This window comes from Paenibacillus sp. RC21 (assembly GCF_044907935.1).
Classification (GTDB): domain Bacteria; phylum Bacillota; class Bacilli; order Paenibacillales; family Paenibacillaceae; genus Paenibacillus; species Paenibacillus terrae_A.
Genome location: NZ_JBIYCS010000008.1, coordinates 173014 through 230684, shown reverse-complemented (window position 1 = coordinate 230684; position 57671 = coordinate 173014). Strand labels below are relative to the sequence as shown.

Below are 57671 nucleotides of genomic sequence, written 5' to 3'. Positions count from 1 at the left end.
CGGAATCACAAATGCTCCCTGCAAAGCGGACAGCCTTGGATAGACAAGCGGCACAACATTCTTCGCCTGGTTAACCCACCGCGCCAGCAGCGTACAGCCGACTTCGTCTGCCCCCGGATACATGTACACGCTCAAATCCAGCCCAAGATTGGAAATACGTTTTCTAAGCCGCTGCTGATCCTTGGCAGTATAGCCGTAGGGGGCAGAATCATCTTGCGGGATGATCATAAAATCAATGACACCCTCTGCTACCAGCTCCAGTGCGGCTTCATTGGCTTCCAGATTCACACGGCGACGGCCCAAATAATCCTCCAGTGTCTCTACAGGCAAACGTTCGTTGATGTCAGATAATTCAAGAAGCTCCTCTGAGGTAGCAATCCCCAGCTCCTGACGGTGCTCAATAAAGCCCTTCCTGAATATCTCGCGCCCCCAATCGGCGTAGTAATCCGGTTCTTCGTCAGCCAAAGAATATTGCGGACAGCGCATAATGAGTTGAAAAGCATATAAGGTCATCTGCGGATAAAGCCGCTTGAGCCTGCGAAGTCGATTCACCTTGTCACCGACCTGATCACTTGTCATTCCATGCAGACGAGATGGCACGATTCCGCCGTACAGCAGCGTATCCATCGCAATAATGGCTCCATCGGCTCCCGCTGCACGTTCTTCGAGCCAAGCCCACAATTGGGTCGTATCACCGGAAATTTTCTTTTGTCCCATCCATTCCATCGGGGGACGCTCGATTTCCAAATCTGTGCCCTGCGCCAGTAAATAAGGAAATTCATAATTACAGGGCCGCTCATCCAGCGGCACAAAAAGCACACGAGTGTTTGGCTTCACCACACGCATCCACCTCTCCTGAAAATTACCGTTATCCTAACGGCAAATGGTTATTTTCAGGGCAGCTATGCTGCCTTGGTTTCTTAATCCATCGGCAAAATGCTCACAAGATCAGTCGATACTTGCCTTGTTCATCCTGACTGACGTAGCCCCACCGCTCGGCTGCGCGGATCGCCGGATCACTGCCGAGCCGAGCCTCCGTCTCCAGACAGGCAGTGATACAGCGCCGGAGTTCGCCCACGACTTCGTCCAGCAGGAGCACAGGCCCTTGCCCGCCAACCACTTCCGGCGGCGTACTGCTCTCCTCTGCCTGCGTGCCGCTCTGCCGCTCGCTGCTGACCACAGCTTGGCGCAGCGTACGCCACAGATCAGCGTCCAGCTCGGCGCGTTCCAGCCACGGCATGGCCTGTGCTACGAAGCCTGCCGCCGGATCATCGGCGGGTACTTGCCGCAGGACGCTCACGGCTTGGAGCAGCCGCTCAAAGTACATATCCAGCGCCGGGATATCGCGCAACTGCAAAGCAAGGTCCACGTCCTCATACGTGCTGCCGCCCAGTCGGCTGTTCCTGTTTTGACGGCAGAAAAACATCAGTTCCTCCGCACGCTCCCCCGCTAACTCCCACACTGCCCAATCCCAAGAAAGTTCCGGCATGTACCGCTCACTGTTCCACATATAATGAGACATCGTAATGAGCGTTACTTTGGAGCATTCCCACTGATTCATCGGGTTGGCTACCATACCGGTATGTCCGCAGTCTGGAAGCCCGGAATACCGCCCGCGCAGCGGATCGAGGAATAAACGGTCACGGTCACAATCATTCACCGGAATGTTATCCCACAGCCACAGCTCGTGCCCAAAGAACGCATGATTATCGGCGGCGTGCTTCCGGCCAATATGCGGAGCAAACACAAAGTATCCGGTCCAGAACACCTTAATCTCCGGATGCAGCCGCTCACGGAAATCCTTTTTGTACTCGGTATCCCAGTACGACCAATATTCCGAGGGACAGACTGTCAGCGTAAATTCAGGCAACCGCTCAGCCAGCCATGTATGCACCTTGTTCGTCAAAAAGACATGAGCGTGGCCCGAGCGACCCAGCAAATGTCGATTTTCTCCTTTTAGCACATAGTCAATGTCATCCATTAATATAGAAAAATGGCGCACGCCAATGGCAATCACAGCCGCCAGCTTTTCCGTCAAACTGAGGAAATCTTCATCGCTGCCAAAGCTCAGGTCATTCCCTGGACTGATGCAGTAATGAAAATCGATCTCATGCTGGTCGCAGGTTTCCTTTAATTCTTGGATCTGCGCAAACGTGTCTTCCGGGTACGGCTCTCGCCATAACTCACGATGATACGGATCATCCTTGGGAGCATACATGAATGTGTTCATCCGATGCGCAGCCATAAAACGGACAGCATCCAGCCGATTCGCCAAGCTCCACGGTTCTCCGTAAAAGCCTTCAATAATCCCTCTGACCGGAAAAGAAGGCTCATCACGAATGGACACTACAGGAAGTGTACATCGCTCTTGTTCGACTTGAAGCAGCAAATGCAGGGCATCCATGCCGTATTTGAGCCCTCTTTTATTAGCTGCATGAATTTCAATTCGACCTTCCTTGTGAATCTCCAAACGATAGCCGTCTGCAACGAGCGCTCCATCGTACTCCAGTACCAATTGCACGCTACCGCGTGTTTCGGTCGGCACGCCTGGTCCTGGAGGCAAGATCAGCTTGATCGGCCCGTCGGGGTCCAGAACGCCTTCATATTCCTGATTCATCCCGAAGCGGGAGGACAACTCAGAAATCAAATGTGGTTCGGGTATGACCAGCTTTGCCCCACTGTCATACACATCACGAAAATAATATTGAATCTCCTGCGTTGTTAGCCCCACACGGGAATTGGGCCGCGTTCCTTTCGCCAGCTCCATCGTAACCGTCTCCCCTTCCATTCACGGATCGTCCGTATCCGATATTTCCGGTCTATCCTTTTACTGCACCCGCCAAGCCTTCCATATAGTAGCGCTGTGTGAACAGGAACAAGATAATGATCGGCAGTACCGAAATCATCGTGCCCGCTGCAATCCAGCCAAAGTTATAGGCAAATTGACCATTGAGATACGTCAGCGCAGCCGCCAGCGGGTATAACTCCGTGTCGTTCAGAATAACGATAGGCCACAGGAAACTGTTCCAGAACGACATAGCCTCCAGCAAAGAAATGACGGCGAGTGCTGGCTTCACCAGCGGTAGCACCAGCTGCCACCAAATCCGGAATTCCGAAGCGCCGTCCATTTTACCGGAATCACGCACATCGGTAGGAATATGGATAAACGTCTGCCGCATCAGAAAAATGTTGAACACAGAGACAGCTCCAGGCAGCACCACACCCAAATACGTATTGCCCAGATGAAGCCCCTGAATGGTCAGGTAATGTACGATGAACGACGTATATGAAGGAATAATCATGGTGGAAATTAGTAGCGTGAACACCAGATTTTTACCCTTAAAACGAAATACAGCCAAGGGATATCCCGTCAGACTGGCGAGCACCACATTGAAAATAACGCCAAGTGCCGTAATGATCACCGTGTTCAGCATATACTTCGGAAAGTTCATAAACTGCCATACCTGAGCATAATTATCAAAATCAATAAAGGTCGGAAAAATCGCCGGTGGCGTTGAGAAAATGTTACGGCCAGGCATGAGCGATACGCTGAGCAGCCATAGGAACGGCCCCATTAAAAAGAGAGCGAGCAGCACGAGCAGTACATAGATCACCGTCATCCTTACAACTCGCCCCAGGTTGCGAATGATGCGGCTATTTTCGTTTTTCGGAAGGGGCGACTGTAGCATTTTATCATTCTGTAAATTCATCAATAGGGATTGATACCACCTTTCCTATTGAATCGGAATACGATAATACTGAGCACCGCAATGACTACACCGACAATTAAGCCGAGCGCCGAAGCATAACCAAAGTTAAACTGCTCCATCCCCTTTTGGAAAATATACAAGCTGGAGGTCAGCGTGGCTGTTCCCGGCCCACCCTTGGTCAGCACATACACTTCATCGAACACGCGAATAGCCGCCATAAGCGATATGAGCGTACAGAACAGAACGTAGGGTCTTAATAACGGGAGTGTAATATGGACAATTAGCCGCCAGCGGCTTGCTCCATCTACTCTGGCGGCTTCGTACAGGTCTTGTGGAATGTTCTGCAAACCGGCCAGATAGAGCATCATATAATACCCGAGTCCCTTCCACATCGTGATGAACATGAGTACATACAAGGCCAAAGAGCTGTCTGACAGCCAGTGAATGTCCTTACTGATCAAGCCTGCCTGCATAAGCAAATAATTCACAACGCTGTTATTGCCAAGCAACCAGCTCCAAATCAAGGCCACGGCTACCATCGAAGTTACGACAGGAATGTAGTAGGTCGTACGAAATATTTTAATTCCCGGTATACGGCTGTTCACCAGCACGGCCATCAGGATGGAGAAAATTTGAAGAAAGGGAACAATGAGCACGTACACCAATGAGTTCCAGATCGAAATGAGAAAGTTGCGGTCCTTAAACGCTGCCTCGAAATTATCCAGACCGACATAATGGGTATCCGATATGACCGAGTAGTCCGTCAATGCCAGCGGAATGCTGTAAATAATAGGCCAAAATACAAAGACGGCAAGCAATAACAGTCCCGGCGTCATAAAGGCCCAGGCCGTAAAGGATTCCGACCTCAACCATTTGATCATGCTGCATCACCACCCGATTTTGATAAATGAACAGGAGAGCCTCCGTATGACTCTCCTGCTGATCTATTGCTTTAAAATATCGTTCACTTCCTGCTCCAAAGCAGTAAGCGTCTGCTTCGTGTCCGTTCCGTTCAATATAATATTTTGAAAAGCACGCGTAACAGCGCTGTTCACGTCCTTGGCATTAGGAACACCGACCATGTAGTCTGTCGCCTTATCCAAGCTTTGCGCGGATACCACTTTCGCTTGTGCTTCCAGCGATTGATCAGACTGTGTGAAGTACGGGTCTTTAATGGAATCCTTTGTGGAAGGTAGTGTATTAGCCGCTTTGGAAAAAGCCGTCTGGCTCTCCGCATTCGTCAGAAAAACAGCAAACTTCACCGCTTCATTCACATGTGCAGACTTGGTCGGTACGACCAGATCCATGGTGTTGGACAGCCGTACATCAGCTTTACCTGTAGGTACAGGAACGGCGATCGTGTTCTTGTATACGTCCGGCGCCGCCGTTTTGATAAAGTTGATGAACGTCGGGCCTGCCAGCTCGAAAGCAACCTGCTCACCCGCGTAATATTTCACTTGCTGTGAAAATTCAGCGTCCTCTTTGAGCACGACACCGTCTTCCATCTGCTTTTTGAGATTATCAATCATAGTGACCGCTTCCGGTGTATTGAACGCCGCTGCTGTCTTTTCTTTATTCAAAATCGGAATCCCGTCTATGGCAAAAAGCTTGGATACAAGCTGCTGCGCGTAGCCTGCTTTACCGATTTTTCTATTGACCTGGCGGCCCCATTCAGACAATTCCTCCCGCGTTTTGGGCGGATGGGCAGGGTCTAATCCGGCTTCCTTTACCAGCTTCGTATTCATGTAGAGCACTTCCGTGCCGGTATACCAAGGTAGTGCATATGCCTTGCCGTTAATAACTGTAGAATTATAGATACCGTCGAAATAAGCAGCCTTTTCCTCCGGAGATAAATGCTCATTCATATCCACAACAGCACCCTTGGAGCCCATTTGGCTGGCAAATTCCGTATTGAGATTCACTACATCCGGACTGCTGCCACTAGCGATACTCGTCAACAGCTTATTAGTCACTGCGTCATAAGGGTAATCCTTCCAGTCAATTTTTACATTGGGATTCTTCTCCTCATAATCGGCAATCACCCGATTGAAATACGGGGTGAATGTAGGCTGTAGCGCGATGGTCCAAAATTGCAGTGTCACTTTTCCTCCGTTAACGTTTTCCGGCTTTTTGCCTCCGCCACCGCAGCTGCTCAGCAGCACAACCAGCACGAGCATAGAAACAAGCAACCGTAACCTGCCTTTCGCTTTCTTCGTCACATGGTGACCCCCTTATTCTTAGTTGATTAAGGCAAATTATAGCAGAAATACCGTTGGAGAAGGAACGTTTTTTCAATAAAATAAATTTAGAAGGAATAATTTTTCTTTTATTTGATATAAAAAAGACGTCTCTGTTAGCAGAGACGCCTTCTTTCCTCATTGAACCTGCTGAGGGTTCAAGTCTATTTAATAATATGGGGCCATGAATACGTACACGAGTACCCCGGTCAAGCTGACATACAACCAGATCGGCATGGTCCAGCGTGCAATTTTACGGTGTTTCGCCACCTGCATCGTCCATCCCCATACAACCGTGAACAGGGCCAGCGGTACGATAATGGCAGCCAGTATGCTGTGTGAAATCAGCAACGTAAAGTAAATCGGCCGAATAATGCCCACCCCGCCAAATTTTGCAGTCTCCGGCGAAATATAGTGGAAGGTCAGGTAGGAAAACAAAAATAAAACAGTGCTGGCGAAGGCCAGTAAAACAAATGTTTTATGCACTTTGACGTTCTTCTTGATAATGGCAACCAACGCCGCCACCAGAAAAATAAACGTGAAACTGTTAAAAATCGCATTCAACCTCGGGAAAATGGTGATATCGAAGCTAACACTACCCTGGTATCCAATCGGCGAAAAGAACAGCAGCAAAATAATCACGTTGGCTATGATGGAAACGGTGATAATCAAGGCTGTAAAATTACGTTTGCTCGTTGGAACGTACTGCTTGTCCTCACTCGCTTTATTCATAATGAGCGTCTCCTTCGTTTAAATTCAAACTTTTCGTTTTTTGTTGTGGTAATAACCATACTATATTATATAGAACCTGAGGACGGCCTGTGAAGTGACAACAGTATGAACAATTTCACAGCCGACAATTTAAAAATGTGCTTTAGCATCTTAGAATAACCATTTGCTTAACATATCAATAATAGAATACGGCCATTTCAGGGGCTTTGTACACGCAAAAAACACCGGGAAGACCTGAATACCCGTCCCGATGTTGTGGTATTTATGCACTTGTAATACGAGCATTCCCCGCGGTTACTGCTGCCAGACGTCACTATATTCTTGATGACGCTTGAACAGGGCCAGTGCGTACGAGCAAGCGGGAACGACCTTTTTATGCTGATCCCTCGCCATTTGCACGACTTTGTCAATCAGCTCCTTGCCGATCTTTTGCCCCCGCAGCTTTTCGGATACAAATGTATGGTCAATGACCAAGGAATGGTCATCTATGGTTTTATAGCCTACTTCCGCAACCACCTGTCCATCATCCACCATGACTACCGCATGGTCCTCCTCGCGAATTTGTCTCATGAAACCGAGCCCCTTTCTGCCGACGATTAGATATCCTTATCATTCCCCGATTTGAGGTCCAACGAAACATCTCATACATCAGAATTTGCAAAATCCTCACATAAAAAGAAGCCTATCGTCGACACTATCCTTATTCCAAAAAAGCGAGGCGAGGTGTTGTATTTGCGTTCGGAAATGAAACCCGTTATCCCGTTTGAACCTGTGCAAAGTGAACAAATCCCTACGGAGGGCCTGTGGCGGTACGAAATAAAATGGGATGGCACGAGAATTTTGACATATCACAATCAGGGTAGCACACGTCTGTTTAACCGGAAGCAGCATGAACGAACTCCTTTATACCCAGAACTCGCTACATTTTCCTCATACTGCCAGGCTGAATCGATAATTCTGGACGGGGAAATGATCGCACTGGGAGCCGATGGTAAGCCCTCGTTTCATGACATTATGCGCCGCGACCTGATTCGTCGAACAGATCGGATTCAAGCGGCTTATGAAGCTGTGCCTGCTACGTACATGCTGTTTGATATTTTGTATTTGAATGGGGAATGGGTTCACCGTAAACCGCTGGCAGAAAGGCTCGAATTATTGCATCAGGTCATCCTGCCGAATGAACGGGTTCAACTGGCGCCTGCTCATCATGATGGACAAGCTCTGTTTCAGGTGATACGCAGTGAAGGGATGGAAGGTATCGTATGCAAACGTTTAGACAGCCCCTACACATTTGGCGGGCAGGACGGTCGATGGGTCAAGGTCAAGAATTACGGCGATAGCATCGCTGTCATTGGAGGCTACACTTTAAACGGAGGCGTCATCAATGCTCTGTTGCTGGGGCTGTACGACAAGCAGGGAAGGCTGCGCTACATTGGACATGCAGGCACGGGGAAGCTTACGCGAGAGGACTGGCGTCAGCTTACGGAGCGACTGAGACCGCATACCATTTCAGCGCGGCCTTTTGTCAATGAGCCGGATCGTCATCGGGATGCAATATGGGTACAGCCTATGTATACCGCCAAGGTTCAATACAGTGAGTGGCGATGGCAGGAAGGGCGTACCCTCCGCCAGCCCTCTATACAGGCTTTTGTAAATCAGGACGTAGGGCAGTGCATTGGACCTTGGTCATGATAAGTTGTGCAGATATATTTAAAAAAAGCGGAATAAAGTTTGTATAAATCATTGCAACCAGTGGTTAATTAAATTACAGTTAACTAATTAACTACATCGAGGTGGATCGCATGTTCTTTTTCTTGGACTCCGAAATTCGTCAACTGGCCTATAATCTGTTTCCAGGTGGCAATAAACCGATTGGTGTTTTGGTAGAGCTATTTTCTATAACGTATGAAATTCGTAAAGGCATGGAGAAACGTTCACGTGAATTCGGGCTCTCCTATGGGCAATATATAGCACTTTGTGTGCTTTCTGCGCAAAGAGACGAAATGTCATCCCCTTCTGCATTGGCTGAGAAAATGGGTGTAAGCCGGGCAGCGATCAGTTCCATGGTCATTTCCCTTGAACAAGATGGCTACATTAACAAATACGATGATCCGAATGACAAGCGTGGCATCTTTGTTTCTCTGAACGATAAAGGAAGAGGCAAGATCAATCAAATGGACCCTTTTTTCATAGGACTGGCCTCACGCCTGATGTCGGACTTTAGCGAGTCGGAAATCTGCCAGTTTGAAACCTATCTGTCACGCGTACGGTCTGCATTTGAAGATGTGAAAGGTTCGCGTCTAACTGGTCCCAGGGAGGGAGAAGAAAAATGGTGCGAGGACTGAGACAAAGACTGCTCGCATATCCGCTGGCAGAATGGTGGAGGCGTCTGATTCAGAATCACTGCATCATCTTCCACCTGCGCTGATGTCGGCGGACAAGAACATATATGCTTGAGCATTTTGCAACAATCCCAAGAGCGATTTCAAATAAATTGGAGAAAAGCGTACAGGATTATTTGAAGTTTGTTGACAACCTTTAATCATCGGATCACTTTGAAAAACGATAAAAGAAGTAAGTCAGATACCTCTGTCTACTGCTGTACAGTCTCCAAAGTTGGTATGTTTTTCTCTCCCCACTGGCACATCATATCTTTTATTTAAAGGATGTAACATAGACTGTAAAAGGATATGGAAACACTACTGGGGATACGGCAAAAATCGCATTTTAGTTTGAAAACAAAACGGCCTTTGAATTTATGCATCAGAGACGTACTGGTAGAATTGAAGAAATAAAAAAAGAAGCCCCTGCTTCCGCTGCTTTAATGTAGCTGGATTCAGGTGGCTTCTTTTGTATCGTAGCCTGCTTCCGAATTACAGACTGTTAAAAGCGTCTGTCAATACAGGTACGATCTGCGATTTGCGGGATACGACACCTTTCAGAACGGCTTTATTGTCGTCGAGCTGCACATTGTAGGCTTTTTCGACCGCTTGTGCTTGGCTTCCCAGGGCAATACCAATGGAATCACTGTTCACAATATCTGTTACGACGAACAGGAACAGGTCCAGGTTTTTAGCTGCAATTGTTTGGGACAGCGCTACTTCCAGCTCGGACTGACGGGACAGCACGTCGTTCACATCTACCGCGTTCACTTGCGCAATTTCCACTTTGCGTCCGTTCATCTGGAATTCCTTCGCATCCAGACTCACCAACTGCTCAATCGAGTGACCGCTCAGATCAGCTCCTGCTTTCAGCAGATCAAAACCGTAGCTATCTGCATCCACACCAGCGATTTCAGCCAGTTCACGGGCAGCAGCTACGTCTTGGTCGGTGCAGGTTGGGGATTTGAACAACAGGGAATCGGAAATGATCGCGGACAGCATCAGACCTGCGATTTCTTTCGGAATCGCTATCCCGTTTTCCTTGTACAGCTTGTTCAAAATTGTGGCTGTGCAGCCTACAGGCTCAGCGCGGAAGTACAACGGCTGGCTTGTTTCAAAGTTAGCGATCCGGTGATGGTCGATGACTTCAGTTACACGCACTTTGTCAATGTCAACCGCACTTTGCTGGCGTTCATTATGATCGACCAGAATAACGCTGTCTGTTTCCGCAGCAACCTGTTCAACCAGACGCGGCGCACTCACTTTGAAATAGTCCAGTGCATACTGCGTTTCCCCGTTTACCTCGCCCAGACGAACCGGCTCCACGTCCGCGCCCAGTTTGGTTTTCAAGTCTGCATAAGCAATAGCTGAGCAAATAGTATCCGTATCCGGATTTTTATGCCCGAAAATCAATGTTTTTGCCAACATAATCGACTCCTTTGCACTAAGCATTTTACATCCTCATAAAATATCAACAATTCCAATGCAGATTATATCATTAAATCTCGTATTCTCCCATTCCCCTTTGAATGATTTCAAAAATAATCTAGTAAATTCATAACATTTCCATGGAACATGCACGTGAAGTTAACCTTATTTTTTCTAAAAATATAAAAAACATATAGTAATATATCCCACCAACATGGTAAGATATTCCTCAAAACTGACAAGTTAGTCACCAGTGGTCAATTCTTTCATTTGAATCTTGAGGGAGGCGTGAGAACTTCGGCAGTGACTTCAAATCCTAGTATGTAGACAAATCATATTTTGATTGAAAAGAGGGAAATCTTTGAAAAATCCGATCATTTCGAAAAAAATTCCTGTCGTAACACTCGCTCTTGCCTTGATGGTAAGCTTGTCTCTTCCGTCTGTCAGTTCTGCCGCTACCGTAGACCTGCAAACTCGTTCATTTTTAGAAGCACAGGAAGCTTTGACTTCCGAAGCGACTCCGGCGTTCATTTCACCCGAGCTGAATACCACTTCCTCCCAGCAGGTCAGAGTCATCGTGCAGCTTGATGGTGAGCCACTAGCCGTGGACCAATATGCGGCACGGTCGGGTAACCAGACTTTCACGGCACGATCCGAGCAAAAAGCGGAATCGGCTATCGTCAATGAGCAAACAACGTTCGTGGACAAAGCAGCACAGAACGGTATTCCGCTCCAAGTGAATTACAAGTACAATACGGTACTTAACGGTTTGGAGATTACGCTGCCAGCCAATAAAATTCCGGAACTGGCAAAGCTGCCAGGTGTAAAATCCATCCACGAAAACAAAACGTATTATTCCATCCCCGTACAGGACCCGCCAGCACTCACCGTCAGCGAAGCAACGTATGATAACGCACCGCTGGATCAAATTGGCGTTCCTGAAGCCTGGGCTAAAGGTTTGACAGGCGAAGGGATTAAGGTCGGGGTTATTGATACCGGGATCGATTATGAGCACCCGGATTTGAAAGCAGCTTACAAAGGTGGATATGACTCTTTTGAGCAGGACAATGATCCTTACGAGGAGCCTTTCCTTGAAAAAGAGAATGACCCGTACGGCACAGGTTTTGCCGGAACAACACACGGTACACACGTCTCCGGTACGATTGCTGGCCAGGCCGCTAATAAAACGGCAGATATTGTACAAAAGGGTATTGCCTATAAATCGGACTTATACGTGTATAAAGTACTTGGACGTAATACCAAGACGGGGCGTTCCTCCGGTTCCTCCGCACAGGTCATTGACGGTATTGAACGCGCTGTCAAGGATGGCATGAACGTGATTAACCTGTCCCTCGGCTCAGACTCCGAGAAGGACCCGAACTCCCCGGACTCCATTGCCATCAATAATGCGGTGCTTTCCGGTGTAGTTGCTGTCATTGCGAATGGTAATGCGGCACAAGACGGGAATTATTATTATTCAATGGGTTCCCCTGCCTCATCCCAGTTGGCCATTTCCGTCGGTGCGGCAACCTCGCCAAGCAAAAGCTTTTCAGGCACAGCTTCAGTTACCCGTGATTCCTATTGGGAAGCGAATGGTGAATTGAAGAAAACAGTAACCGCTGATGCTTATGCACATTACGGGTTTAATCTGTTGGGCTGGGGAACAGGCCAAGAGGATTTTGCTTCAATTATGGGAACTGCCCCTTATGAACTGGTATATGCAAATTTGGGGCAGCCTGATGATTTTGAAGGAAAAGATGTAGCCGGAAAAATTGTCCTCGTGTCACGTGGAAGCCTGGCATTCGTGGATAAAATTGCAAATGCAAAAAAAAACGGCGCAAAGGCCGTAATCATTTTTAACGGGAGAGCAAAAACGACTGACATCATGCAGGCTGATTTGACAGACTCCATTCCGAGTCTAGATAGCTACGTAAACGCTAACCAGGGCGACAGCTTTGATTTTATTCCGACCTTTGATATGAAAGGTAAGGAAGGTCGCGCGCTGGCTAAACAACTCGTCGACAACGCCGGAGAGAAGTTCTCTGTCTCCTTCGGAAAGGATTATATTCGCACAGATAATGCAGGCAACACGATGGCTGGATTCAGCTCCCGTGGGCCGAACGGCGACGAGCTGCTTAGCATCAAGCCGGATGTGAGTGCACCGGGGGTCGGCATTTTGTCAACCTATCCTGCTTTCGCCAAGTTCTATCCGGATGCTTCTTATGATCATGCTTACAAACGTAGCAACGGAACCAGTATGGCTTCTCCGCATGTAGCCGGACTTGCTGTATTGCTGAAGCAGCAGCATCCAAACTGGACGCCGTTCGATATCCGTGCTGCTCTGGCGAACACGTCGGATACGCTTTACGATGAGGATCAAATCCAATACGATGTGTATTCCCAAGGTGCAGGACTTGTAAACATCGCCAATGCGATTCAGACACCAGCCCTGCTGGAAACTGTTGAAAAGATTACGATTCTCGATAAGAACTTCAATCGGCAGGAGGTCGTGAACTACAATCCTTCCGCCAGCTTCGGGGTGTTAAAACCAGGCAGTGATGCGAAGCAAATTCAATTGCAGCTCAAAAATCTGTCCGCTAACAGCGTACAGTATGAAGCCAGCTACATTTTGCATGATCATGTAACCTCTGATCCCAAGAACCCGATTGTCACGCCTGACGTGAGCAATATCGCTGTTCAGTTGCAAGGTGTCGGCACGAATGGAGCGATCTCGGCAGAAGCGGGTAAATCCCAACCGTTCTTCCTGTCCGTGCAGCCAAGCTCAAGTGCAGCTACAGGCGTATATGAGGGAGAAGTCATCCTGAAAAGCGCCGGACTACCTACCTTGCATCTGCCGTTCGTCGTTCATGTTGGCAAGGAAAATCCGACTACAGGCTTCGGCTTGCAGGACCTGAGTGTAACCAACCCGATTATTTACCCGAATCGTACAGGTGCCCAACGCTCAACAGATCTCGCTTTCCGCCTGACCACGGATAAAACGAACCAAATTGCGCTCTATGTATATGGCATAGATGATAAGTTGATTGGTCTTATTAATGGAATTACGACTCCTAAGGAGCAAGGAGTTAACGCCCGTCTCAAGCAAGGCGCATACTCCTTCAAGGACATTGACGGAAGCTATGTCGAATACGATGCTAACGGAAAACCTGTTCTGGATGCCAGCGGTCAGCCCGTTATTCAGCATTTGAAGGACGGTGTGTATAAGCTGGAGGTTAATTCGCCGGAACTGAATGCGAAAGGCGAAGTCGAGACCAATACTGACGGTCCTAAATTTTTCAGCGCTATGAAGGCCATTCGCGTCGACAATAGTGCCGCTTCCGGCAGCAGTAGCGGTGGAGGAAGTGGTGGAGGTGGCGGCAGAAGTAATACTACACCTTCCGCTTCAACCACCACATCCACCCCTGTCGCTACATCTGCACCTTCACTTCAATCCGTAGTGAAGCAAGGACAGGCGGTAAAAGCGGTAGCCACAACTGTCGTGGTTAACAACAATGTACAGTCACTGACTGTAACCGATGCAGATTTGCAGGCTACTGTGACGGCAGCAGGCTCCAGCCCAATAGCCATTGTCCTGTCGGCCAGTAGCCAAGCGGGTCAAACGACCAAAGCAGCGCTGACTTCTGCCCAACTGACAACACTGGGCAAGGCTGCGGCAGGAAGCAGCCTGATTGTGAGCAACACAGGATCTTCCCTGGCTTTGCCGATATCCGCATTGAAAAATGCTCCTGCCGGTGCAGGCATTGAAGTGGTAATCAGCAGCCAGGTACAGGAAAGCAACACATTTACGAGCAAGCTGAAAGGGGCGACTGTGATTGGCACCCCTGTAGGGTTTGAAGCTAATGTTGTCACTGGAGGCAAGAGCGAACCGCTTAAAGTTGCGCCAGGACAGTTCATTAGTCGTTCCTTCACCGTACCTGGCCAAATTGAGCCGAATACAGCCGGTGTTCTCTATACAGCTAACGGAAATGTCTACCCGGTTCCATCCGTCTTTACCAAGCAGGCAGATGGATCAACAGTCGTTAAGGTAAGCCGTCCGGGCTTCTCGACGTATGCAGCGGCGACTCGTCCCGTTAGCTTTGAAGATATTTCATCGTCGTATGCTCAATCCGAGATTCAGTCGCTTGCGAACAAGCTGCTGATCAACGGCACCACAGACACGGCCTTCTCACCGAAGAAGAACGTGACACGTGCGGAATTTGCAGCCTTGGTAACCCGGGCTCTTGGCCTGACACCGGGTACTGCCGCACCATTCGGCGATATTCCAGCAGGTAGCTGGTATTCTGGCGATGTGGCAGCCGCTTATGAGGCCGGATTGATCACAGGTCGCAGCGGCGACAAATTCGATCCGAACGCTAACATCAGTCGGCAGGAAATTGCTGTCGTGCTGAGCAAGGCAGTAGATCTGCTCCAGATCAAAGCGTCTGTCGATGGCCCTGCGCGCACACCGTATCATGATGCTTCATCTTTTGCAGGCTATGCCAAGGATAGCATTGAAAAAGTGAGCGCAGCAGGCATTATCAACGGGGAAACCATCAAAGGCTCCTCCTACTTCCAGCCGGATGCACCTACAACGCGTGAAGCATCTGCCAAGGTGCTGCATGTGCTTTTACAAAAGGCTGCATTGATTAACTAACCCAAAAGCCTCCCGAGCCGCGTTATAGACAACGTCACGGTTCGGGAGGCTGCTTTTATGTTATACCGTCCCCGCTAACGGTAGCGCAACCTTGAATACACTACCTTCTCCCGGCGTACTTGCAGCGGTGATTTTCCCGCCGTGTGCTTCCACAATGGACTGTGTAATCGCCAGACCAAGACCAGCTCCGCCCGAGCTGCGTGTACGTGACTCATCTCCACGGTAAAAGCGTTCAAAAATCCGCTCCAACTGCTCTTTGCTCATACCTGGCCCGTTATCCCGAATCTGAATATCCGCCAGCTTTTTCCCGGCAGACAAGTTTACATGGATCACACCTCTTTCCATATCTGTATGCTGAACAGCATTATGGAACAGGTTGAGCATGACCTGCTTGATTTTATCCCCTTCCGCCAGCACTCTCACACCCGCCGTCATATCAAAAATCACTCTTCGCTTGCCCGCCAGCATCAGAAGCTGCGGCTTCATTTCCAGCAGCAACGTATCCAGCGACATATCTTCCAGCTTCAATTCGGGCGTCCGGTCCAACTTAGCCAGCAGCAGTAAATCGGAGACAAGCTTATTCATCCGCTTGGATTCACCATACATACTCTCCAATGCAGATTGAAGCTGCTTAGGATTAGATGCCGCTCCACGAAGCAGCACCTCCAAAAAACCGTGAATTGACGTAAGCGGGGTGCGCAGTTCATGGGAAGCATCGGCAATAAACCGTCTCATCTGCATCTGCAACTCACGCTCGGCAGCAAAAGAATGCTCCAGCCGTTCCAGCATCCCGTTAAAGGATACCGCCAAACGGTCCACCTCATACTGCCCCTGCTCTGCGTCAAAGCGCTCGGCCAGATTACCCGCATCAATGCGTTTGACCGCCTCAACCATCCTCGAAAGAGGCACCAACGTGCGCCGCAGCACTGGAAGCATGAGTGCCAGACCAATTGCAAGTGCAATCAGAGATAGCAAAATGAAGGTGCGCAACTGGTTAATCAGCTGCTCTTGCATGGAAGTTGTGGATACACCCATTTGAAGCAGCCCATTCGAATGGTCAGGCGGACCGAGCGGACGGAATACGACCAGTTGCTCGTTCCCTTGGGCATCCGTGAGCAATTGATAGCCATAACGCATGTGCTTGTTTTGCTGCATCGAAATATACTGCGGAGTGGTGAGCCTCGGCGGCGTAAGTCCATTTTCGTTAGACAGGCTCGTAAAGGCTCCAGCTGTATCTATGGAAGCAAGCGACATATCCGGCCAAAACAGAAACGGCCTCGGTCGGTTATCCTTCCGATTGGTTCCTTCTTTTGGGGTGGAGCTTCCGCTCTTCTCCTGCGAATCTTTAATCAATAAATCGGCAGGAATTGAACCTAACTGCGTCCCCATCGCATCCGCCCGACTGCGATACAGAAAATCCTTCATCAGGAAATATTGTAAAAATCCGATCAAGACGAGCAGTAGAGCCAAAATAAGCAACGTTCTGGCCAAAAGCTGGGAGCGGAGAGAACGGAGCGCAGTTCTTCTCCGACTTTTCCCCGCCGCCTTCATAGCAAGTCCACCCGGTACCCAACACCACGCAGCGTACGAATGACCCGATGCTCCTTGTCTTTGAGCTTTTCACGTAAGGAGCGAATATACACCTCGACAATATTGTCCTCGCCCCCAAAATCGTACCCCCATACTCGATCCAGAATTCGACTTTTACTAAGAACAATCCCGTGATTCAACACCAAAAACTTCAATAGTTCATATTCGGTAGGCGACAGCTCCAGCACCTGATTTTGGTAGCGAATTTCCTTTCGTCGATCATCCACCTGAAAGGGTCCGTGAACCACTTCTCCGAGCAGATCGGGAAACTGATTGCGCAGACGCGCTTCAATCCGGGCCAGCAGTTCATTAAAACTAAAGGGCTTCACGACATAATCGTCCGCGCCCAGTTTTAATCCTTTTACCCGATCATCCACATCATCCTTGGCTGTCAGCATAATAACTGCAATGTTATCCTCTGTCTCCTTGAGACATTGGCATACCTCAAAGCCGTTCATTTCAGGCATCATAACATCCAGCACTGCAACATGCGGGCGAAACTCTTTTGCTAAATCCAGTGCATCACTGCCGTTTTCAGCTGTTTTAACCTCATAGCCTTCATTAATCAGCCCAAGCTCCAAAAATTGCAAAATGTGCGGCTCATCGTCCGCTAGCATAATTTTAACCCCGTGTATCGGATTCATCGGTTATCTTCCCTTTCATGAAACCACTTTTTTTCTTAATAAAAGATCGATTCATCTTCACCTGTATCTAATATACCTGAATATTTACGTAAAAAAAGCATCCCTATCCAGCTTTCAGCTAACATTCAGGGAGCGCTCATAACCATTTCAGCTACGTCAGGCATGATAATAGCAAGCCGGTAGTTCACCGGGCCCAAGATCGGAAGTGGCTGATCATTCCACAGTCCTGAAGATAGCGGCTAGTGCAACGGAAAATACAAAGAAATTTCACAGGGAGTGGAATGTACATGATTAAGAAATGGTTCAAGAGCAGGGCGGACGTCCCCCTCATCATCATCATGCTGATATCCGCGATTTTGAACGGATACAACATCTGGCAAGACAAATATGTTAACACCTACTACACGACGGCCGTAGCAAGCATGCTAGAAAACTTTCACAACTTCTTCTTTGCCTCACTCGATTCGGCCGGATCGGTAACGGTAGACAAACCGCCCGTCGTGTTCTGGATTCAGACCGCGAGCGCCTATATATTCGGGCTTCACGGCTGGAGCGTTATTCTGCCGCAAGCGCTCGCTCAGGTCGGGTCGGTATTGCTCGTTTACCTGCTCGTCAAGCCGAGCTTCGGTACGATGGCCGCTCGATTGGCCGCCTTCGCTATGGCAACTACACCAATTGCAGTAGCGGTCAGCCGCACCAATAACATTGATGCGATGCTGGTTTTCACACTACTGCTCGCAACATGGTTGCTGTTCAGAGGCATTAGAAACCACAAAATGGGACCGATCCTCTGGGCTTTCGCAGTCGTAGGTATCGCCTTTAACGAAAAAATGCTTCAAGCCTATATGATTGTTCCCGCTTTGGGACTCTTCTACCTGCTGGCCTCCAAGTTTAACTGGAAGCGAAAAGCGATAACACTGGCAGCATCGGCAGTCGTTCTCGTGGCCGTGTCGCTCTCTTGGGCAGTCGTGGTCGACTCCACTCCGGCAGACCAGCGCCCTTATATGGGAAGCAGCGGTACGAACTCCGTACTGAATCTGGCCTTTGGCTATAACGGCCTGTCCCGTCTGACGGGAAACCAAGGAACAGGCGGGGGCGCTGGTGGCAGTCAACGCTCGGAGTGGAAACAAAACGCTTCAACCAGCAGCAATACCAATTCGGATCAAGCTCAAGCAACTACATCAACGGATAGCACTACAACAGGCGCTTCCAGTACCGATGGCACATCATCATACGGCAACGGCGCTGGTGGCCAAATGCCGCCGGGCGGATTTGGCGGTAACGGTCAAGGCGGTCCGGGCGGTGGTCAGGGTGGACCTGGTGGAAATTCTGGTGGCGGCATGTTCGGCACTGGTGAAAAGGGACCTTTACGGTTGTTCCAAGCTGCCCTGTCAGGTCAGGCCAGCTGGCTGCTCCCATTCGCATTGATTGCTTCAATTGGTCTGCTTGCAAGCATTCGACGCCGTAATATCACGCAAAAACACAAAGAGGTCATCTTCTGGCTGGCCTGGCTGATTCCCGTAGCTGCATTTTTCAGCGTAGCCGGTTTCTTCCATCATTATTACCTGATTATGCTCGCACCACCAATTGCAGCGCTCTTCGGAGCCGGATTCGTGGAATTATGGGAGCAATATCGTGAGCGTTCCGGCTGGCTCTCCTGGCTGTTACCCGCAGCGGTACTGGCAACCTCGGTGTTTAGCTGGTTCGTCCTGCAAAATTACAACGACACCATTGGCAGTGGCTGGTCCATCGCCGTATTGATCCTCGGTATCATAGGCACGGCGCTACTGGTAGTAGCACGATTGAAATCTGAGAAGTTCACGAGATATGCCATCATTGCAAGTGTACTCGCAATGTTCATCGGCCCTGTGTACTGGGCATTGACGCCAATTACCTACGGGGGGAACAGCATGATTCCACAAGCCGGACCGTCTCAATTTGGCGGCGGTGGAGGCGGTGGCGGAATGCCGGGAGGTAATTTGGGCAACCGAGGCCAGGGTACAAATGGGCAACAAGCTGAAGGAACTCAAACGAATAACCAAACCAACAATGCAGAGCAATCCAGCTCTGATGGTATTACTTCAAGCACAGGAACAAGCACAGACAGAGAACAGAGATCTTCTACCCGCTCCAGAGGAATGGGTGGACCAAACGGTAGTCAAAGCTTGGACAGCAAAACGCTGAGCTATTTACAAAAGCATAACACAGGTGAAACCTACCTTTTCGCAGCAAGCAATTATTCAACAGCCGCTCCTTACATGATTGAAGCCGGGCAAAAAGTGATTATTATGAACGGCTTTGTATCCTCCGATCCGGTATATACCGTCGATAAGATCAAGGCGCTGGTGGAAAGCGGTCAAGTGAAGTACTTCATGATTTCTGGTGGAGGCGGCGGTGGACCGGATAGCGGTAACTCCGAAGTCACTGCATGGATCAAAGATCATGGCAAAGTGATTCCTACAGATGAATGGAAAACAACAACTGGCGAAACCAGTACCAATGCTGAAGCATCCGACAGCGGAAGCGACATCACGAACAGCAACTCGAACGCTCAGGATGGTCAAGGCGGACCTGGCGGAGACGAACGTGGCGGAAGCGGTACTTTATACGAAATCACATTATAAATAAGGAGGAACTACTAATGAGTGAACAAATCCGTTATTCCATAGTTATTCCGATGTACAACGAGGAAGCCGTCATTACCGAAACCTATCGGCGGCTGAAACAAGTCATGGGCTCGATGGGCGAGCCCTACGAACTGATATTCGTAAATGACGGCAGTTCGGACCGCAGCGTCCAGTTGATCAAGGAATTCAGTCTCAGAGACGATACCATAGTATTGATTGATTTCTCCCGTAATTTCGGTCATCAGCTAGCGATTACCGCCGGGATGGATTATGCGGTGGGAGAGGCGGTCGTCGTTATTGACGCCGACCTCCAGGACCCGCCGGAACTGATCGTTGAGATGGCCAACAAGTGGAAGGAAGGCTATGAGGTAGTCTACGCCAAACGGCTGAAACGCAATGGCGAAACCCGCTTCAAAAAGTGGTCTGCCAGTCTCTTCTACCGTGTATTGAAAGCATCGACGGATATTAATATCCCGGTAGACACCGGCGATTTCCGCATGATGGATCGCAAGGTAATAGACGAATTGAAACGGCTGCCGGAAAATAATCGGTTTGTCCGTGGACTCGTTAGCTGGATCGGCTTCAAGCAGACGGCTGTTGAATATGAGCGCGATGAGCGGCTCGCAGGTGAAACCAAGTATCCGCTGAAACGCATGATCAAGCTCAGTCTGGACGGAATCACATCCTTTTCCATTAAACCGCTCAAGCTGGCAGGTTATATCGGCGCACTCCTGTCCATGTCCGGCTTCCTGTATTTGATGTACGTATTGTTTCTCAACTTTTTCACCGATTCCTATGTCATGAAGGGCTGGTCGTCCATGATTAGCATCAGCCTGATTTTTGACGGAGTGATCCTGATCATTCTCGGTATCATGGGTGAATATGTTGGACGGATTTATGACGAAACCAAAGCCCGCCCGCTCTACATTGTCCGTGAACATCTGGGTGGACAATACGAAAACGGCCCGACCCATGCCATGAAGGCCCCTGAACAACGTGAATCCCTGTACATGCAAGGTTCCCGTGACAGCCTAATATCCGCCAGCCGCACAGTACGCGGCAACAGCGCGGTATATACCGGACCTAAATCCGGTCACGGAGCATAACCTATGGAAAGTCGCATGGCTCAGCTACTCCCTATGATCCGTTTTGGCATGGTAGGACTGGTGAATACGGGAGTAAATTACATCATTTTCATGCTGCTGGCTTGGGCCGGAGTTCCGGTTGTGTTGTCGCAGATCATTTCATACAGCTGCGGCACAGCCAACAGTTACATTTTGAACAGCAAATGGACATTCAACAAACAACCAGCACCCGATACTCACAAACGTCAATTGCTTAAATTTATCGTCATCAACCTGATCGTATTGGGACTGACCTCCTTATTATTGCAAATGCTTCACAGTGGAACCGGGCTGCCGCTTGCCGTATGCAAGCTGATCGCCACCGCAGCCGGAATGATCATCAATTATATCGGGAGCCGATACTGGGTATTCGGTTCCCCATCCCGAAAGGAAAGTGAATCTCTATGAGAAAAATTACAAAAGCCGTTATTCCAGCCGCCGGATTAGGAACTCGTTTTTTACCTGCTACGAAAGCTTTACCTAAAGAGATGCTTCCGATTGTCGATAAACCAGCTATTCAATATATTGTAGAAGAGGCCATCAAATCCGGGATTGAAAGCATCATTATCGTGACTGGACGTAATAAAAAAGCCATCGAGGATCATTTTGACAAGTCCGTAGAACTGGAGCAAGTGCTAGAGAGCAAAGGCAAGTATGATCTTCTGCGCGAGGTTCAAAGCATCGGGGGCAAAGCAGTCATTCACTATATCCGCCAAAAGGAACCCCTCGGTTTGGGACATGCGGTACGTTGTGCCCGTCAGTTTATTGGTGATGAGCCATTCGCTGTGTTGCTGGGCGATGATATTATGAATTCCTCCACTCCGGCGATTCGCCAAATGATGGATGTCTACGAAGCGACTGGCAAGCAAGTGGTCGGCGTACGCACAGTGGAAGAACAGGATGTAAGTAAATACGGCATTATTGACTCTATCCATCAGAACGGTCTTATTCACGAAGTTGGCGGACTTGTTGAAAAACCATCTCCTGCAGAAGCCCCTTCACGGCAAGCAGTCATTGGGAGGTATGTATTGGAGCCTTCTATTTTCTCGATATTGGAGAATCTGTCCACGGGTGCGGGCGGCGAATATCAACTGACTGACGCCCTTCATCAGGTAGCATTGCAAAATCAACTGCTGGCACTTGAGCTGGAAGGCACGCGATACGACATTGGAGATAAGGCCGGATATCTGGAAGCTGTGCTTCACATGGGTATGCAACGTGAGGATCTTCGTCCAATGCTTGACTCCATGATGCGCGAGTGGGCGCTGGCTTCCCGATAAAATAGGCACACAAGATTCACCTATCCCCTCCTCCTGTGCATATTCTGATATCCAATCCATGTTGTGGAACCACGAGAGTGGAAGGATAAACATATAAACCTGTACAATGTAAAAGTACAGTACCATCGGAATATGCTCGGCTGTCCGCCGAAATCAGGGAGGAAGAAATCCATATGATACCTGAGGGGAATTTGCAAAGTAATGTAGACCGTTTCAACGGCTTTGCCGATGACTACGACCAACACCGTCCGGAAGCACCGTCGCTCGTTGTCGAGATCATTACCCGCTATCTGGAACGAAAAGTGGAGCTTGTGGCCGATATTGGCTGTGGAACAGGGCTTTCGACTTTCATTTGGAAAGAGACGGCCCGGCAAATTGTCGGCATCGAGCCCAACCCGGACATGAGAGGAAAAGCGCAGCGCAAACTGGAGACAGCAGGAGCGATAACTGCAGGCACCATCTCCTTCAAAAGCGGGTTCTCCAACAACCTGCCCTTTGAGGATGGAACTGTAGACGTCATCACCTGCTCTCAATCCTTTCACTGGATGGACCCCGACAGCACGCTCAGGGAAGCGGGCAGAGTTTTGGCTCAGGGCGGGGTATTCGCTGCCTTTGACTGCGATTGGCCTCCGGTGCTGCAATGGGAGATAGACCAAGCTTATGTACAGCTGATCGCCAAAGCAGATGAGATTCTGAATCGGGAAGCACCTGTAGAGCAGCAAGCCCATAAATGGAGCAAGGAACAGCATTTGCCTAATCTACAGCGCAGCGGACAATTCCGATATACCCGGGAGATTGTCTTCCATAACCATGAGCAGTGTGACGCAGCTCGTTATATAGGGCTTGTTCTTAGTCAAGGCGGTATACAAACGCTATTCAAACTCGGCAATCGAGCGCTTGATGAAGATTTGGCCCGCTTTGTGAAGCTCGTAGAAGATCATTTTCAGGACAGAACACTGGATATCCTGTTCAGCTATCGTATGCGGCTCGGCGTCAAATAGAAAGGAAACAAGATCATTGTGATGATATATTCTTCAGCTCAAGCCCAAAAAAGACTCTCCTTCGCCTCGTAAAAACGAGTGCGTACAGGAGAGTCTTTTGGCTTCAAAAAAATAGCCACACTCATGTCCCTGCGAATCTTAGTCGCAGTTCCGTGGTATCTTCGGCGTCGGCTTAGGAAGAGCGGACAGCCAATAGAGATGCCAAGCGATCAGGGTAGTCGGTGATAATACCACTCACCCCCGCCTCCAGCAGCCGCTTCATTTCTTCCGGCTCATTCACTGTCCACGGGTGATAGACTACACCTGCTGCCAGTGCCTCAGATACTCCCTCCGGTGTGACGGAATGCTTGTAAGCATGCAGTGCTGTGACCCCGAATCGGCTTGCATACTCCGCCGGGCGAACCATAATCTCGATATACAGCACTCCCGTCCTGATCTCAGGGGCCAATTGCGCACAGAGCGCCAGTGATTCATGATTGAAGCTGGAGATAATCACCCGCTCCTCTAAACCGAAACGCCGTACAGCGGCAATCACCTCTTCCTCCATACCGGGATAGAGGTAAATGCTATTTTTCAATTCCAGATTAATGATTGCATCCGAAGCCTGCGCCAGCTCCAGCAGTTCATCCAGCAGCGGCACACGCTCACCCCGGAATTTCTCATCAAACCAGCCGCCTGCATCTAACCCATTCAGTTCTTCCAGTGTAATATCGCGTACATCCAGCGGGGAACCTGTCGTGCGTTCCAGCGATTCATCGTGAATAAGCACCAAATGCCCATCCCGGGTACGCTGCACATCCGTCTCTATGCCGGTTGCCCCCAGCTCCAAAGCGTGGCGGAACGCCGCCATCGTATTTTCAGGGCATACACCCGAAGCACCGCGATGTGCAAAATTAATAACTTTCTCGGTTACAGTCACTACATAACCCCTCCTGTCATTTCACAGGAACATTATACCGCCTCATTGTTTGGGCTGTATAAAATGTTCGTTACTGGTGCGTCTTCTTCTACGCGGTTTGAACAATTTTCCCGATCCAATCGGTATAAAACGTATTCCCGTTCCGTCGATCAAATGCTGCTGCCGCCGACTCTGCCAGTGGTCTGAAATACGCAATAATTTCTGTCAGCGTACGCTCCTCTTTGCCCCACTCCAAAGAAGCAGGCAGACGGATCAATCTACTATCACCCGAAGCATCGAGCTTTTGCAGCAGACCTACCATTGCCGCGTAAAAATACATTTGTTCCAGCCCGCTCTCATAATCCAGCGCCATATGCAAATGACGCTCTACCACTTCAATTCCCTTAACCGGGTCCGCAACCGCCAAATACTCGATATGCTCCGCTATGGTTTTCAGAAAATCACGGTCATCCCGAACCAGGCGATACCCGTTACGATGATGATCCTTCGCCTTGTCTGCTTCCCCTTGACGGTAAAGCGGCAATAGCACCTGTGAGAGCGTCACATGCGGCACTTCCGCGCATGTCATCCGTCCCGACAAAATCGGTTTGGCCACGGAAAGCGCCTGCTCGTCCTCTCCGGTCAAATAGTAAAACCGTACGATCTGGCTCTGCTCGCAGGCTTCACAATCACTCATGCTATCCCGTTCAATCGTACGAAAGGTATCCAGATACTGGCGTGCTTCATCCAGTCTCCCCATATCCATCGCGATACGGAACTTATAGTATTGATACGGACGCTCATTATACCCGTATTCGGCATAACGTTTGCGCATATCCTCGACAAGATCCTCCACCTGGGTTTTCGGTATATTGGGAAAGCTGCACACCTTGCCGAGAATCCATTTATAAGTCCACAGCAACTCTTGCTCATCATATTCGTCGGGGGTTTGATCAAATTGACCCAGTTGCCACGAAAAAGCGATCAGCGCCTTCAACGGATATCCATTAAAAATAGCGCAGTCCACAATTTCTCCCCGGACTTCGTAGGCGAACTCCTTCAAACCGGAAGCATCCGCCAAGCGGGCCGCTTCCTCCAAAATCGCCAGCTTTGCCGCCCCACCGGGCAGATCCTGCGCCTGTTCCATCAAATCATATATCGTATCTTCCATTCGACTAGCCTCCTGTAATTATGCAATTACATGTTCTGTCCGTTCCCTAATCCCCAATTGATAAAATGCAGCACACTCCGGTTCATCAGCCCCAACTCACTCCGATTCATCGGATAGTGGCCCATCATAAGTGCGTTCACATACATCATTTCCGTTGCAGCCGTAATCATCTGTGTATCGGTAGCCTCAAAAATACGCGCCACCACCGGATTGTTCAGATTAAAATATAAGGTCGAGTAGCCCGCATTCTGCTGGACCCCGGCTTTCAGACTATCGAGTACATTGGAAAAAAGCGCCGTTGTTTCTTCGACGGTGTTTTCCATTGAACGCAAGGTTAGCGCATCCTGCGAAATGGTATATAGCACAGGCAAGCTCGCAGGCTCAAAACGCTTCAATTCAGTACGGCAGCGCATCGGTTGCAAAGCAGCATCCATGACGCGCAGCACGCTGTAATACTGCTCGCGCTCTTCCTGCGTCAGCCCGGTAAATGAAAGAGATACATCCTCGGGACTAAGCCGCTCGGCTTGCAGAGCAGGGTCGATCCAATGCAGCTTTTCCAAAATTTCCGTATCGTAAATATAGCCGCCATTGATCACCAGCATGGATTGCGCCGCCGCCACATGGGTAATCTGGCGATACTCATCAACCGTCGATGTGTAATGGAGCGGACGCCCGCCCGCCTCGCGGATCAGTTCACTCAGCTCCCGCCGCCCAAATGTACTTTCAAAGGAAAACCAGCGGTGCATAATCCGCAGAAATTCATCATCCTCCACCGCGAGCGCCTTCATGGAAAGCTCATGCAAACGAATCCAGTGCTGCAAGCGGTCTGGCTCATACTCCGCCATGCGTAGCAGCTCTTGCCGAATACAGGTTCCCAGTTCAGAACGAACACCGTCAAGCTGCTCATTTTCATAAAAATACTCACGTGATGCCGTCGGCTGCAATTCATCTGTCCAGATCAGACTTTTAATGAAAAAAGCCCACTCCGGCAATACATTTTCTGCTTTGTCGGACACCAGCATATGCTTCAGATACACCCGATGCAGCCGCTTGCTGTTGAGATTAATGCTACGCGGCAAAATGAATGCAATCCCGCCTGTTCTGCCCGATGCCGTCCGCAGTGGAATAAAATCGCCAAAGCGCTCACCCATCAGGCGATAGCCCAAGTCCAGCACCTCACCGCGACGACTGCGCAATTGTTCCGGGTCCTGCATCCAATGGGTAGATGGAAGATTGACGCGCCTGGTCTCCCCGTCTACAGACAGCATGACCGGATATGGCAGCAACGCCCCATAATAAAATAGAGACTCCTCCACCTGAGCTGGCTCATAATAAAACTCGCTCCCCGGCTTGCAGCGCAAATAAATTTGCGTGCCTACAGGCAGTTCAGTCTCCAATCGACGGATCGTATACGTTCCGTCCGGTTTCCCTCTCCATTCCATGGAGATGCCTTCCTTTACTGAACGCGTCAGCACCACAATTTCATCGCTCACCATAAAGCAAGACAGCAAGCCAATCCCAAATCGCCCGATAAATGATGTCTCCGAGGCCAGTAAATCTGCCCCCTTCTTCGAAGACTGGCCAATGATCGACAGAAAGCGGTGGATGTCTTCTTCCGACAGTCCAATGCCGTTATCCTGAATCATCAAAACCTGTTGTTCACCGGAGCCAGATAACTCCACGGTCACTTTACCTTCAAATCCTTTACTTTCAGCAGCAGTCTCCCCTAGCTCCTTGCGAGCCGTAATTGCGTCTGTTGCATTTTGCAGTACCTCGCGTATAAACACGCGTGGGCTGCTATATAAATGATTGGCCAAAATATCAATCATCCCGCCCAAGTTCACCTGAAAACGATATTCGTTCGTTTGACTCATACAGATCATTCCTTTCTGGAAATGCTACGACAATCCTTGGCTTTTGAATAAACCATCATGTAAATTATAACGTGGATTACAGACGGATTGTACACCCTGCATTTCAGATATCAATACGTTGACAACGCTATAATAGGGTCTTTTTTCACCTTGGCTGATCGTAAATGGGTCTAATTAACTTCATAAAAATGTATGTAATATGAGTGTATAGTTAATAAGTATCATCTTCGCTTAGTTAAATTTAGTAATTAAAATAATTTTTATTTAAAAATCAGCCTGTTCTTGTATCGCTATATCTGCTGAGGGACAAATGGCTCATTTTATACAAAGAGCCCGCATGGCTGCTCCTGTATACCCATACAAGAGAGAATGCGGGCTTTTTCAGGTACAGCCGGGGCTGTACCTTTTGCAGAAAAAGGATTAATGAGACTTGGCGAAACGGATTACGTTCCACGAGGCTTTGCCCAAATGAGCTTTTACGATGCCATCGTCGAGCTTGGCATTACCGCCGTTGTGAGGCGTTACCTTTTCTCCTGCCGGACTGTTAGTTGCTTTGAGATCGTCATGCTCCAGCACGGTATGCTCCACAATGCGATAGCCTTCGAAGCTGCGCACATCCACTGTCAGCTCCAGCGACTCGGACAAGTGGCGGTTTACCGCAAAGACGGTCAGAGCGTCTCCCTCTTCATCATAGACCACAGCGCTATCCAGATAAGGAATGTCTGTGAAATCCTTGGAATCGTATTTTTCCGAGTCCACCACGGGCATCAACGATACACCGCGACCATAACGGGATGCATGCAGATACGGATAGAAAATCGTCTGTTTCCACGCTTTGCCGTTATTTTCAGTCATGATTGGCGCAATGACATTGACCAGTTGGGCCAGACAAGCCATTTTTACACGGTCAGCATGACGCAGGAACGTAATAAGCATACTTCCCACCAGTAGTGCATCCTCGAAGTTGTAAATATCCTCAAGTTGGGGCGGCGCCACAGACCACGGATCAATTTTGCTGTCCGCATCGTTGGAGTGGTACCACACATTCCATTCATCGAAGCTGAGCATCATTTTTTTCTTGCTGCGTTTCTTCGCTTTGATATAGTCACAGGTCGAAATAACTGTATGAATAAAATGGTCCATATCCATGGAGCGTGCCAAATAATTGGCCGTATCATTGTCGTGGTTGCCATAGTATTGATGCAGAGAAATATAGTCGGCTACCTCATAGGTATGATCCAGCGTCGTCGCTTCCCATTCAGGGAACGTCGGCATTGTCGAACTGGAACTGCCGCATGATACAAGCTCAATGTCAGGGTCAATCAGCTTCATTGCTTTTGCGGACTCTACCGCAAGGCGACCATACTCTTCCGCTGTCTTGTGTCCGATCTGCCACGGGCCATCCATTTCGTTGCCGAGACACCAGGTTTTAATCTTGTGCGGTTGCTCAACACCGTGACTACGACGCAGATCACTCCAGTAGGAGCCGCCCGGATGGTTGCAATATTCCACCAGATTACGTGCCGCATCAATCCCGCGTGTACCCAGGTTAACCGCCATCATGACCTCTGAACCGATATCTTTCGCCCATTTGAAAAATTCGTTCGTACCCACTTCATTCGGCTCGACCGTTCTCCACGCCAGTTCTAGCTGTCTAGGTCTGGACGCGACAGGACCGACACCATCTTCCCAATTGTAACCGGACACAAAATTCCCGCCCGGATAGCGTATAATAGGAACATCAAGCTGCTTCACCAGCTCTTTTACATCATTACGGAAACCGCTTTCATCACTAGTTGAATGAGTAGGCTCATAAATACCACCATATACAGCACGCCCGAGATGCTCTACAAAAGAACCATAAATGCGTTTATCGACTTCAGCAATACGAAATGACTTGTCTACAATCATTTTTGCTTTTACAGCTGCTGCCACCTAAACCATCCTCTCTGAATGCGAAAATAAAATCCGTTGTACCTCTAAGACTAACAAACCGTTTTATTTCAGCATTTTGCATCAGTCGATTCCCAACGCTCGAAAGTACAATAGATAGACGAACTAAACCGTTTCGATCTCTATATTGCTGATTTGAAATCGCTCTTGGGATTGTTGCAAAATGCTCATTTACGAATTTAATATAACACACCATAAATATTATAGTCAATATTATTATTAAATACTTAATATATTTATTAACTATATTAATAAACGATAAGCAATTGGTTACGTTTAGCAAATAACTTCTTTGTTAAGTAAGGATTTTGCAAAAATCCGGGAAGCGACCTGTAATCGACAATATTGCACTTTGGAGCGGCTGGAATTGAATTTTGTAAAATCCTGAAGTAGCTATAGTTGTACAGATGCGATCAAAATTTTATTAAGGAAAGTGGGATTGACAAAGGCAGGGCTGCATGAGAAAATGTACGCGCGTACATAAAATGACTGGAGGTGGGTAATATCGTATCGCGCAAGGAAGTAGCAGAGCTCGCCGGCGTGTCTGAAGCGACGGTGTCGCGGGTATTGAACGCGGCCGGTCCCATCAAGGAAGAGACCCGCAAGAAGGTCAAGGACGCCGCCAATCAGCTTGGATATGTTCCCAGCGCGCTGGCCCGCAACTTTGCCCGAAGCAAGAGCGGCCATCTTGGTGTGGTTATGCCTTATGTACCGAAGGCGCACCTGTTCTCAGCCTATTTTTTCTCCGAGATGCTGAGCGGCATCGGAAGCAAGGCCAGGGACAGCGGGCTTGATCTGCTACTATTGTTCCGGAAGCCGGGGGAAAAGATGGATTACAGCGGTCTTTTCCGCCAGCAAAAGGTCGATGCCTGTATCATCCTTGGGGCCAGAGATGACCACGATGAGTTGGAAGCGCTGAAGAGACTTCAGGAAGAAGGGCGTCCGTTCTGCGTCATGAATCACCATTTTGCAGGACAATCGTTCTGTGAAGTGGATGCAGACCATGTGGAGGGAAGCCGGACGGCTGTAAGTCACCTCATTGAGCAGGGATGCAAGCGGATTGCCTTTCTCAACGGCCCGGATATCTATTCCAACAGTACAGAGCGATTGAAGGGATACCGCACCGCGCTTCAGGATGCCGGTATTGAATATGATCGCGAGTTGCTTCTGGAGGGCAATTACAGCCGTCGAAGCGGGCTCGAAGCGTCGGCTACAATCGCTGGCAGGCTGAATGATATTGACGCCGTATTTGCGGCGAACGACCGAATGGCCATCGGGGTGATGCAGGGTCTGCGCGAGCTCGGACTGGGAGTTGACCGGTTCCCGGCGTTCATTGGCTATGACGATTCGGATGTGGCCGAGATGGCCGTTCCGCCGCTGAGCAGTGTCCGCGTTCCTTTTTATGAGATGGGGGTGCTTGCGGCCTCGAAGCTTATACCGGATCCTCTGGACCGCATTTCAGCCTTGGAACTGACCGGACGCGCCTCGATAAGAGAGCTTCTGTCCACAGAGTTGATTATCAGGGCATCATCCATTCGTCAATAGCCGCATTCGTCAACAATTCGCTGGAACTCAGACCCATAAGGAGGATAACGACATGTCTAATCGGCTTCGTATCGGAATGGTTGGCTACAAATTTATGGGCAAGGCTCACAGCAACGCTTACCGTAGCCTGCCCATGTTCTTCCCGGGTGCCCCGCTGCAGCCGGAGATGTCCGTCATCTGTGGACGCAACGAGCAGGGGGTTCAGGCGGCTGCCCGCCAGTTCGGCTGGACCGAAAGCGTTACCAATTGGCGTGATCTGGTGAAACGTGACGATATTGATCTCATTGACATCAACGCCCCGAGTAATGCCCATAAGGAAATTGTCGTTGAGGCTGCCCTCCATGGCAAGCATCTGTTCTGTGAAAAGCCGCTTGCGCTCTCGCTGGCGGATTCCCGTGACATGCTACAGGCAGCGGAGGAAGCGGGTGTCAGACATATGATCGGCTTCAACTACCGCTTCTCTCCGGCTGTCCAACTGGCTAAGCAGCTAGTCGAGAGCGGTCGCCTGGGCAAAATCTATCATTTCCGTGCCTTTTTCCTTCAGGACTGGATCATGGACCCGTCCTTCCCGCTGGTGTGGCGGCTGCAAAAGGAAGTGGCAGGTTCTGGCTCTCATGGTGATCTTGGCGCCCATCTGATTGATCTCGCCCGGTTCCTGGTCGGCGAGTTCCATGAAGTGATCGGTATGAGCGAGACGTTCATCAAGCAGCGCCCGCTGGCTTCGGAGATGACCGGATTGAGCGCCAAGGGCAGCGCCGGGGCGAATGCGCCGATGGGAGAAGTGACGGTCGATGATGCCACGCTGTTCCTGGCACGCTTCGCCGAAGGTGCGCTGGGCAGCTTCGAGGCCACACGGTTTGCGGCTGGACACCGGAGCACCAATTCATTCGAGATCAACGGTAGTCTGGGCAGTGTGCGGTTTGACTTTGAACGAATGAACGAACTGGAAGTGTATTTCACGCAAGATGAGGAGGACGTTCAGGGCTTCCGCCGCGTGCTCGCCACCGATCCGGCACACAAGTACTCCGAGGCCTGGTGGCCTGCGGGACATACGATCGGATTCGAGCATACCTTCACCCACGAGATGCTTGAGCTGATGAGTGCCATCTCCGAGGGACGGCAGCCTGTACCGAACTTCCACGACGGGGTCGCTTGTCAGGCCGTGCTTGAAGCAGTGGAACGATCCATAGAGGAGCGCCGCTGGGTATCCATTGAAGAAATGTAATATAACTATCACATTCCGAAAGGTGAGTGGATTACAGATGAGCAAGGCACTGATTGTATGGGGCGGATGGGACGGACATGAGCCGGAACAGGTGGCGGCCATTTCTGAACGGATTCTGAAGGAAGAGCAATTCGAGGTGGAGGTGTCTAATAGCCTTGAAGCCTACCAGGATGCGGAGAAGCTGCTAGGCCTGGACCTGATCGTTCCGTTGTGGACCATGGGACAGATTGAGCAGGAACTGGTCAATAATGTCTCGGCAGCAGTTCAGAGCGGCGTAGGCCTGGCAGGCTGCCATGGCGGCATGTGTGATGCCTTCCGGAACAATGTGGACTGGCAGTTCATGACAGGCGGGCAATGGGTTGCACATCCCGGCAATGACGGGGTGGAGTATATGGTGAACATGAAGCGCGGCTCCAGCCCGCTGCTGGACCATATTGAGGATTTTCAGGTCAAAAGCGAGCAGTACTACCTCCACGTAGACCCGGCGGTTGAAGTGCTGGCAACCACACGCTTCCCGGTCGTACCGGGACCACATTCAGCCAACGGGCTGGTGGATATGCCCGTTGTATGGACGAAGCGCTGGGGGAACGGCCGCGTCTTCTACAATTCGCTGGGACATCACGCGGATATCATAGATATGCCTCAAGTGACCGAGATGATGCGCAGCGGGTTCCTGTGGGCGGCAGCAGGCAAACAGACGGCGGCTGCCCGGGGAAGCTCCCTGGCAGATGCTTATACTGGCATGGCAGACAACCAGCAGCGGTAGCGTGGACAGGATGGTTCGGATGCAGTAGGAAATTCCATTATCCATTTTTTGAAGGTGAAGGGAGTCCAGGCATGAACAAAATGAAGGTGGGCATTATCGGTTGTGGTAAAATCAGCGGAATTTACATGGAAAATTGCCATCGCTTCGACATTCTGGAGCTGTCCGCAGTAGCGGATCTGGACCAAGGCCGGGCTAAGGAGCAGGCAGCAGCGTACAACGTTCCGAACGTATATTCGGTAGACGAGATCCTGGCTGATCCAGAGATCGAACTCATCATTAATCTGACCATTCCGGCCGTTCACGCCGACGTGTGCCTCAGAGCTCTTGAGACAGGCAAGCATGTCTATGTAGAGAAGCCGCTTGCAGTCACCCGTGAGCAGGGCCAGGCAGTCTTGGAGCTGGCCCGCCGCAAGGGACTGCTTGTTGGCTGCGCACCGGAGACCTTCTTCGGCTCCGGCATACAGACGTCATTGAAGCTGATTGAGGACGGGGTCATTGGCAGGCCGGTAGCCGCTACGGCCTTCATGATGAGCCGTGGACATGAACATTGGCATCCCGATCCTGAATTTTATTATGCTGTGGGCGGCGGCCCGATGTTTGATATGGGGCCTTATTATTTGACAGCTTTGGTGCAATTGCTTGGTCCGATTGCCACCATCTCCGGCATGACAGGCAGGGCGCTGGACCAGCGAATGATTACAAGCGAGAAAAAGAGAGGCCAGACCATCCCGGTCGACATTCCGACCCATGTGGCCGGATTGCTACGCTTCGAGCAGGGGGCTGTCGGCACGCTGATTACCAGCTTTGACATCTTTGGTGGAAGCTCCCTGCCACCGATTGAGGTATATGGTTCTCTTGGCACGCTGCAGGTGCCTGACCCGAACACGTTCGGAGGGCCGGTTCGCTACAGGCTGCTGGGCGAGCAGGAATGGACAGAGGCGCCGCTGCTGCCGGGCTACCAGGAGAATACACGGGGCATCGGCGTTGCCGATATGGCCTACGCTATCCGCAGCGGACGGCCTCACCGCGCCAGCGGTGAACTGGCCTACCATGTGCTGGAGGCGATGTGGGCGTTCCATGATTCCTCCGATGAACAGTCGTTCTATCCGATGCAGAGCACATGCCTGCGCCCGGCAGCTTTGCCGGAAAATCTGCCCTTGTATACGTTGGATGCAGCTTTCAAAAAATGAATACACGCTCTATCTTCGTACATGATCCCATCAATATTGTCTAACCCATATACAAAACATGGCTATGTGAGCCCGAAAAAGCGGAGCCCCTCCTTCAAAGAGAAGCTCCGCTGTTCGTATTGTGACATTGTAGCCAGATACAAAAGGGGAAACGCGTAGTTTTCACCATATGCCTGATTGAGCGGGATGTAAACGCTTTTGTTTACGTTGTTCCTCCAGTAAGTGCATCATCTGTTGTTGAACGCTTCTGGTCTGCTGCGTTGCAAATGCGGGATGGGCAAGGTTACATGTTTCCAAAGGGTCGTTGGTTAGGTTATACAATTCAAATTCGTCACGATCCGGTTTTGTTTTGACCTGTGTAGCCCATTGAGAGTATTGTCCGCATGTATGATCACCCACGGGTCGCATAGTAACATCCTTCACCCCCGGTTGGCTCCAGAATTGAGTACTGTCAAAATAGCGGGTAAACTTCCACAACTCCTTCACACCATCTCTTTGCAGGGTCGTAATGACAGTCTCGATATGATTGGGCTGAACAACAGACGGATATGCCTCTCCCAGTATATTGATCTGCTGCTGGCCTCGGGTCACATCGTCGTCGGTCATAAAATAAACCGGCTGGTCAGCTATCTCCCCCTGGTTCTGTCCTCGGATAACAGGAGTAAGATTACGTCCCACCAAGGGACGGGCTTCGCTAAAGCTGTTTTGCAGGCCGCTCTGGATCGCAGCGATGTCAGCATTCGCCAGTCCAAGCATGGTAGGCAGGAGATCCACGTGGTTTGTCAGGGTATGCTCGCTTTTATATTGAGGAAACAGATGTTGGTTATGGATAACCAAAGGCACATGCACAACCTCTTCGTACGCACAGTAAAATTTTTGATGAAGATTGCCGTGAGCGCCTAGCAAATCTCCATGATCGGACGTAAAAATCACTATGGTATTATCGTAGAAAGAAGAACGGGTCAGTGCTTCAAATACCTTAAGCATCTGACGGTCTGCATTTTTTTGCAACTGGTAGTACAGCTTTCGGTAAAAGGGCTGATCAATAATGGGCTGTAACGCTCTAGGGTAAATATCCCTGTAGCTTGCCTGACAGCGCGGCTTTGTAGCCAGCCATTCGTTGATCGTCGGTGGAGGAGCGACCGCTGGCATCGGCTCCACCTCAAATCGAAACATGGGCAACCGTGCAGTAATAGCACCATATAAAACAATATCATGCGGGTTCACAAATGAAGTTACGATTAACCAAGGCTCTGCATGGTTGTCATGTTCTTTCCGACGGTCAAGGGCTTCGATTAGCTCAACGGTTTCTGCGGCATACACCTCATCTCGCCCGCTTAAACCAACAGCGGCGGAGGAACCGGAATTTCGTGGGTTTCTCCCATGCGGCTCCGGACCGATCCACCCGGAAAATCCAAAGTTATCCAAGCGGTCGGCTTGCTCATATATGCCTTCCAGTCTTCTGTCGGGTACACCCGTCAGCGGATGATAGCTGGGGAGGGCTTTGTGCGTACCCGGGTTGATAATATCCTCATCGGATATATGCCATTTTCCTTTATAATACGTTTGGTATCCGACTGCGCGAAAATAATCCCCCATCGTAGGCACCGTGTTTCTATCCAGCCAGAACATATCTGAGTCGAATGCTCCCTTGGCCACCCCATCTGTCTGAGTTACACCATGGAGTGACGGATAATGGCCAGTAAATAAGGTTGTCCTGCTGGGGCTGCATGCAGCACTTCCAATATAATGCCTGTGAAACTCCAGCCCGTGAGACCTCAAGAGTCCTTGCGTAACCAGATTTTGTCTGCTCCATTCTTTGATTTCCGGGTTTTCATAAACCGCAGGATACCGTTCCTCATCCACAAGGAGTATCAGAAAATTAGGTTTATCAAAGGGTCGGGGTGAAAATGAGCTATCGTTCATGGAATACACATCCTAGGTTGGTTTTTACCCTAAGATTATGTTGTGTAACCCCAAAACAGTATCATTCGGAAAAGAAGTTCAGACATTCTGATATCTTAAAAAAATGATATAATTATTACTAAACGGGAGCTGGAGAAGCTCAATTAACCGAAATTATTTTAATGAATCCCTATACGGATAAGGACAATCCGCTCGACAAGCAGTCTATCTTTGATGTCTATGCCAAGACCGCAGAGGGCAAACTAATTGATATCGAAATGCAGCTTTTCAACAAATACGATATTGAGAAGCGGACATTGTTTTATTGGAGTAAGCGATATGCGGGACAGCTTCATGAGGGCGAAAAATACCAGGAACTAAAAAATGTGTGACCATTAACATCCTCAACTATTCTTTTTTACCTAACGATGAATACCACAATGTATTCCATTTACGTGAGGACCGCACAGGGATATCACTTATTGATGATATTGAAGTACACTTTTTGGAACTGCTGAAGCTGGATGAGCAAACCGCATCCTTCGAAGAAGGAGGGCTTATCAACTGGCTGTTGTTTCTTAAAGGCGCAGATCCATCCAAATGGGAGGTTTTGAAAATGAACGAACCAGGATTGGAAAAAGCCATGGACACGCTGCAATTCTTGAGTCAGGATTCGGAAGCAAGACGTCTGTATGAAGCCCGGCAGAAATACCTGCACGATGAAGCTTCCATGCTCGATAGAGCAGAATCCGTCGGTATGGCGAAAGGAAAAATAGAAGAGAAAAAGAATATCGCCAAAAACATGCTGTCCATGGGCCTGGACATAGCAACGATTGCAAAGGCTACCGGATTATCTGAACAAGAAATTAAATCCATTCAAGTATAAAAGTAAAACAACAAAACGGCGGAGTTCCTCGGTATTAAACCAAGAAACTCCGCCGTTGCTATGTGTAGCCTATAACCCACCGCGCTACAACTACTACTTAATGCCCGAAATCGTATAATTTTCGATAATATACTTTTGGAAAACAATGAATATGATCATGATCGGTACAACCATGAAGGTCGAGCCTGCCATCTGGAGCGCGAACTGGCTCTCATTTTGACCTTTGAGCAACGACAGTCCCACGGACAACGTATACAGCTTCTCATCGTTCGCAATAATGAGCGGCCACAGGAAGCTGTTCCAACCGCCGATAAAGGTCAGAATGGCCTGTACTGCCAAAATCGGTGTTGAGATAGGCAGTACAATTTGCAGGAAAGTACGAAACTCCCCTGCACCATCAAGGCGCGTTGCCTCCAGCAGTTCTTCCGGAATATCGGACATGAACTGTCTGAACAGGAAGATGGCGAAGGCGCCTACCAAGCCGGGAAGTACAATCCCCATCATGGTGTTGGTTAATCCCATCTGGTTCAAAATCAAATATACAGGAATCATCGTCACCTGCCCCGGAACCATCATCGTGGCCAGCACCAAATAGAACAGGAAACCTTTACCTTTAAATTTGAATTTGGCAAAGCCGTAGCCTGCCATGGCGTTCAGGAATAATCCAAAAAAGGAAGCTAATACAATCACTAGCGTATTGGTCAGATAGGTGCCAAAAGCCATGCTATCAAATAGTGTTTTAAAATTGTCCAATGTGAAATGCTGCGGCCAGATGGTTGGAGGAATTTGGGTTACCTCGCTCTCCGTCTTAAAGGAGGATAAAATCATCCACGCAAAAGGCAGCACCATCAACAGACCTCCCACGGTCAGGAGAATCGCCACGAACCATTGAAATGTTTTTTCTCCACTGCGCGAATTGGCGCGGGCTTGCTGAACAGCTGTTTTCACGTTCATCACCTCTCTCTATCAGGACTCCGCTTTATTTTGCAAACGGAACTGAATCAGCGTCACCGCGATGATCGCAAAGAACAGAATGAACGATCCCGCCGCGGCATAACCGAATTTACTAAATTGGAAACCGTTATTGTATATAAACAGGGATGCTGATAGTGTGCCGTCAAGCGGTTTCCCTTTGGTCATGACGAACGGTTCCTCGAAAAATTGCAGCCAGCCGATCATCGTTGTAATGGACACGAAGAAAATAGCGTAGCGGAGCTGCGGAAGGGTAATATAACGAATTTGTTGCCATGTGCTGGCCCCGTCAAGCTGAGCCGCCTCATAGTAAGAACCCGGAATCCCTTTAATGGCAGCAATGAAAATAATCATATTCAAGCCTATTCCCCGCCAAACAGCCAATAAAATAAGCGAAATTTTCGCCATCGTAGGATCGGTCAGCCAAGGGACAGGCTCCAGATTCATCATGCCCAGTACATAGTTGAAAAGCCCGAGGGTCGGATTATACAAATAACTCCAGACCACCGCTACCGCCACCACGTTCGTTACGGACGGCAGATAGAACACCACGCGGAAAACTTTGAAAGTACGTGATTTACCCATGTTAATCAGGATTGCAATGCTGAGTGAAAACAATAGCACTAAAGGAACCCCGATGATGACGAAAAATAGAGTGTTCCCAATGGACTTTAGAAAAGAAGGGTCTATTAGCACATTCTTGTAATTTTCCAGTCCTATAAAGCGAATATTATCATAATTAACGAGTCCTGACAGATCCATATCTGTGAAGCTGATCACGAGTGCCAGTAAAATCGGCAACAGCGAAAACAGCGTCAGCAGAATGATGGAGGGACCGATAAACAAGTATGGCGCAAGCTTCTGCGAGCTTCCTTTCATGCCTTCACTCCCTTTGACAATGACGGATACGGATCATTATTTTTTCATAATACTTGCAGCTTGCTGGTTAAAGTCATCCATTTCCTTCTGTACGTCGGCTTGACCACGGTAAATGCGTTCGAAGCTCTTGATGAATTGCTGAGAAACCTCTTCCCATGCTGCCAGTTGCGGTAATGCTGCGGAATGATCGAGCTGCTTACGAATCGTTTGAAGCATCGGATCATTCTTCAGTTTTGCATCTTCCCATGACTTGGTAGCGGCAGGCAAGGTACTGGACAGCTCCATCCATTTCAGCTGCGTTTCCGGTTTACTCATGAAAGCCAGGAATTTGGCCGATTCCTCCGGGTGCTTGCTAAACTGCATAATCGAAAGGTTCGACCCTCCCAAAACAGACAGATTGTTTACTTTGCCAGGAAGCTCGGCTATATTCCATTTTCCATCCAGCTCAGGTGCCTTGCTCTTGATTTCTCTAATCATGAAGGGACCGCTGATAAACATAGGAACGATACCATCCCCTTGCAATCCCTGAACGGAATCTATCCCAAGATCAAGGGCATTGGAGCCGTTTTGGAAAAAGGTGTTCAAATACTTCACAGCTTCTACAAACGGTGGCTGGTTGAACAGCGGATTGCCCTGCTCATCGATCAGCTTGGAGCCGTTCTGAAGAGCGAACATAAAGCCCAGAGACTGCTCCTTCGAATTAATGGCAATACCATATTTCCCTTTGCCACGCGCTGCCAGCTTTTGAGCAGCATCAGAAAGTTCTTCCCACGTTTTAGGGGCTTCATTATATCCAACTTGCTTCAATAGATCTGAACGGTAGAACAAAACTTTCGTTTCGGTATACCAAGGAACTCCTACAGGTTTTCCCTCAAATTTTGCCGTATCCACAGCACCCGGGAAGAAATTCTTCGATTCCAGCTCAGGATATTTACTGATATAAGGGGTGATGTCCGTCAATGCACCCGCAGATGCAAGCTCCGGAACCCATGATGTACCCAACTGAACCACATCCGGACCGGATTTGGAAGCAACTGCTGTCAGCAGCTTATCGTGAGCGTTATCCCAAGGCAGTGCCTGCACATCTACATGAATATCAGGATTTTCCTTTTCAAAATCCTTTGCAATCTCAGGCAGCAACTTACCTTCCGCCCCCATGCCCCATAGGGTAATCGTCGTTTTTCCATTCGCATCCTTGCCGGATGATTCATCCTTGGACGAACAGCCTGCCAACGCGCCCCCCAGTAATAAGGTGCTTGCCAAAATGATCCCTAACGTTCTTTTCATCATACAAATTCCTCCCGAGATGACCGGCTCACCGATCATTCAAATATGATAACGGATTCGATTACACACGATAAAGCATACAGCGTTTAAAGCCAATTAAATCCTGCCTTTTATAAAAAATATGTGGAAAGCCTAAGGACCATACCCATCAATAGAAACGTTTCGATAGTCATTATAAAACAAATTGAAACCGTATTCAATAGGGATATTATTTTTTATTCGTATAGAATTATGCTCAATTTTCTTTCATTTCATCTATAAATAGTTATTTTCTCGGTAAAATGACCCTCCATTTCGATTTGACTCTCTATTTGAAAGCGTATATAATCCAACTGAGTTCAACAATAGAAACGTTTCGATTAATAATACGACAGGAAACTAAGCTTTTATGTAAAGTAGCCTGTTCGTCGCTTCTTTGAATCATTTTTTACCAAAAAATCTCATGGATCTGAAAAAGAAAGCTGCAACCATAGCAGCTTACGGAGGATTATATGATGGAACAACAACTGAATTCCTATCTGCAAAATATGACACTTGAAGAAAAAGTCGATCAACTGCTCCAACTCGTCGGAGCCTTTTTTGAGGATGCGGAAACGGACGGCCAAATTACCGGACCTATGGCATCTTTAGGGATCACAGAAGAAACGGTCCGTAACGTCGGATCGGTGCTTGGCATCGCAGGAGCCGAGGAAGCTATTCGTGTTCAACAAGCACATCTAAGCAAAAATCGTCTAGGTATTCCGCTTCTAATTATGGCAGACATTGTACATGGCTTCAAAACGATTTTTCCCATACCGTTGGCTATTGGCTGTTCATGGAATGTGCAGCTCGCAGAAGAGAGCGCTACCATTGCTGCCAGAGAAGCTTCTGTGTCCGGTGTTCATGTTACCTTTGCTCCGATGGTGGACTTGGTACGTGACCCGCGCTGGGGCCGTGTAATGGAATCTACAGGGGAAGACCCTTACCTCAATAGTGTATTTGCCCGTGCTTTCGTACGCGGCTTTCAAGGCAAAGACCTGACGAACGATACGGACCGGGTGGCGGCGTGTGTGAAGCATTTTGCCGCATATGGCGCAGGCGAAGGCGGACGGGATTACAATACCGTTGATCTGTCCGCATGGCAGCTGCGCGAATATTATCTCCCCTCCTACAAAGCTGCGCTAGATGAAGGCTGCGAAATGGTGATGACCTCCTTCAATACCGTAGAAGGTGTAGCTGCAACGGGCAACAAGCGCCTGATGCGCGATTTGCTTCGCGACGAGTGGGGCTTTGACGGTGTGCTCATCTCGGATTGGGCCGCCATCAAGGAGCTTATTCCCCACGGCATTGCCGAGGATGAGCGCGAGGCAGCACAGAAAGCACTGCTGGCGGGCGTAGACATTGAAATGATGACCTCCTGCTATAACGGGCATCTGCCTGAGCTGGTTCGCAGCGGGCAGCTGGATGAAGCGCTCGTCGACGAGGCGGTCATGCGCGTATTGAAGCTCAAGCAAAAGCTGGGCTTGTTCGATAATCCGCTGCGTGGCGCAGACCCTGAGCGGGAACGTGAAGTCGTGTTCTGCGAAGCTCACCGTGCGGTTGCCAAGGAATTGGCGATCAAATCATGCGTACTGCTCAAAAACGATTCCGTTCTTCCACTGAATCGCAGTCAGCATATCGCACTGATCGGGCCTTTTGCAGAGAGTGGTGATATCCTTGGCTCCTGGTCGTGGAGCGGTTCGCAAGAAGAAGCTGTTCAAGTCATTGACGGCTTCAAATCGAAAATATCCTCCTCGCTGCTCTCGGTAGCGACTGGATGCTCTATAGACGAAATATCTGAAGAACAATATGCAAAAGCGCTGCAAGCTGCCAGCCAGGCAGAGGTCATCGTACTGGCGCTCGGTGAGCGCTCGGATATGAGTGGCGAAGCGGGCAGCCGCTCGGATATTCGCCTGCCACAAGCCCAACTGGAGCTGGTGAAACGCCTGAAAACGCTGAACAAGCCTATGGTAGCCGTGCTGTTCAACGGTCGTCCACTGGATCTGCACGGTGTTATTGAAGAAGCAGACGCCGTACTGGAAGCCTGGTTCCCCGGCGGTGAAGGCGGCGCGGCGATTGCCGATCTGCTGTACGGCGATGCTGAACCAACGGGTCGTCTGACGATGTCCTTCCCGCAATCGGTGGGGCAGGTGCCTGTGTACTATAATCATTTTAATACAGGACGTCCTCAGCTGGACCCAAATACAAAGGAACGCTACGTCTCCCAATACCTGGACGTACCGAACGAACCTTTATTCCCGTTTGGCTATGGCTTGAGCTATACGAAAGTAGCCTATGATAGCGTACAGCTTTCCAGCGACACCCTCAATCCCGGTCAAGCACTGACCGTGAAGGTACGGGTAACGAACACAGGAACACGTCCTGTCGAGGAAACGGTTCAATTCTATGTCCGTGATATCAGCGGAGATACGGTTCGCCCGATGAAAGAGCTGAAGGATTTCCGCAAGGTTCTTCTTGCCCCGGGCGAAAGCCGGGAAGTGGAATTTGCATTGGCCGAGCCTCAACTGCGCTATCACCATGCAGACCTGAGCTTTGATAGTGACAGCGGTGAATTCGCCGTCTTTACAGGACCTAACAGCCGAGATACTACCGAAGGACGTTTTCGTTTAGTGAAAGAAACAGGAAAGTGAGGCGTAACCTTTGATGAATACAAGTCTGGATCAAAATATTTTGCTACGGGTTGGAGACCTGTCCTTCACCTTCTTGAGCAGCGGTGATGTATATAAAATCGCCCATGGCTCGACCATGATTAATCAACTGCTGACCAACTCTGTCGACGGTTCCCTGAACAACCTGTACTTGCGACTGTACCGTCCGTCCGACGTCAGCATCACTCCTCTGCTGGGAGTCCGTTCACCCGGAGTAGTACGACAAACGGATCAACAGATTATTTGGGAAGGCTTTACATCAGGTGTCGGCTATCAGGTGACATTCACGCTAAGTCGTCTTGGGGTATGGTTCTGGGATGTAACTCTACAGGGCGATGACGTGGAAGCTGATATCGTGTACGGTCAGGATATCGGGATTGCGGATACAGCGGCTGTACGCAGTAATGAAGCTTATCTGTCTCAATATATCGACCATACCGTCTACCATGACGAACAAAGAGGCTATACGGTCTGCTCCCGTCAAAACCAGCCGCAAAGTCAAGCGTTCCCTTACATCCAGCAAGGCTCGTTGACCCGCAACGTCGGTTATTCGACGGACGGATTTCAATTCTTTGGGCTTTCGTATAAAGAAACGAACGAGCCAGAAGCACTGCGCCGCGATTCGCTTGCCAATGAAGTGTACCAATACGAATTTGCTTATACGGCGCTGCAATCCGAGCGGGCAAAGCTCGCCGGGGATGCACACTTTACCTTTTACGGCCTGTTCCAGCCGAATCATCCGGCAGCCGTTACAAAGCTGGAATACCATGAACTGGTGACGAAAGCACGCGAAGAAGTAGCGAATATTATGGAAGCTGCTTCCGGGACCGCCATCCCGGCGAACGTCACAAGTCATCTCCAAACTGGGCGGGTGGCTCCAGCCCAGAACATCGGAGAGCCGCTGCGCACGCTGGATATGACCGCAGCCGAGCTGGATCAGCTCTTCCCGAAACGGCAGGAAGAAGAACGGGACGACGACACGTTGCTCTCCTTTTTCACAAACAGCTATGAACATGTCGTACTCAAATCCAAAGAGCTTCGTGTAGAGCGTCCCCATGGGCATATTTTAATGGGCGGGCATTACGCGGGAGGTAAGGAAGAAACCATTACAACTACCTCCTATATGTACGGAGTGTTCAATTCCCAGCTTGTGATTGGCAACACGAATTTCAATAAAATGATCACAAATGCGCGTAATGCACTCAATATTCCCAAAACATCCGGTCAGCGTATCTATGTCGGAATCCACGGGAGATACCATCTGCTCACGATGCCTTCCCTGTTCGAGATTGGCTTTAACTATGTGCGCTGGTATTACAAAACTGCTGACGATACGCTCATCATTACAAACCATACCAACGCCGACACGCCAGAAGTACAGCTTCACGTTCGCTCGACAAGCGGCAAAGCTTATCCGTTCCTTGTTACTCAGCAAATGTCCATGCATGTGAACGAATATGAGCTTCCGTTTCATATGGAACGGGACGGTGAGGACCTGCTCTTCCGCGCAGACCAGGCTTCCCTGAGCGCCGAAACCTATCCGGACCTGTTGTACCGAATGCAGGTACAAGGCGCTCCGTTACAGCAAGTGAGCGACGCTCACACGCTGCTACAGGGTACAGCTTCCCCCGACGCATCTCTGGTCGTGCTGGAGCTAGGCGACAGCAGCGAATGGACCTGCACCGTACAAGGCTGGCTGCATGGCTATCCATCCGGAAAAGGTCAAGCACATGCGGAACAAGATGCCTCTTTCGAAGCTGAGCGCGAGCGCTATCGGCAATATTTTTCCGGGCTGATGAATGGCTTCCATCTGACGCATAGCGGACATGAAACCAGCGAGCTGTTCCGTGTGAATGCGGTGGCCTGGTGGTATACCCACAATATGCTTGTCCACTATTCCGTGCCTCATGGTCTGGAACAATACGGTGGTGCAGCTTGGGGAACACGCGATGTATGTCAGGGTCCGGTGGAATATTTTTCAGCCGTGCAAAAGTTTGACGAAGTCCGTTCCATTCTACTGACCGTGTTCAGCCATCAGTACGAGGATAGCGGAAACTGGCCGCAATGGTTTATGTTTGACAACTATACTCGCGTTCAACAAGAAGAAAGCCATGGCGATATTATCGTCTGGCCGCTCAAGGTACTGGGAGATTATTTGACCGCTACCCGGGACTACAGTATTCTGGAAGAAAATGTACCCTACACCAACCGGCATACTTTTGATTATACAAAACAGACCGCGACCCTCATGGAACATGCGATGAAGGAAATCGAATATATTCGGGCGAATTTCCTTCATGATACACATTTGTCGGCCTACGGCGACGGCGATTGGGATGACACGCTCCAGCCAGCTAACGCTCAACTGAAGCAATACATGGCGAGCAGTTGGACCGTTGCACTCACCTATCAGGTGGTTAGCAACTTTGCTGCTGCACTGGAGCAGGCCCCGGCAGGCGTCGTTAGTGGAGCCGCCGAGATCGCACGGGATCTGCACCAGATGGCCGAAGGCATCCGCAAGGACTTTAACCGCTACATGCTGGAGAGCGGTATTATCCCGGGCTTCGTGTATATGGAAGAGCCCGGTCAGCCCAAGCTGATGCTCCATCCGTCCGATACGGAGACGGGGATTCACTACCGCTTGCTGCCGATGACACGCAGCATGATCAGCCAGTTGCTCACGCCGGAGCAAGCATTGGCTCATGAGCAGCTCATCCGCGAGCAGTTCCTGTGCCCGGATGGCGTGCGTCTGATGAGCCGCCCTGCACAGTACGATGGCGGTGTGAGTTCGCACTTCAAGCGCGCAGAGCAAGCAGCCAACTTCGGACGCGAGGTCGGGCTGCAATATGTGCATGCCCATATCCGCTTCGCGGAAGCCATGGCCAAGCTCGGTCGCAAAGATGACGCTTGGCGCAGCCTGAAGCTCATCAACCCGGTCGGCATTCGCGCGTCCGTTCCGAACGCCGAATGGCGTCAGAGCAATGCGTATTTCAGCAGCTCGGACGGAAAGTTTAATACCCGCTACGAAGCACAAGAGCGGTTTGGTGAACTGCGTGAAGGAGCCGTTCCAGTCAAAGGCGGCTGGAGAATTTACTCCAGTGGTCCGGGGATCTATATGAATCAGCTCATATCGAATGTCCTTGGTATCCGTCAGTCGGGCGAAGACCTGATCCTGGACCCTGTACTGCCGGATGATCTCGACGGACTGGAATTCGAATTTTCCTTTGCCGGTAAACCCGTTACCTTCGTCTACCGCATGCCGCAAGAGCATAGCAGTGATGAGCAAGGCCGCGCGGTATTGAACGGAACACCACTGAAGAGCGAGCCAGTCGACGACAATCGCTACCGTTCGGGTGCCCTGCGCATCAAGCGCAAGACTTTCGAGCTGGCGTTAGCAGACCATGACGGTGTACACCGTCTGGAGATTTTTTTATAAAGAGCATTTTGCTTAAATCCCAAGAGCGATTCTAAATCAGGTATAGGCAACAAAGCAATGGCGATCTTGCGGGATCGCCCTTTGCTGCTTGCACGTCCAGTTACGATATTCGAAATAAATACAAGTTTAATAATCAGGTATACAATAGCAAGTATAAGACTGGCGAAAAGGAGGAAACGATGTGGTCAGCATTAAAGATATCGCCAAACAGGCGGGCGTTTCCATATCTACCGTTTCATACGCATTGAACGGCAGTGATAAGGTAACGGAAGAGACCTGCGCACGTATTTTAGCTATTGCCAAAGAGCTTAACTATGTGCCAAATGCCGCCGCGCGTAATCTCAAAAAAAGGGAAACCAAAATTATCGGCGTCTTCCTGACCGATTTCCGTGGAGACGTTTATGGAGATTTGTTGTACGGCATCAAGGAAATTTTGAACCGAAAAGACTATGACCTCATCGTATGCAGCGGCAAGCAGTCTCACCGAATGCTGCCGGAGCGCATGATTGATGGAGCCATCATACTGGATCAGACGTTCGATAGTCAGGAACTGCTGAATTACGCCGAGCGCGGGCATAAAATGGTCGTGCTGGACCGTGAGCTGAATCATCCTAACATTAATCAGGTACTGCTGGATAACAAAGCAGGTGCCGCTCTTGCGGTAGAGCATTTGCTGGAAATGGGACACCGCAAGCTGTACGTTGTCACCGGGCCGGACGGCTCTTATGATTCATGGCAGCGGATGCAGGCGGTCAAACAGACGATCGAGCGCAGCGGCACCGCCGAAATGATCGAGATTGGTGGCGATTTTGAAAAATCGGGCGGTGAACAGGCGGCCGAGATCATTTTACAGCAACATGTCAGCCCGGATTCTGAACCCGTCGCGGTATTCTGCCTCAATGATGAGATGGCAGTAGGCTTTTACAATCGAATGGCTCAGTCGGAACTTACAATCGGCCAAGACATTCATATCGTTGGCTTTGATAATATCGAGCTGGCACAATATATTCAGCCCCGTCTGACGACCATTGATTACTCCAAACATAAATGGGGCGCAGTAGCTGCCGAACAAGTTCTCAAAATCATAGCGGGGGAAGACGTGGAGCATGAACGGCTATACGTTACGCTCATCCAGAGAGAATCAGCAGGCGCAGTACTAAGCACTCCAGATCAACAGAATACCTTATGACGAACACCATAGAAGCACGCCTAATCACACGCTATCCTGCAAAAAAAGAACTTCCACTGCCCCGGAATACGGGTTGGAAGTTCTTTTGGTCATGCTTATTGTTCAACCTAACAAATTCTCAAGCAAATTCATCAACGACCGTAAGGGATTGCCAATCGCCTGACCCGTCTCCAGCTCCACCTGCAATGCAGCATCAACCATAGATAACTGCGCCACAGCCAGCGTTCTGTCTGGATCAGCCTCTCTCAGTTCATGCAATGAACGGACCAGCACTTCCATATACTCGTCTTTGCGACCTTGCATAATCAGCTCAAAAGCGTGCTCCACCACCTTGACCTCTATCAACGAAGAGATATCTGACTTACCTAACAGGGCCGCTATATGATAAAGACGTTTCATCGTCCCCTCTACAGTAGCCGGATTCGTAAATACCAAGGTTTGTGGCAACGGATCATCGCATATCTCATGGAAAAAGGGTTCATCCAGCGTTATCACGGGTGTAGGCATCGTCAATTGAACCCTTTCCGCGAAGACTATATAATTCGTGCATGTAATCAAAATAACATCTATGCCGCTTTGAGCCATCCATTCCAGTTGCTCTTCTACCTTTCGACTGGCATCCACCGCCGAGAAGTCTGGATCAGTTGAAACTCTGTACATGAGTGCAGGGTCCACAAAATGCTTCACTTCCACCTCATAAGGGGCAAAAGCCCTTTCCACATAGGCAATGTTCGAGTGATGCGCATGCAGACAGCCTACCCGCTGTTTAAAACTCCCCATCATCCCATCCCCACTCATCATGTTTCCATCATTTTAGCAAGGATAGGGTAGTTAGGGAATCACCTTCAGGATCAGTCATGCCGTGAATGCCATTTTTAAAACTTGCCGTTTGTGTTTTTCCACTCAGATTTAGACGGAATGTCCTGAACTACATCCCAATGCTCTGCTACTTTGCCGTTCTCCACCCGGAACAGATCGTAGACAGCGCCGGAAGTACCTTGAGGCGTTTTCGCTTCACTCACAACCAGTACGAAATTCCCTTCTCCAATGATCATGTGAACCTTATCGTATCCAGAAGTGGTTCCCGTGGTACTCACAGCAGGAAATGCTTGTTTCAGATTGGCTACGCCATCCCCGAAGAAAGGATTATGCTGAATGTAATGATCACCGTTATAGTAGCTTTCCAGTGCAGCGCGGTTCTTGCCCACCAGAACATCATCCACAAACTTACGAATCAACGCTTTGTTCGCTTCGGTTTTGTTAAGATCTGTGATTTCTGTCGTTCCGTCAATCATCGTACGGCCGCTCGGATTGGCTGGAGCCAGCTCCTGACTGTTGTCCCAATGCTCAACAATCTTACCGTTCTTGTCGAACCGGAAAATATCAAACAATACGCTTGGTTTGCCATCATCAGTTTCCTTATAATGAACGGCTACATAGTCTCCATCCTGAATGATTCTTTGGATATCAACCTGTGTATTGGCTCCTTTCATTTGTTTAATACCTTCGATCAGGCCCTCTCTACCGTTGGCAAAGCTCAGATTATGCTGGATATATTGATCCTTGCTAACCCAAGTTTCGGCCGCTTTCGTATCTCCGGTTTCAAAGCTTGTCAGAATCTCAACAACCTTATCCTTGTTGCTTATCCCGATTTGCACAGTTTGGCTGGCCGGGTCCCAAGTCACTTGCTTGCCCCATGCCTCCTTAACGACATCCACCGGAACATAGGTCACCCCTTGTTTGGTTAAAATCGTCGAAGTGGACAGTGGCACCTTAATTCCATTGATTTGCGCTTCCGGACTTCCTGATACCAGGACAACGGTAGCCTGACCATAACGGATTGTCGTGCTTTGACGCGCTGTGTTGAACGTAATATGCTTGGAATCCAGCGGAATTCCCAAACTGGAGGCCAATTGTCTCAAAGGAATTAAGACCTGCTTATTTCTCACAATAGGAGCGATCTGATAAGCCTCTTTCTTGCCATCTACCCAAACCTGAATACCTGTAGCGGGTTTTACCTCGGCAGCTAAGGCCGGTACAGCAGAAGATAGCACAAGCAAGCCCGCGAGTGCAGCGGTAACCGTATGTTTTTTCATGAATGTAAGCCCCTCTCATCTTATAAAATAATATGGAAAACGATTCCCTTTTATGTAACTAATATGGTTACAGCTTACCACGAAAAAAAATAATTTACAACATCCTCTCCTATCCTTTAAACCCCAATCGATTCTTTTGAAACCTCAATGCTCCCTCCTTTCAAATTTTTATACTTGTGGCCCGTTGAATTTATGATGAAGCCACAAAGAAACAGGTTCTATCACCAAGCGAATGAACGCTTTTGAACAGAAAACCCGCTTCTTTACACGATTTATACCATTTATACCGATAACGTTCTCCGAAACTTAACGAAGCTCCCAATCCGCCAGATGGAGATGTAGACGACCGCCATCGTAATCGCCAGTAGACTAATCTCGGTCGTACCCAAGCTACTAAGATACTGGGTCAAAACGACGCGAAGCAAAATAATGGAGATAATAATGTATTTAAAATATTGGTTCGGCTTGGGATAAATGTGTCCGTCGTCCCGTCTCTCATATGCCGTATGCAGCAGAATGACGTAACCAAACACCGCACCTAACAGCCCGGCAGCCAGCAGCTCCCAAAAGGCGGGAAGCGCATGCGTTTGGCCGGGAATATGCATCAATTGGTACACAGACATCATCATGAGTGGGAATGCTATAAACAAGGGAAGCAAAAGACGCACTCCGTTTCCTTTGACCGGCCCCCCTCGTCTTTTGGTTCTCAACCAGATCATCAGCCCCACCAAAACAGCCAACAATGCATAGATGAATATCGTCGCCATAGTGAAACTCCCTTCCTATATATATGTCATTGGATCGTTTGCTAAATTGACAGCCTTTTCTCCAGCAAATAAGCGTTCAAGCGGATTAATGCGTATGCAGCAACCCAACTGATCAACACCGCAACCGGGAAATGCCAAGTAAAAGGAAACCATTGTCCTGTCTGAACATGGTCAAACTGCTCATAAAGCCCCTGATCGCCTGACCAATAAAAGACACTCCCACCACCCATCAAAAGAATCCACAGTATCGGGCTAATCGGCCGCAAAGTGCTGTATTTGGTACTGGCCGTCAGCAGACCCAGCGCAATAACAAACGGTGTGAAAGCGATAATCATCACAAACCAGTTCAATCCAGCTATAATAAAGGACGCTGCATCCGCAAACGTATAAGGCTGGATGGTTGATGAGATGAACAGCGCGTACAGAGAACCTACCACAAACAGGAACAATGTCACGACCATGGCTTGTAAAATAGCAGCAATCCATTTGGCGCTAATCAGCCACATGCGCGGATAGGGCAGGGTCAGCCACCATCCGTAGGTGTCATTCTCCCATTCTCTTCTCAGACTTCCCACACCCATGAAAATGATCATGTACGGCAAGCCTAGGGTGACATACCACAGCCTTGTCAATTCGAGTTGGTTGTGAAGCGCGAAATACAAGGAAATAACGAACGCCGCAATTAGAAATAGTGAGAAATATACAAGTCTCCACGTTCTGGGCAGTCGATTGCGGCTCTGCTTTCTCCAGCTTCCTTTATTTCGAAATTCATGGCGTATCAAATCTTTGAACAGCCCTGATGAATTCACGCCTTCCACTCCTTTTTGTACAAATTGCGGAACACCTGATTCAGTGATCCATGCTCTCCACGTAGATCATCCGAATCACCGGACCATATCACCCGTCCGCGGTCCATCATAATCGTGTAATCAAATAAACCTTCCACTTCCTGAATATCATGTGTACTCATGAGTATGGATTGCTGCCGATCCTCCAAATAATCAATAATACCGGCCACGATTGCTTCTCTGGAAAGGACATCAATGCCAGCAAAGGGTTCATCCAGGATCATAAGCGGAACCTCACGCGCCAGACACAGAATCAGCAGCACACGGGCCTCCTGCCCGCGGCTCAACCCGGTCATTTTCAACTCCAACTCTACGTCCATATGATCAGCCAGCTTATGCGCATCCTTCATATTAAAGCCGGGCAAAAAGGACTGTCCCCACTCCAGTGTCTGCTGCACCGTATGATTGGGGTACCAGCGGGCCCGGTCAGGCAGGTAGGATATGCCACGGTTGGTTTCCCAACCGGGCTTTTGCCCCAACACGTAAAGCTCGCCTCCGTCCGGCCGAATCAATCCGGTGATCGCCCGAAACAAGCTTGACTTCCCGCAACCATTGGGTCCAAGCACCCCTACAATGCGTCCCGCCGGAATGACGACATCCAAGTGGTCCAGCGCTTTTTTACTTTCATATTGCTTCGTCAGATGACTCGCAACCACAATAGATTCCGTCATGCCCCTTCGCCTCCTTCGTCATCTTTCCCGTTCTGTTTGCTTCCTATATACCGCTGTACATCCTCCCATGACAGCCCCAGACTGCTCATCTGTCCCAGGAACTGATCTATATACGTCAGGGCCAGTTGTTCCCGAAAGCTGTCTACCCGCTCACTGGACGACGTAACATAGGTTCCCAAGCCGCGCCGCTTCTCAGTCAGTCCGTCCCGCTCCAGCTCCTGATACGCCCGCATCACAGTATTCGGATTCATACGCAATTCCTGTGCCAGATCACGAACGGACGGCATTTTGCTTCCCATTTCAATCTCCCCTTTGGCAATGGAGCTTCGTACCTGATTTAATATTTGTTCATATAATGGCTGGCTAAAATCAATTAAAAACCGAAGCGAGCCAGCCCTTTGCTCTTCCATGGGTTTTTCCCCCTAATCCGCTGCATCTATCGTGCATATAGTGTATTATATCACTTAATACACATAATACAAGTAAATGTTCAGTTAAAATTTTAGTCATGCCGCCCAAAAAAAACCTATTCAGCAAATGCTCAGCTTGCACTCAGACAGCATTCAAGTTCATATCTTATGATAAATCTCGTACCAAACACACCCTAACCGAAAGGTGGAAAATGAAGATGAAGAACACCAGGAAAGCAATTTTGGCTGGAACGATGGCATTGGCATTTCTAGGAGGTGGAGCACTTTATTCTGCGGGCGCGGTTCACGCTGCTGCCGCTACAGCTGACAAATCTGCTAATGCTTCACAAAAGCCGCCTACGGATGCACAAGGACAATTTGGACAAATCGGTCAATTTCAGGACAAGCTGGGCAAGCTATTGTCCCTTGATAACGATGCGCTTAGAACCCAACTTAAACAAAACACCTTGGGTGAAGTGGCTGAGAAGCAAGGCGTGTCCAAAGAAAAGCTGAAAACGAATCTCTCCACATGGCTGAAGGAAAATCCTCCTGCCGGAGCTAACGCATCCAATACAACGGACTATTCCGCTATGGCCGAGAAACTGCTCGCCGCCAAAGGGAATGTACTTCCTGGCGATGCCAACGGCCCGAAAGCGGCGGGCGGTAATTATGCGGAGAATAAAGCCCTTTTGAAGCTGCTAGGTCTATCTTCCAGCGAACTGAACACACAATTGAAAGCCGGTAAAACGCTCGCTGCGATCGCAAAGGCACAAAGCGTGAACGTGAAAGAAGTCATTAGTTTGCTCGTTTCCGACACGAAATCGAGGATGGCTGAAGAAAAGAAAAACGGTAAAGTTACTGACACCGAATACAACAATCGAATCTCTAACCTAGAGAAAATAGTTACGGATTTAGTAAACGGCGTTAAACCGTCCCAACCGCCAGTAGGAACAAGTAAAGCTCCAGCTAAGTCAGCGGCAACGAAGTAACCTGTCATCACATACAGCTACCCGTAACGTTTCTCATGATCCGGCTTTCCCATACAAAAGCATACGAATTAAAAAATACCGCTCCCCTGCTTTTTCGGCAGGCGGAGCGGTATTTTTTGTGCCCCACAAAAAAGGCTCCCTTATCAAAAGGGGTTTTTATCACATAGGAAATGTCCACACGTATATATAGATGTTACATATTATATAAATCGTGAACATTCGAATCTCAATACTAGTTATAGAAGAGGTGGCATTAGTGATAGGATTATAGCTTCGTTACTTTAGACAAAAGGAGAATCCAATATATGGCGGTTATATCAACTGGACCCATAGAAAATAATTATGTCAGTGGTATTCGGCCTACTCATCGAGTTACCGTGAAAATTGATAATCGTGATACTGTGAATTCTTCTACGGTATTGATTCAGGGTTTTTATCTAAATGGTACAAGAACGTTATATGTGCTTGATTTTATAACTGTAAATTCAAATGAAGTGATTACAAAAGATTATTATGCTGATTTTAATTCATTTGAGTTTGTTTTTACCACTGAAAGTGTTACAGAAAATGAGATTCAAGTTTCAGTCTGGGGTAAAAATTCAATGGGGCAGTTAGTGACAGCTCACCGTGTTGTATCTTCCGAATTGCTTGTAGCAAAAGGCGCGGGACCGACAGGGCTAACGGGAGCCACTGGCGCTACCGGAGCTACTGGCGTTACCGGAGCTACTGGCGTTACGGGTGTTACCGGAGTTACTGGCGTAATAGGTGCAACCGGAGTCACTGGCGTTACGGGGGCTACCGGAGTTACTGGCGTTACTGGAGTTACCGGGGCTACCGGAGCCACAGGAGTTACGGGGGCCACTGGCGTTACTGGAGTCACAGGAGTTACTGGAATCATGGGTGCTACCGGGGTCACTGGCGTAACAGGGGCTACTGGAGCTACTGGCTTTACTGGCGTAACAGGTGCAGCCGGAGTTACTGGCATCACGGGGGCTACCGGAGTCACTGGCGCTACCGGAGCTACTGGCTTTACTGGAGTTACCGGGGCTACTGGAGTTACTGGCGTAACAGGTGCAACCGGAGTTACTGGAGTTACCGGGGCTATCGGAGTCACTGGCGCTACTGGCGTCACGGGTGATACCGGAGTCACTGGCGCTACCGGAGCTACTGGCGTTACTGGGGCTACTGGCGCTACTGGAGTCACAGGAGCTACTGGCGCTACTGGAGCTACAGGTGCTACAGGTGCTACAGGTGCTACAGGTGCTACCGGAGTTACTGGTGCTACTGGCGTCACGGGTTCTACTGGGGTCACTGGGGTCACTGGCGCTACTGGCGTTACCGGGGCTACTGGCGTTACTGGAGTTACTGGCATCACGGGTGATACCGGAGTTACCGGAGTTACCGGAGCTACCGGAGCTACTGGCGCTACTGGAGTCACTGGCATCACAGGAGTTACTGGCGTTACCGGAGTTACTGGTGCTACTGGAGCTACTGGCGTTACAGGTGCTACCGGAGTCACTGGGGCTACCGGAGCTACTGGCGTCACGGGTGTTACCGGAGTCACCGGAGTCACTGGAGTTACTGGCGTTACTGGCGTTACTGGCGCTACCGGAGTTACCGGAGCTACTGGCGTTACCGGGGCTACTGGCGCTACCGGAGCTATTGGCGTCACGGGTGTTACAGGAGTCACTGGCGTTACTGGCATCACGGGTGATACCGGAATTACCGGAGTTACCGGAGCTACTGGCGCTACTGGAGTCACTGGCATCACAGGAGTTACTGGCGTTACCGGAGTTACTGGTGCTACTGGAGCTACTGGCGTTACAGGTGCTACCGGAGTCACTGGGGCTACCGGAGCTACTGGCGTCACGGGTGTTACCGGAGTCACCGGAGTCACCGGAGTCACTGGAGTTACTGGAGTTACTGGAGTTACGGGTGATACCGGAGTTACTGGAGCCACTGGCGCTACAGGTGTTACCGGAGCTACTGGCGCTACTGGCGCTACTGGCGCTACTGGCGCTACTGGCGCTACTGGAGCCACAGGTGCTACCGGAGTTACTGGTGCTACTGGTGTTACCGGAGCTACTGGTGTTACCGGAGCTACTGGCGCTACTGGCGCTACTGGCGCTACTGGCGCTACTGGCGCTACTGGCGCTACTGGAGCTACTGGAGCTACTGGAGCCACAGGTGCTACCGGAGTTACTGGAGTTACTGGTGCTACTGGTGCTACTGGTGCTACTGGCGTCACGGGTTCTACTGGGGTCACTGGCGCTACCGGGGCTACCGGAGTTTCTGGCGCTACTGGCGCTACCGGAGCCACTGGCGTTACCGGAGTCACTGGCGCTACTGGTGTCACGGGTGTTACCGGAGTCACTGGCGTTACCGGAGTTACCGGAGTTACCGGAGTTACCGGAGTTACCGGAGTTACCGGAGTTACCGGAGTTACCGGAGTTACCGGAGTTACCGGAGTTACCGGCGTCACGGGTGATACCGGAGTCACTGGCGCTACCGGGGCTACCGGAGTTTCTGGCGCTACCGGAGCCACTGGCGTTACTGGAGTTACTGGCGTTACGGGTGATACCGGAGTCACTGGGGCTACCGGAGCTACTGGCGCTACTGGAGTCACAGGTGTTACCGGAGTCACTGGCGCTACCGGCGCTACCGGAGCTACTGGCGCTACTGGAGTCACGGGTGTTACCGGAGTCACTGGGGCTACCGGGGCTACTGGTGTCACGGGTGATACCGGGGCTACCGGAGCTACTGGCGTCACGGGTATTACCGGAGTCACTGGAGTCACTGGAGTCACTGGAGTTACCGGAGTTTCTGGCGCTACCGGAGTTACCGGAGCTACTGGCGTTACCGGGGCTACTGGCGCTACCGGAGCCACTGGCGCTACCGGAGCCACTGGCGTTACTGGAGTTACTGGAGTTACTGGCGTTACTGGCGCTACTGGAGCTACTGGCGTTACCGGGGCTACCGGTGTCACGGGTGATACCGGAGTTTCTGGCGCTACTGGCGCTACCGGAGCCACTGGCGTTACCGGAGTTACCGGAGTTACCGGAGTCACTGGCGCTACTGGAGCTACTGGTGTTACCGGGGCTACCGGGGCTACCGGTGTCACGGGTGATACCGGTGTCACTGGCGCTACCGGGGCTACCGGAGTTTCTGGCGCTACTGGGGCTACTGGTGTCACGGGTGATACCGGAGTTACCGGAGCTACTGGCGCTACAGGTGCTACCGGAGTTACTGGCGCTACAGGTGCTACCGGAGTTACTGGAGTTACTGGCGTTACCGGGGCTATCGGAGTCACTGGCGCTACTGGAGCTACTGGAGCTGCTGGAATCACGGGTGATACCGGAGTCACTGGCGCTACGGGTGTTACCGGAGTTACTGGCATCACCGGGGCTACCGGGGCTACTGGCGTCACGGGTGTTACCGGAGTCACTGGAGTCACTGGAGTTACCGGAGTTTCTGGCGCTACCGGAGTTACCGGAGTCACTGGAGTCACTGGAGTTACCGGAGCTACTGGCGTTACCGGGGCTACTGGCGCTACCGGAGCCACTGGAGTTACTGGCGTTACGGGTGATACCGGAGTCACTGGGGCTACCGGAGCTACTGGAGTCACAGGTGTTACCGGAGTCACTGGGGCTACCGGAGTCACTGGGGCTACCGGAGCTACTGGAGTCACAGGTGTTACCGGAGTCACTGGGGCTACCGGAGCTACTGGCGCTACTGGAGTCACGGGTGTTACCGGAGTCACTGGCGCTACCGGGGCTACTGGCGTCACGGGTGTTACTGGCGTTACGGGTGTTACCGGAGTTTCTGGCATCACCGGTGCTACCGGGGCTATTGGACCTACTGGTGCCACAGGTGTTGGTATAACAGGTTCAACAGGTTCAACCGGCCCCACTGGCCCACCTCCTACGTTTATAGACGCATACTTTAACGGTAATATTCAACCTCAGACAATTGCTTCGGGATCAAACATTTTAAATATTACTCCAAACCAATCTACTGCACTTACTTATAACGCAGTAACAAGTGTTTTCACAATACAAAATGCGGGGTTGTATAACATTAGTGTTGTAATAAATCTTGCAACTGCCACACTACCAGAAGCAACAATTGGGTTATCACTAAATAATTCTACAGCATATCTCGCTCCTGCTGTAACCACGGCAACAAGTGGTCAATTGGTTTTAGTTCAAATTGAGGCTCTTGCTGTCGGAGATACAATTCAATTTAGAAATATATCTGGGTTTCCTATTACCATTGCTAATTCACCAGTAATAGCTAACAGCTCAGGTCATGTAGCTATTTCGAGATTCTCAGCTTTTTCATAAACGAGACTCAGAACTGGAATTAAAGCTAATGTAATACAAAAAAAGTAGTCCATCCTCTACCGAGGAGGGGCTACTTTTGCTCTGCTCGATTTTTTCTTTACTTGTTGCTTTTGACGTACGGCAACTTGGGCAGTTTCTTACCAGCTTTGACTGCTGTTTGGCGACGAAGCAAAACAGCGCTTAGCTGCACTCCCAGTACGTTGAGCGGCCTCTGTTTTTGGCTGCCTACATACGCGTATGTCGCGTCCATGAGAATGGTTTTGCTTATCTCCAGGC

General features: G+C 49.7%; 43 protein-coding genes and 2 pseudogenes (2 of these 45 only partly in view). 19 read left to right on the top strand and 26 right to left on the bottom strand.

What is annotated here, in order from left to right; all coding sequences use genetic code 11:
- The 7 genes from ABIA61_RS22335 to ABIA61_RS22305 form a co-directional block, all read right to left on the bottom strand.
- Positions 1-840, bottom strand: the 5' portion of a protein-coding gene (locus tag ABIA61_RS22335; protein WP_283654265.1) for a DUF4127 family protein. 702 nt of this gene lie to the left of the window's left edge; 840 of the gene's 1542 nt are visible here — the first part of the coding sequence; its start codon is at positions 838-840; its stop codon lies beyond the left edge, outside the window.
- A gap of 100 nt (positions 841-940) precedes the next feature.
- Complete coding sequence (locus ABIA61_RS22330; protein WP_283654264.1) at positions 941-2767, bottom strand: protein O-GlcNAcase; 1827 nt, start codon at positions 2765-2767, stop codon at positions 941-943.
- A 52-nt stretch (positions 2768-2819) separates the two neighbouring features.
- Complete coding sequence (locus ABIA61_RS22325; protein WP_283656173.1) at positions 2820-3710, bottom strand: carbohydrate ABC transporter permease; 891 nt, start codon at positions 3708-3710, stop codon at positions 2820-2822.
- The gene (locus ABIA61_RS22320; protein WP_283654263.1) at positions 3710-4591 is read right to left on the bottom strand and encodes a carbohydrate ABC transporter permease; all 882 of its coding nucleotides are present in this window, start codon (positions 4589-4591) and stop codon (positions 3710-3712) included. The genes ABIA61_RS22325 and ABIA61_RS22320 overlap by 1 nt, the downstream gene beginning before the upstream one ends.
- Positions 4592-4654: 63 nt before the next feature.
- Positions 4655-5929 carry an extracellular solute-binding protein gene (locus tag ABIA61_RS22315; protein WP_283654262.1) on the bottom strand — a complete coding sequence of 425 codons (1275 nt, stop codon included), beginning with the start codon at positions 5927-5929 and terminating at the stop codon, positions 4655-4657.
- A gap of 186 nt (positions 5930-6115) precedes the next feature.
- Positions 6116-6679 (bottom strand): DUF420 domain-containing protein, encoded by a 564-nt coding sequence (locus tag ABIA61_RS22310; RefSeq protein WP_283654261.1) that lies wholly within the window; start codon positions 6677-6679, stop codon positions 6116-6118.
- Between the two features lie 294 nt (positions 6680-6973).
- Complete coding sequence (locus ABIA61_RS22305; RefSeq protein WP_283654260.1) at positions 6974-7249, bottom strand: GNAT family N-acetyltransferase; 276 nt, start codon at positions 7247-7249, stop codon at positions 6974-6976.
- Positions 7250-7411: 162 nt separating this feature from the next.
- Here ABIA61_RS22305 and ABIA61_RS22300 point away from each other — a divergent pair, with 162 nt between their 5' ends.
- On the top strand, positions 7412-8371 hold the full coding sequence (locus tag ABIA61_RS22300; protein WP_404581269.1) for an ATP-dependent DNA ligase: 960 nt from the start codon (positions 7412-7414) through the stop codon (positions 8369-8371).
- Between the two features lie 110 nt (positions 8372-8481).
- A complete protein-coding gene (locus tag ABIA61_RS22295) occupies positions 8482-9024 on the top strand; it encodes a MarR family winged helix-turn-helix transcriptional regulator (protein ID WP_283654258.1) in 543 nt (180 codons plus the stop codon).
- A 528-nt stretch (positions 9025-9552) separates the two neighbouring features.
- Here ABIA61_RS22295 and ABIA61_RS22290 read toward each other — a convergent pair.
- Positions 9553-10488, bottom strand: a complete 936-nt coding sequence (locus ABIA61_RS22290; RefSeq protein WP_280740281.1) for a manganese-dependent inorganic pyrophosphatase — start codon at positions 10486-10488, stop codon at positions 9553-9555.
- A 361-nt stretch (positions 10489-10849) separates the two neighbouring features.
- Between ABIA61_RS22290 and ABIA61_RS22285 the strand changes: the two genes are divergently transcribed.
- A complete protein-coding gene (locus tag ABIA61_RS22285) occupies positions 10850-15142 on the top strand; it encodes a S8 family serine peptidase (protein WP_404581268.1) in 4293 nt (1430 codons plus the stop codon).
- 60 nt (positions 15143-15202) lie between these two features.
- Here the strand turns inward: ABIA61_RS22285 and ABIA61_RS22280 are convergent, their stop codons facing one another.
- Both ABIA61_RS22280 and ABIA61_RS22275 read right to left on the bottom strand, forming a co-directional pair.
- A complete protein-coding gene (locus ABIA61_RS22280) occupies positions 15203-16693 on the bottom strand; it encodes a sensor histidine kinase (protein WP_283654256.1) in 1491 nt (496 codons plus the stop codon).
- Positions 16690-17376, bottom strand: a complete 687-nt coding sequence (locus tag ABIA61_RS22275) for a response regulator transcription factor (RefSeq protein ID WP_283654255.1) — start codon at positions 17374-17376, stop codon at positions 16690-16692. Before ABIA61_RS22275 ends, ABIA61_RS22280 begins: the two co-directional genes overlap by 4 nt.
- Positions 17377-17663: 287 nt before the next feature.
- Between ABIA61_RS22275 and ABIA61_RS22270 the strand changes: the two genes are divergently transcribed.
- From ABIA61_RS22270 to ABIA61_RS22250, 5 genes are all read left to right on the top strand, one after another.
- Entirely contained in the window at positions 17664-20000 is a 2337-nt protein-coding gene (locus ABIA61_RS22270; RefSeq protein ID WP_283654254.1) for a glycosyltransferase family 39 protein, read from the top strand.
- A 17-nt stretch (positions 20001-20017) separates the two neighbouring features.
- Positions 20018-21109 carry a glycosyltransferase family 2 protein gene (locus ABIA61_RS22265; protein WP_283654253.1) on the top strand — a complete coding sequence of 364 codons (1092 nt, stop codon included), beginning with the start codon at positions 20018-20020 and terminating at the stop codon, positions 21107-21109.
- Positions 21110-21112: 3 nt separating this feature from the next.
- Entirely contained in the window at positions 21113-21535 is a 423-nt protein-coding gene (locus ABIA61_RS22260) for a GtrA family protein (protein ID WP_404581267.1), read from the top strand.
- Entirely contained in the window at positions 21532-22407 is an 876-nt protein-coding gene (gene galU / locus ABIA61_RS22255) for a UTP--glucose-1-phosphate uridylyltransferase GalU (protein WP_044646488.1), read from the top strand. The genes ABIA61_RS22260 and galU overlap by 4 nt, the downstream gene beginning before the upstream one ends.
- A 173-nt stretch (positions 22408-22580) precedes the next feature.
- A complete protein-coding gene (locus ABIA61_RS22250; RefSeq protein WP_404581266.1) occupies positions 22581-23408 on the top strand; it encodes a class I SAM-dependent methyltransferase in 828 nt (275 codons plus the stop codon).
- Positions 23409-23580: 172 nt separating this feature from the next.
- Here ABIA61_RS22250 and ABIA61_RS22245 read toward each other — a convergent pair whose 3' ends face one another.
- From ABIA61_RS22245 to arfA, 4 genes are all read right to left on the bottom strand, one after another.
- Entirely contained in the window at positions 23581-24327 is a 747-nt protein-coding gene (locus ABIA61_RS22245) for a glycerophosphodiester phosphodiesterase (protein ID WP_283654250.1), read from the bottom strand.
- 88 nt (positions 24328-24415) lie between these two features.
- A complete protein-coding gene (locus ABIA61_RS22240; protein ID WP_404581265.1) occupies positions 24416-25477 on the bottom strand; it encodes a hypothetical protein in 1062 nt (353 codons plus the stop codon).
- A gap of 26 nt (positions 25478-25503) precedes the next feature.
- Positions 25504-27351, bottom strand: coding sequence for an HSP90 family protein (locus ABIA61_RS22235; protein WP_283654248.1), 1848 nt, complete (start codon positions 27349-27351; stop codon positions 25504-25506).
- A gap of 420 nt (positions 27352-27771) precedes the next feature.
- Positions 27772-29286: an arabinosylfuranosidase ArfA gene (gene arfA, locus ABIA61_RS22230; protein ID WP_283654247.1), complete on the bottom strand. Its 1515-nt coding sequence runs from the start codon at positions 29284-29286 to the stop codon at positions 27772-27774.
- A 507-nt stretch (positions 29287-29793) separates the two neighbouring features.
- Here arfA and ABIA61_RS22225 point away from each other — a divergent pair.
- The 4 genes from ABIA61_RS22225 to ABIA61_RS22210 all read left to right on the top strand — a co-directional run bounded on the left by ABIA61_RS22225 (position 29794) and on the right by ABIA61_RS22210 (position 34030).
- On the top strand, positions 29794-30849 hold the full coding sequence (locus ABIA61_RS22225; protein WP_404580103.1) for a LacI family DNA-binding transcriptional regulator: 1056 nt from the start codon (positions 29794-29796) through the stop codon (positions 30847-30849).
- Positions 30850-30901: 52 nt separating this feature from the next.
- On the top strand, positions 30902-32074 hold the full coding sequence (locus tag ABIA61_RS22220; protein WP_283654245.1) for a Gfo/Idh/MocA family protein: 1173 nt from the start codon (positions 30902-30904) through the stop codon (positions 32072-32074).
- A gap of 37 nt (positions 32075-32111) precedes the next feature.
- Positions 32112-32840: a ThuA domain-containing protein gene (locus ABIA61_RS22215; RefSeq protein WP_283654244.1), complete on the top strand. Its 729-nt coding sequence runs from the start codon at positions 32112-32114 to the stop codon at positions 32838-32840.
- Between the two features lie 71 nt (positions 32841-32911).
- Positions 32912-34030 carry a Gfo/Idh/MocA family protein gene (locus tag ABIA61_RS22210; protein ID WP_283654243.1) on the top strand — a complete coding sequence of 373 codons (1119 nt, stop codon included), beginning with the start codon at positions 32912-32914 and terminating at the stop codon, positions 34028-34030.
- 162 nt (positions 34031-34192) lie between these two features.
- Here the strand turns inward: ABIA61_RS22210 and ABIA61_RS22205 are convergent, their stop codons facing one another.
- Entirely contained in the window at positions 34193-35956 is a 1764-nt protein-coding gene (locus ABIA61_RS22205) for a sulfatase family protein (RefSeq protein WP_404581264.1), read from the bottom strand.
- Positions 35957-36084: 128 nt separating this feature from the next.
- On the opposite strand from ABIA61_RS22205, the pseudogene ABIA61_RS22200 reads away from it, so the two are divergent.
- Positions 36085-36821 (top strand): annotated as a pseudogene (locus tag ABIA61_RS22200) (Rpn family recombination-promoting nuclease/putative transposase); the annotation flags it as partial.
- A gap of 93 nt (positions 36822-36914) precedes the next feature.
- On the opposite strand, the gene ABIA61_RS22195 reads toward ABIA61_RS22200, so the two are convergent.
- The 3 genes from ABIA61_RS22195 to ABIA61_RS22185 are packed head-to-tail and all read right to left on the bottom strand — an operon-like array spanning position 36915 to position 39962.
- Complete coding sequence (locus ABIA61_RS22195) at positions 36915-37769, bottom strand: carbohydrate ABC transporter permease (RefSeq protein ID WP_044646507.1); 855 nt, start codon at positions 37767-37769, stop codon at positions 36915-36917.
- Between the two features lie 18 nt (positions 37770-37787).
- Complete coding sequence (locus ABIA61_RS22190; protein ID WP_283654241.1) at positions 37788-38672, bottom strand: carbohydrate ABC transporter permease; 885 nt, start codon at positions 38670-38672, stop codon at positions 37788-37790.
- Between the two features lie 36 nt (positions 38673-38708).
- Positions 38709-39962 carry an extracellular solute-binding protein gene (locus ABIA61_RS22185; RefSeq protein WP_404521629.1) on the bottom strand — a complete coding sequence of 418 codons (1254 nt, stop codon included), beginning with the start codon at positions 39960-39962 and terminating at the stop codon, positions 38709-38711.
- A gap of 491 nt (positions 39963-40453) precedes the next feature.
- On the opposite strand from ABIA61_RS22185, the gene ABIA61_RS22180 reads away from it, so the two are divergent.
- From ABIA61_RS22180 to ABIA61_RS22170, 3 genes are all read left to right on the top strand, one after another.
- Entirely contained in the window at positions 40454-42628 is a 2175-nt protein-coding gene (locus tag ABIA61_RS22180; RefSeq protein ID WP_283656172.1) for a glycoside hydrolase family 3 N-terminal domain-containing protein, read from the top strand.
- A 13-nt stretch (positions 42629-42641) separates the two neighbouring features.
- Positions 42642-46082, top strand: a complete 3441-nt coding sequence (locus ABIA61_RS22175) for a GH36-type glycosyl hydrolase domain-containing protein (protein ID WP_404581263.1) — start codon at positions 42642-42644, stop codon at positions 46080-46082.
- Positions 46083-46263: 181 nt separating this feature from the next.
- On the top strand, positions 46264-47271 hold the full coding sequence (locus ABIA61_RS22170; protein ID WP_404521626.1) for a LacI family DNA-binding transcriptional regulator: 1008 nt from the start codon (positions 46264-46266) through the stop codon (positions 47269-47271).
- 102 nt (positions 47272-47373) lie between these two features.
- Here the strand turns inward: ABIA61_RS22170 and ABIA61_RS22165 are convergent, their stop codons facing one another.
- The 6 genes from ABIA61_RS22165 to ABIA61_RS22140 form a co-directional block, all read right to left on the bottom strand.
- Positions 47374-48051 (bottom strand): hypothetical protein, encoded by a 678-nt coding sequence (locus ABIA61_RS22165; protein WP_404581262.1) that lies wholly within the window; start codon positions 48049-48051, stop codon positions 47374-47376.
- Positions 48052-48146: 95 nt separating this feature from the next.
- Positions 48147-49367, bottom strand: a complete 1221-nt coding sequence (locus ABIA61_RS22160) for a stalk domain-containing protein (protein WP_283654238.1) — start codon at positions 49365-49367, stop codon at positions 48147-48149.
- A 281-nt stretch (positions 49368-49648) separates the two neighbouring features.
- The gene (locus ABIA61_RS22155; RefSeq protein WP_283654237.1) at positions 49649-50134 is read right to left on the bottom strand and encodes a cytochrome c biogenesis protein CcdC; all 486 of its coding nucleotides are present in this window, start codon (positions 50132-50134) and stop codon (positions 49649-49651) included.
- 41 nt (positions 50135-50175) lie between these two features.
- Positions 50176-50943, bottom strand: a complete 768-nt coding sequence (locus ABIA61_RS22150) for an ABC transporter permease subunit (protein ID WP_283654236.1) — start codon at positions 50941-50943, stop codon at positions 50176-50178.
- Positions 50940-51653, bottom strand: a complete 714-nt coding sequence (locus ABIA61_RS22145; RefSeq protein WP_283654235.1) for an ABC transporter ATP-binding protein — start codon at positions 51651-51653, stop codon at positions 50940-50942. The genes ABIA61_RS22150 and ABIA61_RS22145 overlap by 4 nt, the downstream gene beginning before the upstream one ends.
- On the bottom strand, positions 51650-52063 hold the full coding sequence (locus ABIA61_RS22140) for a GntR family transcriptional regulator (protein WP_404581261.1): 414 nt from the start codon (positions 52061-52063) through the stop codon (positions 51650-51652). Before ABIA61_RS22140 ends, ABIA61_RS22145 begins: the two co-directional genes overlap by 4 nt.
- Before the next feature lie 218 nt (positions 52064-52281).
- Here ABIA61_RS22140 and ABIA61_RS22135 point away from each other — a divergent pair, with 218 nt between their 5' ends.
- On the top strand, positions 52282-53052 hold the full coding sequence (locus tag ABIA61_RS22135; RefSeq protein WP_404521667.1) for a hypothetical protein: 771 nt from the start codon (positions 52282-52284) through the stop codon (positions 53050-53052).
- A 622-nt stretch (positions 53053-53674) separates the two neighbouring features.
- On the opposite strand, the gene ABIA61_RS22130 is transcribed toward ABIA61_RS22135, so the two are convergent.
- On the bottom strand, positions 53675-54166 hold the full coding sequence (locus ABIA61_RS22130) for a hypothetical protein (protein WP_404581272.1): 492 nt from the start codon (positions 54164-54166) through the stop codon (positions 53675-53677).
- A 67-nt stretch (positions 54167-54233) separates the two neighbouring features.
- Between ABIA61_RS22130 and ABIA61_RS22125 the strand changes: the two are divergent.
- Together ABIA61_RS22125 and ABIA61_RS26655 are read left to right on the top strand one after the other, a co-directional pair.
- Positions 54234-56630: pseudogene (locus ABIA61_RS22125) on the top strand (hypothetical protein); the annotation flags it as partial.
- Between the two features lie 489 nt (positions 56631-57119).
- The gene (locus tag ABIA61_RS26655; RefSeq protein WP_404559608.1) at positions 57120-57395 is read left to right on the top strand and encodes a hypothetical protein; all 276 of its coding nucleotides are present in this window, start codon (positions 57120-57122) and stop codon (positions 57393-57395) included.
- Between the two features lie 97 nt (positions 57396-57492).
- Here the strand turns inward: ABIA61_RS26655 and ABIA61_RS22120 are convergent, their stop codons facing one another.
- Positions 57493-57671, bottom strand: partial view of a hypothetical protein gene (locus tag ABIA61_RS22120; protein WP_404520908.1) — the 3' portion only. The gene runs 34 nt beyond the window's last position; the window shows 179 of its 213 coding nt (coding positions 35-213); the start codon falls outside the window, past its right edge; the stop codon is at positions 57493-57495.

Bases quoted from the DNA above. Each gene is read 5' to 3' on its own strand.
- ABIA61_RS22175 (WP_404581263.1), top strand. From the start codon at position 42,642: ATGAATACAAGTCTGGATCAAAATATTTTGCTACGGGTTGGAGACCTG.
- ABIA61_RS22295 (WP_283654258.1), top strand. From the start codon at position 8,482: ATGTTCTTTTTCTTGGACTCCGAAATTCGTCAACTGGCCTATAATCTG.
- ABIA61_RS22190 (WP_283654241.1), bottom strand. From the start codon at position 38,672: ATGAAAGGAAGCTCGCAGAAGCTTGCGCCATACTTGTTTATCGGTCCC.
- ABIA61_RS22135 (WP_404521667.1), top strand. From the start codon at position 52,282: ATGAAGAACACCAGGAAAGCAATTTTGGCTGGAACGATGGCATTGGCA.
- ABIA61_RS22320 (WP_283654263.1), bottom strand. From the start codon at position 4,591: ATGATCAAATGGTTGAGGTCGGAATCCTTTACGGCCTGGGCCTTTATG.
- ABIA61_RS22160 (WP_283654238.1), bottom strand. From the start codon at position 49,367: ATGAAAAAACATACGGTTACCGCTGCACTCGCGGGCTTGCTTGTGCTA.
- ABIA61_RS22215 (WP_283654244.1), top strand. From the start codon at position 32,112: ATGAGCAAGGCACTGATTGTATGGGGCGGATGGGACGGACATGAGCCG.
- ABIA61_RS22205 (WP_404581264.1), bottom strand. From the start codon at position 35,956: ATGAACGATAGCTCATTTTCACCCCGACCCTTTGATAAACCTAATTTT.
- ABIA61_RS22325 (WP_283656173.1), bottom strand. From the start codon at position 3,710: ATGAATTTACAGAATGATAAAATGCTACAGTCGCCCCTTCCGAAAAAC.
- ABIA61_RS22270 (WP_283654254.1), top strand. From the start codon at position 17,664: ATGATTAAGAAATGGTTCAAGAGCAGGGCGGACGTCCCCCTCATCATC.
- ABIA61_RS22260 (WP_404581267.1), top strand. From the start codon at position 21,113: ATGGAAAGTCGCATGGCTCAGCTACTCCCTATGATCCGTTTTGGCATG.
- ABIA61_RS22310 (WP_283654261.1), bottom strand. From the start codon at position 6,679: ATGAATAAAGCGAGTGAGGACAAGCAGTACGTTCCAACGAGCAAACGT.
- ABIA61_RS22265 (WP_283654253.1), top strand. From the start codon at position 20,018: ATGAGTGAACAAATCCGTTATTCCATAGTTATTCCGATGTACAACGAG.
- ABIA61_RS22180 (WP_283656172.1), top strand. From the start codon at position 40,454: ATGGAACAACAACTGAATTCCTATCTGCAAAATATGACACTTGAAGAA.
- ABIA61_RS22210 (WP_283654243.1), top strand. From the start codon at position 32,912: ATGAACAAAATGAAGGTGGGCATTATCGGTTGTGGTAAAATCAGCGGA.
- ABIA61_RS22275 (WP_283654255.1), bottom strand. From the start codon at position 17,376: ATGAATCCGATACACGGGGTTAAAATTATGCTAGCGGACGATGAGCCG.
- ABIA61_RS22290 (WP_280740281.1), bottom strand. From the start codon at position 10,488: ATGTTGGCAAAAACATTGATTTTCGGGCATAAAAATCCGGATACGGAT.
- ABIA61_RS22280 (WP_283654256.1), bottom strand. From the start codon at position 16,693: ATGAAGGCGGCGGGGAAAAGTCGGAGAAGAACTGCGCTCCGTTCTCTC.
- ABIA61_RS22155 (WP_283654237.1), bottom strand. From the start codon at position 50,134: ATGGCGACGATATTCATCTATGCATTGTTGGCTGTTTTGGTGGGGCTG.
- ABIA61_RS22250 (WP_404581266.1), top strand. From the start codon at position 22,581: ATGATACCTGAGGGGAATTTGCAAAGTAATGTAGACCGTTTCAACGGC.
- ABIA61_RS22235 (WP_283654248.1), bottom strand. From the start codon at position 27,351: ATGAGTCAAACGAACGAATATCGTTTTCAGGTGAACTTGGGCGGGATG.
- ABIA61_RS22305 (WP_283654260.1), bottom strand. From the start codon at position 7,249: ATGAGACAAATTCGCGAGGAGGACCATGCGGTAGTCATGGTGGATGAT.
- galU (WP_044646488.1), top strand. From the start codon at position 21,532: ATGAGAAAAATTACAAAAGCCGTTATTCCAGCCGCCGGATTAGGAACT.
- ABIA61_RS22145 (WP_283654235.1), bottom strand. From the start codon at position 51,653: ATGACGGAATCTATTGTGGTTGCGAGTCATCTGACGAAGCAATATGAA.
- ABIA61_RS22220 (WP_283654245.1), top strand. From the start codon at position 30,902: ATGTCTAATCGGCTTCGTATCGGAATGGTTGGCTACAAATTTATGGGC.
- ABIA61_RS22240 (WP_404581265.1), bottom strand. From the start codon at position 25,477: ATGGAAGATACGATATATGATTTGATGGAACAGGCGCAGGATCTGCCC.
- ABIA61_RS22165 (WP_404581262.1), bottom strand. From the start codon at position 48,051: ATGGGGAGTTTTAAACAGCGGGTAGGCTGTCTGCATGCGCATCACTCG.
- ABIA61_RS22330 (WP_283654264.1), bottom strand. From the start codon at position 2,767: ATGGAGCTGGCGAAAGGAACGCGGCCCAATTCCCGTGTGGGGCTAACA.
- ABIA61_RS22185 (WP_404521629.1), bottom strand. From the start codon at position 39,962: ATGATGAAAAGAACGTTAGGGATCATTTTGGCAAGCACCTTATTACTG.
- ABIA61_RS22140 (WP_404581261.1), bottom strand. From the start codon at position 52,063: ATGGAAGAGCAAAGGGCTGGCTCGCTTCGGTTTTTAATTGATTTTAGC.